Source organism: Rhizobium oryzihabitans (genome assembly GCF_010669145.1).
Classification (GTDB): Bacteria; Pseudomonadota; Alphaproteobacteria; order Rhizobiales; family Rhizobiaceae; genus Agrobacterium; species Agrobacterium oryzihabitans.
This window is the reverse complement of record NZ_CP048635.1, coordinates 516,645-573,353: the sequence shown is the minus strand read 5'-3', so window position 1 is coordinate 573,353 and position 56,709 is coordinate 516,645. Positions and strand designations below refer to the sequence as shown.

General features: G+C 60.4%; 50 protein-coding genes and 1 pseudogene (1 of these 51 cut by a window edge). 22 read left to right on the top strand and 29 right to left on the bottom strand.

The window, feature by feature from the left end; genetic code table 11:
• The 3 genes in view from cysT to G3A56_RS19300 are tightly spaced (at most 5 nt apart) and all read left to right on the top strand, a layout consistent with a single transcriptional unit that may run on beyond the window.
• Positions 1-528 carry the 3' portion of a sulfate ABC transporter permease subunit CysT gene (gene cysT / locus G3A56_RS19310; RefSeq protein WP_082185596.1) on the top strand. The gene continues 315 nt to the left of window position 1, outside the view, so only the last 528 of its 843 coding nucleotides appear in the window; its start codon lies beyond the left edge, outside the window; the stop codon is at positions 526-528.
• Positions 529-531: 3 nt separating this feature from the next.
• On the top strand, positions 532-1,419 hold the full coding sequence (gene cysW, locus G3A56_RS19305) for a sulfate ABC transporter permease subunit CysW (protein WP_082185598.1): 888 nt from the start codon (positions 532-534) through the stop codon (positions 1,417-1,419).
• A 5-nt stretch (positions 1,420-1,424) separates the two neighbouring features.
• Entirely contained in the window at positions 1,425-2,450 is a 1,026-nt protein-coding gene (locus G3A56_RS19300) for a sulfate/molybdate ABC transporter ATP-binding protein (protein WP_082185600.1), read from the top strand.
• Positions 2,451-2,465: 15 nt separating this feature from the next.
• On the opposite strand, the gene G3A56_RS19295 is transcribed toward G3A56_RS19300, so the two are convergent.
• Complete coding sequence (locus G3A56_RS19295) at positions 2,466-3,563, bottom strand: DNA alkylation repair protein (RefSeq protein WP_137067597.1); 1,098 nt, start codon at positions 3,561-3,563, stop codon at positions 2,466-2,468.
• Positions 3,564-3,888: 325 nt separating this feature from the next.
• Positions 3,889-5,325, bottom strand: coding sequence for an NAD-dependent succinate-semialdehyde dehydrogenase (locus tag G3A56_RS19290; RefSeq protein ID WP_035243597.1), 1,437 nt, complete (start codon positions 5,323-5,325; stop codon positions 3,889-3,891).
• Positions 5,326-5,953: 628 nt separating this feature from the next.
• On the opposite strand from G3A56_RS19290, the gene G3A56_RS19285 reads away from it, so the two are divergent.
• From G3A56_RS19285 to G3A56_RS19270, 4 genes are all read left to right on the top strand, one after another.
• Positions 5,954-6,460, top strand: a complete 507-nt coding sequence (locus G3A56_RS19285) for a putative pterin-binding protein (RefSeq protein WP_082185603.1) — start codon at positions 5,954-5,956, stop codon at positions 6,458-6,460.
• 21 nt (positions 6,461-6,481) lie between these two features.
• Entirely contained in the window at positions 6,482-8,404 is a 1,923-nt protein-coding gene (locus tag G3A56_RS19280; protein WP_246231391.1) for a putative bifunctional diguanylate cyclase/phosphodiesterase, read from the top strand.
• A 157-nt stretch (positions 8,405-8,561) separates the two neighbouring features.
• Positions 8,562-9,257 carry an FkbM family methyltransferase gene (locus tag G3A56_RS19275; protein ID WP_082185607.1) on the top strand — a complete coding sequence of 232 codons (696 nt, stop codon included), beginning with the start codon at positions 8,562-8,564 and terminating at the stop codon, positions 9,255-9,257.
• A 273-nt stretch (positions 9,258-9,530) separates the two neighbouring features.
• Positions 9,531-10,367: an alpha/beta fold hydrolase gene (locus G3A56_RS19270; RefSeq protein ID WP_082185610.1), complete on the top strand. Its 837-nt coding sequence runs from the start codon at positions 9,531-9,533 to the stop codon at positions 10,365-10,367.
• A gap of 197 nt (positions 10,368-10,564) precedes the next feature.
• Here G3A56_RS19270 and G3A56_RS19265 read toward each other — a convergent pair.
• The 7 genes and pseudogenes from G3A56_RS19265 to G3A56_RS19235 form a co-directional block, all read right to left on the bottom strand.
• Positions 10,565-11,946: pseudogene (locus G3A56_RS19265) on the bottom strand (FGGY-family carbohydrate kinase).
• A complete protein-coding gene (gene rhaM / locus G3A56_RS19260) occupies positions 11,943-12,266 on the bottom strand; it encodes an L-rhamnose mutarotase (RefSeq protein WP_082185614.1) in 324 nt (107 codons plus the stop codon). Before rhaM ends, G3A56_RS19265 begins: the two are co-directional and overlap by 4 nt.
• Before the next feature lie 3 nt (positions 12,267-12,269).
• Positions 12,270-13,280, bottom strand: a complete 1,011-nt coding sequence (locus tag G3A56_RS19255; RefSeq protein WP_082185615.1) for an ABC transporter permease — start codon at positions 13,278-13,280, stop codon at positions 12,270-12,272.
• Positions 13,277-14,278, bottom strand: a complete 1,002-nt coding sequence (locus G3A56_RS19250; protein WP_082185616.1) for an ABC transporter permease — start codon at positions 14,276-14,278, stop codon at positions 13,277-13,279. The genes G3A56_RS19255 and G3A56_RS19250 overlap by 4 nt, the downstream gene beginning before the upstream one ends.
• A gap of 13 nt (positions 14,279-14,291) precedes the next feature.
• Positions 14,292-15,827, bottom strand: coding sequence for a sugar ABC transporter ATP-binding protein (locus G3A56_RS19245; RefSeq protein ID WP_164056779.1), 1,536 nt, complete (start codon positions 15,825-15,827; stop codon positions 14,292-14,294).
• A gap of 210 nt (positions 15,828-16,037) precedes the next feature.
• Positions 16,038-17,048, bottom strand: coding sequence for a rhamnose ABC transporter substrate-binding protein (gene rhaS, locus G3A56_RS19240; RefSeq protein ID WP_003500289.1), 1,011 nt, complete (start codon positions 17,046-17,048; stop codon positions 16,038-16,040).
• Between the two features lie 48 nt (positions 17,049-17,096).
• Positions 17,097-17,924: a DeoR/GlpR family DNA-binding transcription regulator gene (locus G3A56_RS19235; RefSeq protein WP_082185617.1), complete on the bottom strand. Its 828-nt coding sequence runs from the start codon at positions 17,922-17,924 to the stop codon at positions 17,097-17,099.
• 212 nt (positions 17,925-18,136) lie between these two features.
• On the opposite strand from G3A56_RS19235, the gene G3A56_RS19230 reads away from it, so the two are divergent.
• Together G3A56_RS19230 and rhaI are read left to right on the top strand one after the other, a co-directional pair.
• Complete coding sequence (locus G3A56_RS19230) at positions 18,137-20,233, top strand: bifunctional rhamnulose-1-phosphate aldolase/short-chain dehydrogenase (protein ID WP_082185618.1); 2,097 nt, start codon at positions 18,137-18,139, stop codon at positions 20,231-20,233.
• A 104-nt stretch (positions 20,234-20,337) separates the two neighbouring features.
• On the top strand, positions 20,338-21,630 hold the full coding sequence (gene rhaI / locus G3A56_RS19225; protein ID WP_082185619.1) for an L-rhamnose catabolism isomerase: 1,293 nt from the start codon (positions 20,338-20,340) through the stop codon (positions 21,628-21,630).
• 198 nt (positions 21,631-21,828) lie between these two features.
• Here the strand turns inward: rhaI and panB are convergent, their stop codons facing one another.
• The 8 genes from panB to G3A56_RS19185 form a co-directional block, all read right to left on the bottom strand.
• A complete protein-coding gene (gene panB, locus G3A56_RS19220; RefSeq protein ID WP_082185620.1) occupies positions 21,829-22,665 on the bottom strand; it encodes a 3-methyl-2-oxobutanoate hydroxymethyltransferase in 837 nt (278 codons plus the stop codon).
• Entirely contained in the window at positions 22,662-23,540 is an 879-nt protein-coding gene (gene panC / locus G3A56_RS19215; protein WP_082185621.1) for a pantoate--beta-alanine ligase, read from the bottom strand. Before panC ends, panB begins: the two co-directional genes overlap by 4 nt.
• A gap of 118 nt (positions 23,541-23,658) precedes the next feature.
• Positions 23,659-24,435 carry an enoyl-CoA hydratase-related protein gene (locus tag G3A56_RS19210; protein WP_082186056.1) on the bottom strand — a complete coding sequence of 259 codons (777 nt, stop codon included), beginning with the start codon at positions 24,433-24,435 and terminating at the stop codon, positions 23,659-23,661.
• Positions 24,425-25,351, bottom strand: a complete 927-nt coding sequence (locus G3A56_RS19205; protein ID WP_082185622.1) for a hydroxymethylglutaryl-CoA lyase — start codon at positions 25,349-25,351, stop codon at positions 24,425-24,427. The genes G3A56_RS19210 and G3A56_RS19205 overlap by 11 nt, the downstream gene beginning before the upstream one ends.
• Before the next feature lies 1 nt (position 25,352).
• Complete coding sequence (locus G3A56_RS19200) at positions 25,353-27,338, bottom strand: acetyl/propionyl/methylcrotonyl-CoA carboxylase subunit alpha (protein WP_082185623.1); 1,986 nt, start codon at positions 27,336-27,338, stop codon at positions 25,353-25,355.
• A gap of 7 nt (positions 27,339-27,345) precedes the next feature.
• Positions 27,346-28,947: a carboxyl transferase domain-containing protein gene (locus G3A56_RS19195; protein WP_082185624.1), complete on the bottom strand. Its 1,602-nt coding sequence runs from the start codon at positions 28,945-28,947 to the stop codon at positions 27,346-27,348.
• Between the two features lie 8 nt (positions 28,948-28,955).
• On the bottom strand, positions 28,956-30,128 hold the full coding sequence (locus tag G3A56_RS19190) for an isovaleryl-CoA dehydrogenase (protein ID WP_082185625.1): 1,173 nt from the start codon (positions 30,126-30,128) through the stop codon (positions 28,956-28,958).
• Positions 30,129-30,203: 75 nt separating this feature from the next.
• Entirely contained in the window at positions 30,204-30,677 is a 474-nt protein-coding gene (locus tag G3A56_RS19185) for an Lrp/AsnC family transcriptional regulator (protein ID WP_003524741.1), read from the bottom strand.
• 137 nt (positions 30,678-30,814) lie between these two features.
• Between G3A56_RS19185 and G3A56_RS19180 the strand changes: the two genes are divergently transcribed.
• The 6 genes from G3A56_RS19180 to gpmI all read left to right on the top strand — a co-directional run bounded on the left by G3A56_RS19180 (position 30,815) and on the right by gpmI (position 38,602).
• Positions 30,815-32,023 carry an acetyl-CoA C-acyltransferase gene (locus G3A56_RS19180; protein ID WP_137067595.1) on the top strand — a complete coding sequence of 403 codons (1,209 nt, stop codon included), beginning with the start codon at positions 30,815-30,817 and terminating at the stop codon, positions 32,021-32,023.
• A gap of 12 nt (positions 32,024-32,035) precedes the next feature.
• Entirely contained in the window at positions 32,036-33,163 is a 1,128-nt protein-coding gene (locus G3A56_RS19175; RefSeq protein WP_082185626.1) for an acyl-CoA dehydrogenase family protein, read from the top strand.
• A gap of 44 nt (positions 33,164-33,207) precedes the next feature.
• The gene (locus G3A56_RS19170) at positions 33,208-34,446 is read left to right on the top strand and encodes a 3-methyl-2-oxobutanoate dehydrogenase (2-methylpropanoyl-transferring) subunit alpha (protein WP_082185627.1); all 1,239 of its coding nucleotides are present in this window, start codon (positions 33,208-33,210) and stop codon (positions 34,444-34,446) included.
• Between the two features lies 1 nt (position 34,447).
• Positions 34,448-35,461, top strand: coding sequence for an alpha-ketoacid dehydrogenase subunit beta (locus G3A56_RS19165; RefSeq protein ID WP_035221255.1), 1,014 nt, complete (start codon positions 34,448-34,450; stop codon positions 35,459-35,461).
• 2 nt (positions 35,462-35,463) lie between these two features.
• Positions 35,464-36,711 (top strand): dihydrolipoamide acetyltransferase family protein, encoded by a 1,248-nt coding sequence (locus tag G3A56_RS19160; RefSeq protein ID WP_082185628.1) that lies wholly within the window; start codon positions 35,464-35,466, stop codon positions 36,709-36,711.
• Between the two features lie 373 nt (positions 36,712-37,084).
• Positions 37,085-38,602 carry a 2,3-bisphosphoglycerate-independent phosphoglycerate mutase gene (gene gpmI / locus G3A56_RS19155; RefSeq protein WP_082185629.1) on the top strand — a complete coding sequence of 506 codons (1,518 nt, stop codon included), beginning with the start codon at positions 37,085-37,087 and terminating at the stop codon, positions 38,600-38,602.
• Between the two features lie 68 nt (positions 38,603-38,670).
• Here the strand turns inward: gpmI and G3A56_RS19150 are convergent, their stop codons facing one another.
• The 7 genes from G3A56_RS19150 to G3A56_RS19120 form a co-directional block, all read right to left on the bottom strand.
• Positions 38,671-39,108, bottom strand: coding sequence for a YeeE/YedE family protein (locus G3A56_RS19150; protein WP_082185630.1), 438 nt, complete (start codon positions 39,106-39,108; stop codon positions 38,671-38,673).
• Entirely contained in the window at positions 39,105-39,512 is a 408-nt protein-coding gene (locus G3A56_RS19145) for a YeeE/YedE family protein (protein ID WP_164056778.1), read from the bottom strand. The genes G3A56_RS19150 and G3A56_RS19145 overlap by 4 nt, the downstream gene beginning before the upstream one ends.
• Entirely contained in the window at positions 39,509-39,862 is a 354-nt protein-coding gene (gene bigR / locus G3A56_RS19140; RefSeq protein ID WP_082185631.1) for a sulfite-sensing transcriptional repressor BigR, read from the bottom strand. Before bigR ends, G3A56_RS19145 begins: the two co-directional genes overlap by 4 nt.
• A complete protein-coding gene (gene blh, locus G3A56_RS19135; protein ID WP_082185632.1) occupies positions 39,856-41,151 on the bottom strand; it encodes a bifunctional sulfur transferase/dioxygenase Blh in 1,296 nt (431 codons plus the stop codon). Before blh ends, bigR begins: the two co-directional genes overlap by 7 nt.
• A gap of 163 nt (positions 41,152-41,314) precedes the next feature.
• Positions 41,315-41,800, bottom strand: coding sequence for a hypothetical protein (locus G3A56_RS19130; RefSeq protein WP_082185633.1), 486 nt, complete (start codon positions 41,798-41,800; stop codon positions 41,315-41,317).
• A 13-nt stretch (positions 41,801-41,813) separates the two neighbouring features.
• Positions 41,814-42,605 (bottom strand): SDR family NAD(P)-dependent oxidoreductase, encoded by a 792-nt coding sequence (locus tag G3A56_RS19125; RefSeq protein WP_082185634.1) that lies wholly within the window; start codon positions 42,603-42,605, stop codon positions 41,814-41,816.
• Between the two features lie 26 nt (positions 42,606-42,631).
• Positions 42,632-43,459, bottom strand: a complete 828-nt coding sequence (locus G3A56_RS19120) for an alpha/beta fold hydrolase (RefSeq protein WP_082185635.1) — start codon at positions 43,457-43,459, stop codon at positions 42,632-42,634.
• A 129-nt stretch (positions 43,460-43,588) separates the two neighbouring features.
• On the opposite strand from G3A56_RS19120, the gene G3A56_RS19115 reads away from it, so the two are divergent.
• Together G3A56_RS19115 and G3A56_RS19110 are read left to right on the top strand one after the other, a co-directional pair.
• On the top strand, positions 43,589-44,575 hold the full coding sequence (locus G3A56_RS19115; protein WP_082185636.1) for a GlxA family transcriptional regulator: 987 nt from the start codon (positions 43,589-43,591) through the stop codon (positions 44,573-44,575).
• Between the two features lie 97 nt (positions 44,576-44,672).
• On the top strand, positions 44,673-45,404 hold the full coding sequence (locus G3A56_RS19110; RefSeq protein WP_082185637.1) for a FadR/GntR family transcriptional regulator: 732 nt from the start codon (positions 44,673-44,675) through the stop codon (positions 45,402-45,404).
• A gap of 17 nt (positions 45,405-45,421) precedes the next feature.
• Here G3A56_RS19110 and G3A56_RS19105 read toward each other — a convergent pair whose 3' ends face one another.
• On the bottom strand, positions 45,422-46,057 hold the full coding sequence (locus G3A56_RS19105) for a LysE family translocator (RefSeq protein ID WP_082185638.1): 636 nt from the start codon (positions 46,055-46,057) through the stop codon (positions 45,422-45,424).
• A gap of 329 nt (positions 46,058-46,386) precedes the next feature.
• On the opposite strand from G3A56_RS19105, the gene G3A56_RS19100 reads away from it, so the two are divergent.
• Genes G3A56_RS19100 through G3A56_RS19085 form a run of 4 tightly spaced genes read left to right on the top strand, consistent with a single transcriptional unit; the run spans position 46,387 to position 49,895 of the window.
• Entirely contained in the window at positions 46,387-47,409 is a 1,023-nt protein-coding gene (locus tag G3A56_RS19100) for an ABC transporter permease (RefSeq protein ID WP_003500347.1), read from the top strand.
• The gene (locus G3A56_RS19095) at positions 47,409-48,296 is read left to right on the top strand and encodes an ABC transporter permease (protein ID WP_082185639.1); all 888 of its coding nucleotides are present in this window, start codon (positions 47,409-47,411) and stop codon (positions 48,294-48,296) included. Before G3A56_RS19100 ends, G3A56_RS19095 begins: the two co-directional genes overlap by 1 nt.
• 4 nt (positions 48,297-48,300) lie before the next feature.
• Complete coding sequence (locus tag G3A56_RS19090; protein WP_082185640.1) at positions 48,301-49,137, top strand: ABC transporter ATP-binding protein; 837 nt, start codon at positions 48,301-48,303, stop codon at positions 49,135-49,137.
• Positions 49,137-49,895 carry an ABC transporter ATP-binding protein gene (locus G3A56_RS19085; RefSeq protein WP_082185641.1) on the top strand — a complete coding sequence of 253 codons (759 nt, stop codon included), beginning with the start codon at positions 49,137-49,139 and terminating at the stop codon, positions 49,893-49,895. The genes G3A56_RS19090 and G3A56_RS19085 overlap by 1 nt, the downstream gene beginning before the upstream one ends.
• Positions 49,896-50,401: 506 nt before the next feature.
• Here the strand turns inward: G3A56_RS19085 and G3A56_RS19080 are convergent.
• The 3 genes from G3A56_RS19080 to G3A56_RS19070 all read right to left on the bottom strand — a co-directional run bounded on the left by G3A56_RS19080 (position 50,402) and on the right by G3A56_RS19070 (position 53,861).
• Positions 50,402-52,000, bottom strand: a complete 1,599-nt coding sequence (locus tag G3A56_RS19080) for an ABC transporter substrate-binding protein (protein WP_082185642.1) — start codon at positions 51,998-52,000, stop codon at positions 50,402-50,404.
• Between the two features lie 79 nt (positions 52,001-52,079).
• Complete coding sequence (locus G3A56_RS19075; RefSeq protein WP_082185643.1) at positions 52,080-52,709, bottom strand: SGNH/GDSL hydrolase family protein; 630 nt, start codon at positions 52,707-52,709, stop codon at positions 52,080-52,082.
• Between the two features lie 3 nt (positions 52,710-52,712).
• On the bottom strand, positions 52,713-53,861 hold the full coding sequence (locus G3A56_RS19070; protein ID WP_082185644.1) for a mandelate racemase family protein: 1,149 nt from the start codon (positions 53,859-53,861) through the stop codon (positions 52,713-52,715).
• Between the two features lie 438 nt (positions 53,862-54,299).
• On the opposite strand from G3A56_RS19070, the gene G3A56_RS19065 reads away from it, so the two are divergent.
• The gene (locus G3A56_RS19065) at positions 54,300-55,328 is read left to right on the top strand and encodes an LLM class flavin-dependent oxidoreductase (protein WP_082185645.1); all 1,029 of its coding nucleotides are present in this window, start codon (positions 54,300-54,302) and stop codon (positions 55,326-55,328) included.
• Between the two features lie 64 nt (positions 55,329-55,392).
• On the opposite strand, the gene G3A56_RS19060 is transcribed toward G3A56_RS19065, so the two are convergent.
• On the bottom strand, positions 55,393-56,700 hold the full coding sequence (locus tag G3A56_RS19060; RefSeq protein WP_082185646.1) for an NtaA/DmoA family FMN-dependent monooxygenase: 1,308 nt from the start codon (positions 56,698-56,700) through the stop codon (positions 55,393-55,395).
• Positions 56,701-56,709: the final 9 nt, after the last annotated feature.

Sequence of the window (56,709 nt, the reverse complement as noted above, 5' to 3'; positions counted from 1 at the left end):
CCTTTTGCGCTTCCAACCGCCGTTGCCGGCATCGCGCTGACGACGCTTTTTGCGGGCAATGGCTGGTTCGGCTCGGTGCTTGCGCCGCTCGGCATCAAGGTGGCCTATACGCCGCTCGGCATCATGGTGGCGATGGCCTTCACCAGCCTGCCCTTCATCGTGCGCACTGTGCAGCCGGTGCTGGAGGACCTCGATCCGGCGCTGGAGGAAGCGGCGCAATCGCTTGGCGGTTCCGATCTTGAAATCTTCCGCAAGGTCATCCTGCCGCTTCTGACGCCCGCTCTGCTTGCCGGGCTTTCGCTCTCCTTCGCCCGCAGCCTCGGTGAATTTGGTGCGATCATCTTCATCGCCGGCAACCAGCCGTTCTCGACGGAAATCACGGCGCTGCTGATCTTCATCCGGCTCGAGGAATATGATTATCAGGCCGCCGCCGCCATTGCTTCCGTGCTGCTCATCACCGCTTTCGTGATGCTGGCGGTGACCAATTACCTGCAGGCGCGCGCGCTTCGCTACACGGTGAGGAGCTGAGACATGAGCGCCATTTCCTCGCATCGCAAACCGCCGCGCGTCGGTGACGCCCCCTGGGTTCGCCGCAGTCTGATCGCTTTCGTTCTTGTGATCGGCGCCCTGCTGGTCGTCGCTCCTCTTGTGATTATCGGGGTCGAGGCCTTTTCGCAGGGCTGGAAGGTCTATTCCGCCACGATCACCCATCCCGATACTCGCCACGCCATCATGCTGACGGTTCTGACCGCACTGATTGCCGTGCCGATCAACACCGCCTTTGGCGTCGCGGCCGCATGGGCGATCACCAAGTTCGATTTTCCCGGCCGGCGCTTTCTGTTGGTGTTGATCGAGATACCTTTCTCCATCTCGCCGATCGTGGCCGGTGTCGCATATCTCTTCGTTTACGGGCTGCAGGGGCTCTTCGGTCCGTTCCTCGATGCGCATGACATCAAGATACTCTTTGCGCTTCCCGGCATCGTCATCGCCTCGATGTTCGTCACAGCACCTTTCGTCGCGCGCGAGCTCGTCCCATTGATGCAGGCGCAGGGCCGCGATCTCGAGGAGGCGGCGACCTCGCTTGGCGCATCCGGCTGGCGCACCTTCTTTTCGGTGACGCTGCCGAATATCAAATGGGCGCTGCTTTATGGCGTCGTGCTCTGCAACGCCCGCGTGATGGGCGAATTCGGCGCAGTTTCGGTCGTGTCAGGCAATATTCGCGGCCAGACCAATACGCTGCCGCTGCATATCGAGTTGCTCTACCACGATTACCAGACGGCCGGCGCCTTTGCCTCGGCCTCCATCCTTGCTTTGCTCGCCGTCGTCACCATCATCGCCAAGGTGGCGCTGGAACGGCGCGGCGCAGGGCGCGGAGCCAAAAAGACCAATGGCGGTGCCGCCATCGCCACGGAGACCTGATTCCCATGAAAATCCGCCTCGAAAATGTGGTGAAGACCTTCGACACCTTCCGTGCCGTCCGCGATGTTTCGCTGGATATTGAAAGCGGTGAGCTTCTGGCGCTGCTCGGCCCCTCCGGTTCAGGCAAGACGACGATTCTGCGCATGGTCGCCGGTCTCGAATATAGCGATGGCGGCCGCATCCTGTTCGGAGACGAGGACGCCACCAATATTCCGGTGCGCGACCGCGGCGTGGGTTTCGTGTTTCAGCACTACGCGCTTTTCCCGCATATGACGCTCAACGAAAACATCGCCTTCGGCATGAAGGTCTCGAAGGTGAAGCGCGACAAGGCGGCAATCGATGCCCGGGTCAGGGAACTTCTGAACCTTGTCAAACTCGATGGTCTGGGGGATCGTTTCCCGGCACAGATATCCGGCGGGCAAAGGCAGCGCGTGGCATTGGCGCGTGCGCTTTCGGTTGATCCGAAAGTTCTTCTGCTGGATGAGCCTTTCGGGGCGCTGGATGCCAATGTGCGTCGCGACCTGCGCCGCTGGCTGCGCGAAATTCACGGTGCGCTGGGTATCACCACGATTTTCGTGACGCATGATCAGGAAGAGGCACTTGATCTCGCCGACCGTGTCGTCATCCTCAATCAGGGTGAGATCGTTCAGCAGGGCACGCCGAAGGAAGTCTGCCGCCAGCCGAACAGCGCTTTCGTCATGCGCTTTCTCGGAGACGCCAACCGTGTGTCCGGCGTGGCGCGCGGCGGCAAGGTCTATGTCGGTGACAACGAATTGCCTTTCTCTTACGGTCAGGCGGATGGTGCCGTCGAGATTTACGCCCGTCCCTCCGATCTGGAGTGGGAAGATCTGCACGAGGGCATTCCGGCCTCCGTGGCACGGGTTCTCGACCGGGCGGGTGAGCGGCGGGTGATCGCCAGCACCGATGGCGGCGATCTTCTCGAATTCGACGTGCCGCCGGAAAATGATGTCGCGGCAGGTGACCGCGGTTCCGTCATCATCCGCCGGGCGAAGATTTTCCCGGCGGCGTAACTCGCCTCGCCTGTCTCAGATCAGAAGCTCGAAAGAGGCCTCGGCCACAAGCCTGCCATTGACCAGGAGATCAACCTTGTGGACACCCGCATAGTGCTTGCGGGTGGTGAAATCGCGCATGGCGCGGCTTATCGACAGCCCACATGTTTCGCCTGGCTGAAGTTCGATCTCCTTCCATTTGAAGACCTTCGCCGAGGCGTCACCGCTCTTCTTCACATAATGGACGGCATAATCAATCACCAGCTTCTGCGGGCCTTTCGCTGTCGAGGTGAAAGCGGCTGAAATCCGCACCGGATTACCGAGAGCAACCTTGTCAGGCGAAACCTCAAACGTCTCCAGCGCGATCTGCGCTGCTTCATGCGCGCCGAGATGGGCGAGTGCGGCGGCGTCACCCTTCTTGATCAGCGTGCGCAGGGCTTGCCGCACGATCCAGCGCGTATGCGGGTTCTCCTTAGGCCATGGTTCGATGAGCGTCAGCACGAAAGCCGGATTGTCCTTGGTGATGTCGTTCAGATGATTGGCGACGGATTTGCGCACGTAAAGCGCATCATCGGCTTTCATGGCATCGAGGATTGCTGTGACCGGGGAGGGATCATCGATGAGGGGTTTGAGCTGGAACGACCAGGGCAGGCGTGGCCGGCAGCCCTCGCTCGCCAGTCGCCGTACATGCTCGTTGTCGTGGCGCGACCAGGTTTCCATCACCGCAAGGGTGCGGGCGATATCCTTTTGCAGAAAATGGCGGATGGCGAATTCCGACGAGCCGAAGCGGGTGAAATATTGCAGCGCCTGCATGGAAAGATCGAAATCGTCGAGCCCGTAGAGCGCAACATATTCCGGCAGCGAGATGGACGCGAAACCGTTGCCGATGCCGGGGGCTGCGGCGGTCAGAATGTCGATATTGCGGGCGTAGTCACCGGGAAGCGTGGCGTGCAGGCTCGTCGCCACCTGCCGCATGCGCTGCATGATGCCCAGAGCCTCGAGATTTTCCGTGGCGAGCGACATGAAGGCGGAGACATCGAAAGGCGCATGAACGGCTTTGGTCTGATCGGCTATATGCTGCAGTTTTTCACGGTTGAAGATTTCCTTCAGCGCCGGTGCCGCTGTCTCGCTCATGTCTGCCCTCGAAAGTTCACTTTTTGTTCTTTTAAGGGAAGAAGAGGTTTGAGGCAAGCAGGGGGAGGGCATGGCAAGGAGAAGACGGGCAAATTTTCCCCATTCTCAGACGTAGGAGGAGGGATTCGTACTTTCCTCAGTCATGCCGGACCCGATCCGGCATCCAGACACGGCGCGTCTGCGCCGTGAAACGACTTTTTCCCGATCACTTGATCGCACTGGACCCCGGATCGAGTCCGGGGTGACGGAGTATGGGTACTCCAGGTTCGCCAAACTCAAGCGTTGGGCGGATATTGTCATCCACCTAGAGCCGGAGCCAAGGCCTTCAGCTCATCTGGCTGACGAATTTCGTTTCCAGATAGGCCTGAACCGCTTCCGAACCGCCTTCCGTGCCGTAACCGGAATCCTTGATGCCGCCGAAGGGGACTTCCGGCAGCGCAAGGCCGTTATGGTTGATCGTCAGCATGCCGGCCTCGACCTGATGGCCGAGCGCATGTGCGGTCTTGACCGAGCCGGTAAAGGCATAGGATGCAAGGCCGAAGGGCAGGCGGTTTGCTTCGGTGACGGCGTCATCGAAGGTCGAGAAGCGGTTGATGATGGCGACAGGACCGAAGGGCTCGTCGTTCATGATCTTTGCCGTGGTCGGCACATTGGCGAGAACTGTCGGCTCGAAGAAGTTGCCCTTGTTGCCGATGCGGCGGCCGCCGGTCTTCAGCTCGCCGCCATGGGAAACGGCGTCGCTGATGAGGCCTTCGAGCGCCGGGATGCGGCGTTCATTGGCGAGCGGGCCCATGATGACGCCGTCTTCCATGCCGTTGCCGACCTTGATGGCCTTCGTCGCTTCCACGAAACCTTCAAGGAAGCGGTCCGCCACGCCGTCCTGCACGAGGAAGCGGGTGGGGGCGACACAGACCTGGCCGGCGTTGCGGAACTTGGCGAGCGACGTCACCTCGATTGCCTTTTCGATATCGGCGTCATCGAAGATCATCACCGGCGCATGGCCGCCGAGTTCCATCGTGGCGCGCTTCATGTGCTTGCCGGCCAGCGCCGCGAGGTGCTTGCCGATCGGCGTGGAGCCGGTGAAGGAAATCTTGCGGATGACCGGATGCGGGATCAGATATTCCGAAATCTCGGAGGGAACACCGTAAACCAGACCGATGACGCCCGCTGGCACGCCCGCATCCACAAAGGCGCGGATGAGCTCGGCCGGTGATGCCGGCGTTTCCTCAGGCGCCTTGACGATGATCGAGCAGCCGGTGGCGAGCGCCGCTGAGAGCTTGCGGACGATCTGGTTGATCGGGAAGTTCCAGGGCGTGAAGGCTGCAACGGGCCCGACGGGCAGCTTGATGGCAAGCTGGGAAACGCCGGTCGCACGCGCGGGAATGACCTGGCCATAGGTGCGGCGCGCTTCTTCGGCAAACCAGTCGATCGTGTCGGCGGCGCCCATGACCTCGGTGCCCGATTGTGCCAGCGGCTTGCCCTGTTCGCGGGTCATAATATAGGCGATCTTGTCCTTGCGCTCGCGCAGGATATCGGCCGCCCTGCGCATGATCTTCGAACGCTCGAAGGGCGAGGTGTCGCGCCACACCTTGAAACCGCGCTCGGCAGCAGCAAGCGCCAGATCGAGGTCTTCCTTTTCAGCGTGGGCGATTGCGCCGATGATCTCGTCGGTTGCCGGATCGGACACGGCGATCGTCTTGCCGGAAACGGCGTCTCGCCATTCGCCATCAATGAGAAGTTTGATGTCGGGATAGGTGTGCATGGGAACTACCTTCATGATGCGGCCGATACGGCGAGCTGCCGTTTGGCCCGGAGACGTGAACAGAATTTTCCTGGCCGGACGATATCCGGCATCGCGGCTTTCGCTGCGCGGAACGGGTGTCTGGGTATCCCCGGCAAAGAGGCTTCTGGAATTGCCGGAAACAGAAACGACAGTCTTTATATTAAGTTCCGGGCGGTATGTTTCAACCGTCCGCTGTGGCAATCGCCATGATTTTTCTGCGACATGGAACTTGTTTTCGGTCATTCCGGTTTGCAACGCATGCGATGCTAAATTGCCGATGACCTCGCCCGGTCCGCGTGCGAATCACGCATTTCTGTCCGTTTGCGGGAAAGTGTCTGCCTCAATTCGGCCCTTGTCGCGCCTGACGGATTGACGGGAGGAGGCAAAGTGGGCTGCCGCTTGCGTCATAACAGTGCGCGAAACATGAAAAAGTACAATAAGACGGAAAAATTATCCAAAGGGTTTACTCAAAACCTAGAGAAAATACGGATAAAATCTCAGTGAGGATATAACATCCATTCCTGATATATATTGCGGGCGTCGGTTCCCTTGACCTTCTGAGGTTGGCGAAAACCCTCGACCCGAACGTTATCGATGGAGAAAAAGTATGAGTTTCGCCCGGGTACTTCTCAGTGCGTTCTTGTCACTCGTGTGGCTTTCCTGTGCCGAAGCCGGAACGATCGCCAAGCCGCAAGGCAAGCCGATATTAACCATATCCGGAAATATCACCAACACCAACGCCGAGGGTGCCGCGCAATTCGACCGCGACATGCTGGAAGCGCTTGGAATGGTGACGGTGGAGACGACAACACCCTGGCACGATGGCCGCGTCCGATTCGATGGTGTTTCGCTGGCGAAATTGATGGATATCGTCGGCGCAAAAGGCACCACGGTCACGGCAGTCGCGCTCAACGACTATGTCAGCACCATACCGGTTGAGGATTTTAAGAAATTCAACGTTATCCTCGCGATCAAACTGGATGGCAATTACATGACAGTTCGCGAAAAAGGCCCGTTGTTCGTCATCTATCCCTATGACAGCGACCCGGAGCTGCAGAAGCAGACTTATTATTCGCGGTCTGCATGGCAAGTTGCCAAACTGATAGTGGAATAAAGGTGCCGTTTGCGAAAACTTGTGGCGGTGATCATCTGTTGCTTCGTCCTGGCAACGGGCTATATCGCTTTCGTCATTGCCGAGCGACAGACCGCTCTGCAGAAATTCGCCCGCTATAACGATTCGTGGGCGGTCAGCCAGACCGTGGCGGAATATCTGCGGCTTCAGAACAAGCTCGCGGTTTTCGCGCTCAGTCCCGGCAAGATTGACCGGGACGAACTGCAGCTGCGTCTGGACATCATGCTGAGCCGTCTTGAATTGTTGAAGCAGGGCAATCTGGGGGCTTTCATCAATGAAAAGCAGCAGTGGCGGGACCTTGTAACGCAGCTCAATGCGGTTCTGGCCGATCTGGAGCAGCGGGTTAATCGTCTGGAGCCCTCCGATGTTCCGGCAATGCTTTCGGCGATGAGCGCGCTCGATGCACCGATGACGACGCTCGCCTCGTCTTCCGTCGCCTATGACGTCAATCTGATCGATACCGCCCATGAGGATGTGCGCAAGCTGCATATCGTCTATACCGCGCTGGCCGGTGGTCTCATCCTGTGCGGCATCGCGCTGGTAATATTGCTGCTCCGGCAGAACGACCTCTTGAACCGGGCGCAAAAAAGCATGCGCGGCCTGACGGACGACCTGCGCGCCGCCACGCTGGAATTGCAGGCGAAGAATGTCCGGCTGGAGCATGATGCCTATCACGATGCGCTGACGGGTCTGCCCAACCGCTCGCTGTTCCGGCAGGAGCTGATCGAGCGGCTGCGACGATCCTTCGGCGGCAGCGGCACGACGGCCATCCTTCTGCTCGATCTCGACGGCTTCAAAGACGTCAACGACACGCTCGGTCATGATGCGGGCGATGCCCTGCTTCAGGCCGTCGCGCAGCGCCTTTCAGGCATCAGCGGCGATTACGATATGGTCTGCCGCCTGGGCGGCGATGAATTCGCCGTCGTCTCCGATGATCTCAATGAGGACGCGGCACGCCGTCTCGCCTCCAAGCTCATCGACCAGATCAGCCGGACCTACCAACTCGGCGAGCAGGAGGTCAAAATCGGCACCTGCATCGGTATTGCCATCTCGCACGGCGCCGTTGATGCGGACGAATTGTTCAAGCGCGCGGATCTGGCTCTTTACGAGGCCAAGGCCATCGGCCCGGGCCGGGCGAGCGTTTTCAAGGTCCGCATGCAGAAGCAGCTGACCGAGAAGAAATCCTTCGAGGCCGATCTGCAAACCGCGCTGCAGAACGACGAGATGGAGGTCTATTACCAGCCGCAGGTGGCGACGCAGACCCGCGAACTCTGCGGCTTCGAGGCGCTCTTGCGTTGGAAACACCCGGTGCGGGGCGATGTGCCGCCCAGCGTTTTCATTCCCGTCGCGGAAAGAACCGGTCTTATCCATTCGCTCGGAAAATGGGTGATGGAAACCGCCTGCCGCGAGGCGATGAGATGGGACGAGGACATGAAGGTGGCGGTCAATCTCTCGCCGGTTCAGTTCCACAGCACCAGCCTCATCCAGAACGTGATGGGTGCGCTGGAAAAAAGCGGGCTGGAGCCTAGCCGGCTCGAGCTTGAAATCACCGAATCCATCCTGCTCAACAAGAGCGACCAGACGATCAATACGCTGACGCGGCTGAAGGATGTCGGCATCCAGATCGCGATGGACGATTTCGGCACCGGTTATTCCTCTCTCGCAAATCTGCGCGGGGTGCCGTTTGACAAGATAAAGATCGACCGGTCCTTTCTGCGCGATATCACCAGCGACCGCGATGCGCTGGCGATCGTTGAATTCGTGGTTGGTGTCGGCCGCAGTCTGCGCATGACCACGATCGCCGAAGGCATCGAGACGGAGGAGCAATATGAATGTGTCAGACGTCTGGGATGCGATCAGGTCCAGGGATATCTGATCAGCCGGCCGTTGCCGGCCAAGGAGCTGGTGGCCTGGAGCTCTGTCTGAAAACGGGCAGCGTCGGCGAAGGCGTGTCCTATTTCAGGAAGATGCATCGCTCTTTGCGAAAACCGATACCGGTTGGCGCGCCGATGTTGTAGAGCATTCCCGGTCGATACGGGATCATTCTGGCGAAGCGACCGGGTTTTGCGAAAAGGTTTGAGACATGGAAATAATGGACGTGCATGGCGTAGCCCTTCCCCTCTCTTCCCATGAGGTGTCGCCCGTCATCTGGCAGGCGTTGACCGATGGCAGCTATGAGGCGAAAGAGGCCCGCAGCGTCCTGAAAGCCATCAAGCCAGGCGACCGTGTGCTGGAACTGGGGTCCGGCATCGGGATCATCACCTCGATCATCGCCGGCATAAAGGATGTGTCCATATGGGCCTTCGAGGCCAATCCCTCCACGGCGGCACTGGCGGAGCGGGTGATAAAAGCCAATTGCCGCGGCAATGTCGAGTTTTCGCAGGGGTTGCTTACCGCCGACGAGCCGCGCTCCTATTCGTTTTATGTGCGCAAGGATCTCTGGATGTCGTCCATGGACGAAAATCAGGGTCCCTATGAAAAACGCATCGAAATTTCGTCCGAGAATATTGACGAATTTGTTGCAAGCAAGGGCATCACCGCACTCGTCATGGATATCGAGGGCGCGGAACGCGACCTGCTCGGCAGGGCCGAGCTTGCCGGCGTGGAGCGGATATTCGTCGAACTGCACGATCACCTTTATGGCCTCGCCGGCGTCCGCGACATCATGCGGTCGCTGACCGCCAAGGGATATGCCTATGATCCGCGTGGCTCGCGCGGTCCCTGCGTGTTGTTCTCCAAGGACGACAGCCCGAGGGAATACGATCCCGACGTGGATTGACCGCCGCCTCACAGCTCCAAAAGTTCACAGCGAATTCGCGGAACCGTCTGCGCATCATCTCGTTCTTTCCCGGGAATGAGAATGTGCGGGAGCAGGGCGGCGTATGCCCTGAGGTGGGTTGCGGATCGTCATGATAATTTCATAAACGGCAATTCAATCGCAACTATTGTTGCAATTGTCGCAATCGCTCTCCTGCGTCATCATCACTCCATCAGACCGGCTCAGAATGCAGACGACGCTGGACGATGCAAACGCAACCGAAGGAGAACGATCATGGGCTTTGTGAAAACGACAGACGGAACCGAAATCTTCTACAAGGACTGGGGCCCGAAGGATGCTCAGCCCATCGTGTTTCACCACGGCTGGCCGCTGAGTTCCGACGACTGGGACGCCCAGATGCTGTTTTTCCTCTCGAAAGGATATCGCGTCGTCGCCCATGACCGCCGTGGCCACGGCCGCTCTGCCCAGGTGGCTGACGGTCACGACATGGATCACTACGCCGCCGACGCCTTTGCCGTCGTTGAGGCGCTCGATCTGAAGAATGCCGTCCATATCGGCCACTCCACCGGTGGCGGCGAAGTTGCCCGTTACGTTGCCAGACATGGCGAGCCTGCTGGCCGCGTCGCCAAGGCGGTTCTGGTTTCCGCCGTGCCGCCGCTGATGCTGAAGACCGAGGCCAATCCGGAAGGCCTGCCGATGGAGGTCTTTGACGGCTTCCGCTCGTCGCTTGCCGCGAATCGCGCGCAGTTCTTCCGCGATGTGCCCTCCGGCCCATTCTACGGCTTCAACCGAGATGGAGCGACCGCCCAGGAAGGCGTGATCCAGAACTGGTGGCGTCAGGGCATGATGGGCGGCGCAAAGGCCCATTATGACGGCATCAAGGCCTTCTCGGAAACCGATCAGACTGAGGACCTGAAGGCGATCAGCGTACCCACACTGGTGCTGCACGGCGAAGACGACCAGATCGTGCCCATTGCGGACTCCGCACTGAAATCGGTGAAGCTCTTGAAAAACGGCACGCTTAAGACCTATCCCGGCTTCTCGCACGGCATGCTGACCATCAATGCCGATGTGCTGAACGCCGATCTGTTGGCCTTCATCAAGGCTTGATCTTTGGGCGAAACGGGAATGCGGCCTGATATGAGGCCGCATTTCGTGATTGGTCGACGACCTCTCCCCGCACTTGGCGTCATCCTCGGGCTTGTCCCGAGGATCCATTGTTTCGCGCGGGAGTGGATCCTCGGGTCGAGCCCGAGGATGACGTTGCTTGTGTGGGGACGGCGGAGGCCACTTCCCGCATCATGTCGTCAGACTAGCTTTGCCTTCCAAACCTCGCGATAAGAACCAAGCCCGGCAATGGCGTCGGCAGCGAAATGACGCTCCCGGCCGGCAAGAGGCTTGATCCCTGTGATGAGTGCTGCCCCGGCACTGGTGCCCGTGGAGCCGCTGACGGCGATCACATCCGTATCGGCAAAACCGGCAAGCGCCTTGAGATAAAGAGCGTTGCTGGCAAATGGGCCTTCAACCAGCACCGGGCCCTTCCTCCCGATCAGCGAAAGACTGAACTCCGTCATCAGGGCAAGATACAGCGCCGTTGCCGCGTGTCGTTCCGCAACCGTGGCATTGTCGTCGGCGATCCAACGCGCTGTTTTAGCGGGGAAGGGGCCGGAGCCCCAACGATGCTTGGAAGCAGCATCATGCCTTTGGCAATTGCGCTGCCGAGCGCGGCTTCGATTTCCTCGTCCGGCGCTGGCCCGAATTGCTGTGTCAGCTTTTCATACTCCCTGCCGCCCATGAAGCGGGAGGAAGGAACGGGACGTCCGAGAGCATCGACATTCAAAAGTGTGTCACGGCCGGGATCCAGCCCATCCGCCATGCCGCCAATTGCGAAATTCACCACCCAGGTGCCGGTGGAGACGACGGAAAAATCACCCTCCCGCCGCAGCAGATGCGGCAGGAGCGACGCATTGGAATCGTGAATGCCGCAATAGACCGGCATGTCCGGCAATAGCCCTGTTTCCTGCGCCACCGATTTGCGGACTGGTCCGAGCACATCGAAGGCCGAGCGCACCGGCGCCATCAACTGCCCGATAGCGAGGTGCTCGACCAGCGAGGAGAAATTTTTCCGGCGTGGGTTCCAGAGGTCCGTATGACAACCGAGCGAGGTCGTTTCCGTGGCCTGAACGCCGGTCAGCCGCCCCGCCCAATATTGCGCATAGGTGACGATGCTGCGCACCCTGGTGAACTCCTGCGGGAAAGCGGTTTTCTGGAAATGGATTTGCGCGCCGAGGTTCAGCCCGGCGGGAAGCGATGGCGAGCCGGTCTCGGAGAAGTCGGGCCGGATGCGAAGATAGGCCTCACGTATCTCAACGGGATAGCTGTGCTCGTAGTCCAGCACCGGCATGGCAAGATCGCCGTTTTCATCGAGAAGTGCCGCTGACGCGCCATGGGTGGTGATGGAGATCGCGTCGAAACCCGGCTCTTGGGCGAACTGCCGTAGAGAGGCGAGAATGAAACTCCACAGCATCTCCACATCGTAATGCGGATAGATACCATCACGAAGGACAGGGTTCGAACGCCTGTCGCCGGCTATCTCTTCTCCACTTCCGGTGTCGATGACGACGACCTTGGCGTTTGTCTTGCCGATATCGATGACCGCAACGCGGCGTGGCTTTGTCATGTCGCTCATGGCAGATGGAACACCGTCACGAGGTCTGTCGCGATTGGCGAATTATCCGGATTGCTCTCCATGATGTCAGCCATGTGCGCCCACCATTTCTTCATCACGGGATGCTCCGGCAATGCCGCCATGCCGTGGTTCTTCGGGCGCGTCAGCACACCGAACAGGATGTTGGTTTCCGGATCGAGGTGGATCGAATAGTCGCTCACACCCGCTTCGTGCAGCAGCGCCACCAGTTCCGGCCATATCTCATCATGGCGGCGTTTGTACTCTGCCTCCTTGCCGGCGAAGAGCTTCATCTTGAAGGCGTGTTTTTCGAATTCCGGCATGGCTCAGCTTCTCATGGCGCGCAGACGGCGTACAACGATTGGAATGGCGATGGTGATGATCAGCAGCAGGCCGACGAAGATCGACATGACGATACCAGGCACGTTCAAAAGTCCGAGCCCGAAGGTGACGAGGCCCATGACGAAAGCGGCAATGACGACGCCCGCAATGGTGCCGGAGCCGCCGAGAATGGAAACGCCACCGAGCACCACCATGGTCACCACTTCAAGCTCCCAGCCTTGAGCAATCGAGGGGCGGGTGGAGCCGAGCCGCGAGGTGAGGCAGACGGCGGCAATGCCGCTCATCAGGCCGGTCAGAAGGAAGAGGATGAACTTCACCCGTTCGACGGGAATACCGGAAAAACGGGCGGCGAAGGGATTATTGCCGATCACATAGACCTGCCGGCCGAAATTGGTGGCGTGCAGCAGAATGGCAAAGATGATGGCCATGACGATGAACAGCACGAATTCGAAGGAAATCACCCAGAACACGTAGCCCTGACCAAAATAGGCGAAATCCGCCGGATATTTGCCATAGGCCTGGTCACCCAGCACCATGTAGGAGATGCCGCGAAACAGGCTCATCGTGCCGATGGTGACGACGATGGATGGCAGCTTGAGGCCAGCGACGAGAAAGCCGTTGAAGGCTCCACAAAGAAGGCCGGTGCCGATGCCGATGGCGACGAGGCCCGGCGTACCGACGCCCATCTGCACCGCAGCACCCATGGCGGTGGAGGCGAGCGCGATAATGGCGGCAACGGAAAGATCGATTTCACCGGCGATGATCAGGAGTGCCATGGCAAAGGCGATGATCGCCTTTTCGGTGAAGTTGAAGGTCGCGTCGGACAGGTTCCAGGCATTGAGGAAATAGGGCGAGGCGAGCGAATTGGCGATGAAGATGAGGATCGCGACGCCAAGCAGCAGCACTTCCCAGCTGGCCAAGAGACGGCGCAGTGGCGTGCCGAGCTTGTCTGGAATGATGCGCGGCTTCTGAGCCGGTTGAGAATTCGTGCTCATGCTGCGGCCCCCTTGGCCTGGTCGCTTGCCGCCCGGTCGCGCAGGATGATGCGGCCTTTTCGAGCTTCGGCGCGGGCGTTGAAGACGACGGCGAGCACGATCACCACGCCGGAAATCGCCATTTGCGCGAAGGGCGAGATGCCGATGACGGGCAGGGCGTTTTTGATCACACCGAGAAACAGCGCGCCGAGCACAGCACCTGCCACCGAGCCGATGCCGCCGGCAATGGAGATGCCGCCGATGACATTTGCCGCCACGCTATCGAGTTCGAAACCGGCGGCGATATCCACATAGGCGACGGCATAACGCGACACCCAGAGATAGCTCGCAAGTCCTGCCAGCGCACCGGACAGCACGAAAGCCAGAAAGCGTGTGCGGCCGACATCGATGCCGGCATAGACCGCGGCACCCGGATTGCCGCCCGAGGCATAGGCCGAGCGGCCGAAGGAGGTGCGGCTGAGCACGAGCCAGGCGCCGGCGATGATGAGGATGGCGACCCAGGAAAGAACCGGCATGCCGAGGATCATCGTGCGCGGCACGTTGAGGAAAGTGGGCGAAAGCTGGTGCGCATTCACCCAGCCGCCGCCCGAAAGCGCGAAGGCCATGCCGCGATAGATGGTGAGCGTGCCGAGCGTGACGACGATCGGCGGAATGCCGAGCCACCAGACCAGCACGCCATTGATCGATCCTAAAAACGCGCCGATGCCGACCGCCATGGCGATGAGAAACGGCAATGGAATGCCTGGAAAGGCGGCATTGGTCATCGCCACCGCCATGCCGGTGAAGGCGAGGTTGGCGGCAACCGAAAGATCGATGGATTTGGTGAGAATGACCGCCATCTGGCCAAGCGCCAGAATGATGAGGATGGACGTGTCGTTGAAGATATTGACCAGATTGGCGGGCCTGCCGAAACCGGGCGCGCGCAGCGCAAAGCCTGCGATCATGATGACGATGATGCCCGCCAGCAGCCATTCGCGATTCTTGAGAAAACGTTGCATGGTTTTGCCCCTCTCAGGCGTTGCCGGTGGCGGCGCGCACCAGCTTTTCCGGAGAAAAATCGGCGCGTTCGAACAGGCCCGCCATCAGGCCTTCGCGCATGACGATGGCGCGGTCGGACATGCCGAGGATTTCGGGAAGTTCTGATGAAATCATGATGATGGAGAGGCCTTCGGCCGCAAGCTCGCTGATGAAGCCGTGCACGGCGGCCTTGGAGCCGATATCGATGCCTTTGGTGGGCTCATCGAGAATGATGACCTTTGGTTGGGTGGCGAGCCATTTGCCGATCACCACCTTCTGCTGGTTGCCGCCCGAAAGCGTGCCGACGGGCACGGACAGCGCGGCGGCGCGCAGGTCGAGACGCGAGGCATATTTGCGCGCCAGCGCGAATTCATTGGCGGCGGCGAGAAATCCCTTGCGCGAGGTGCGTGTGAGGGAAGGCAGCGACATGTTCTGGTAGATCGGCATTTCCAGCGCCAGCCCATGGCGTCCGCGCTCCTCGGGCACATAAACGATGCCGGCGCGGATCGCATCTTCCGGTGAACGGATGAGGATCGGTTCGCCATTGAGGGTAATCTGTCCGGAGGCCGGGCGGGTGATGCCGAAAAGCGACTGGCAAAGTTCCGATCGCCCGGCGCCGATCAGCCCGTAGAGGCCAAGAATCTCGCCCTTGCGCAGATCGAGCGAAATATCGCGAAATTCGGTCTGGTGTGAATAATTTCGGACCGAAAGAACCGTCGGGCCGAGGGTAACCGCCTGTTTCGGAAATGCGTTCGTCACGTCGCGGCCAACCATCAGACGTACGATCTCGTCCTGCGGTGTTGTGGTAAGATTGCCCGCGCCGACCATCTTGCCGTCCCGGAACACCGCGTAGTTTTCGGCGATCTCATAGACTTCATCGAACTTGTGGCTGATGAAGAGGATCGCCTTGCCCTGCCGCTTCAGGTTTTCGACGATGCGGAAGAGATCGTCGATCTCCTTGCGGGAAAGGGCGGCCGTCGGTTCGTCCATGATGACGATGCGCGCCTCGACGGAAAGTGCTCTCGCTATTGCCACGAGGTGGCGCTGCGCGATGGAAAGGTCCTTCAGCCGAATGGACGGATCAATGGTGCTTTCGAGCTGTTCCAGCAGCACCTTGGCGCGCGCATTGATGGTCTTCCAGTCAATGAGGCCGAAACGGCCTTTTGGCGCATGGCCGAGGAAGATGTTTTCACCCACCGAAAGCTCATCGAACAGCACGGTTTCCTGATGAATGGCCGTCACACCGGCATTGATGGCGTCCTGCGCGCCGTGAAAATGGACGGGCTGGCCATCGAGAAGGATTTCGCCTTCATTCGGGCGGTAGATGCCGGTGAGGATTTTGACGAGCGTGGATTTTCCCGCACCATTCTCGCCGATCAGCGCGGTGACCTTGCCGGGATAAAGCGCGATATCGACGCCATCCAGCGCTTTGACGCCGGGGAATATCTGGCTAATGCCGCGCATTTCGAGAATGGGCGCGCCGCTGGAAGTCGCTGGGATGTCTATGTTTTGGGTTTCAGCACGCATCATTCCGTCTTACCGGTCAGTTTTGATTGAAGCGGCGAGGGGCACCCCCCTCTGCCCTGCCGGGCATCTCCCCCTCAAGGGGGGAGATCGGCAAGCGGATAGCGCCCCGCTTTATGGAACGAGCGAGTGCGGCATATCGATCTCCCCCTTGAGGGGGAGATGCCCGGCAGGGCAGAGGGGGGTGCCCTCCGCACACTGCCGTCACTTCTCAGATCAAAAAATCTTCGAGAACTGATCGATATTCTTCGCATCATAAACGAATGGATCGGCCATCGCCGCTTCGCTGTTTTCGCCAACCTTGATCTTGCCCATGCGACCGGCTTCGATTTCCGAGCCCGGCTTGCCGTCGGTTTCGCCCTTCACGAGGCGATAGGCGATCTGGGTGGCGGAATAGCCGAGGTCGATCGGGTTCCAGATGGCGAATTCCTTGGTCGCGCCTGATTTGATGGCGCCGGCCATTTCGGACGGCAGGCCAAGGCCCGTTACATAGACCTGACCGATCTTGCCTGCATCCTTCACCGCTTGCGAGGCGGCGAGAACGCCAACCGTCGTCGGTGCAACGATGACCTTCACATTCGGCTGCGAGGAAAGCAGGCCCTGCGCCTCGCGGTAGCTCTTGTCGGCAAGGTCGTCACCATAAACGGTGGTGACGAGGTTGAGGCCGGGGAAATCCTTCAGCTGTTTTTTCATCTCGTCGATCCAGATATTCTGGTTCGTGGAGGTGGTGGTGGCCGAAAGAATGGCGAAATCGCCCTTGCCGCCTTCCAGATGCGATGCTGCAAGCTGCAGGCACATCTTGCCGATCAGCGCGTTGGACGAGGGGTTGAGCTGGAGAATGCGGCCTTCCGGCGCAACACCGGAATCCCAGGAGATGACCTTGATGCCGCGCTGTGCCGCCTTTTTCAGCGCCGGAACAACGGCGTCCGGGTCATTGGCGGAAATGGCGATGGCGTCGACGCCCTGCGCGATCAGCGAATTGATGACTTCGATCTGGCCTTCCGCTGTGGTGCTGGTCGGGCCCGTATAGATGATCTCGACGCCGCCGAGGTCCTTTGCAGCCTCCTGCGCACCCTTGTTGGCGGCTTCGAAAAAGCCGTTGCCGAGCGATTTGACCACCAGTGCGATCTTCACATCGGCTGCTTGGGCAACGCCGCCCAGTCCTGCGACGGAGAGCGCCGCGCTGAGCGCCAGAACGCTCGTCAATGTTCTGCGTGTAAGTTTCATGTCCCTTTTCCTCCCGTTTTGAACTTTGTTCGTCTCTTCGGCGCTTCCTCAAGCGACCGAAGAGGAATCCTCATCCGGCGGGCTGGCTGTCTTGCCATCCCCCGCTGCGCCGGCGATCAGTAATTCGACGCCGGCATCCTCCACCATGCGTGCCGCCTCATCCGAAATCCCGTCATCGGTAATGATGGTCGAGACGTTTTCGAGCGGACATAAAATCAGGCTGGAGCGTTTTCTGAATTTCGAGGAATCGACCATGACGATCAGCTCTTCCGCCTGTCGCATCAGCTTCTGCTCGCTCTGGATCACCAGCGCGTCGGATTCCATGATGCCGAGCGCGCCCACGCCTTGCGCACCAAGAAAAATCCGCCGCGCATAAAAATTGCGGATCGCATCATTCTCGAAAGGCGACAGGATAAGGCTCTGATCCCGATAGATCGCGCCGCCCGGAACGCTGACATTGCATTTGGAATGCTTGACCAGATGCTCGGCGATGGCGAAAGAATTGGTCATCACCTGCAACCGTCGCGCCGCCATGTAGTGCACCATCTGGAATGTGGTCGTGCCGCCATTCAAAATGATCGCATCGCCATCGTTGCAGAGATCGACCGCCTTGCGCGCAATTGCGCGTTTCTTGTCGATATTGACCGATTCGGACACTCGGAACGGCCTTGCGGCCAGATTGCCGAGCTGCGGCGGATGCACCGCTTCGGCCCCGCCGCGCACGCGCCGTAACTTGCCCTGAACATGCAGGGACGCGATATCCCTGCGGATCGTCGCTTCCGACGCATCCGTCAGTTCGGCAATATCCTGCACCGTCACGACAGCTTTTTCCTGCGTGGCGCTCAAGATGATGCGATGGCGTTCGCGTTCGTGCATGGGGTCCTCCTGATTGTGATTATTCGCAATCTCTTTACGTTGTCAATCAAGAACGATCAAATTAATCAATATCGCGCTGCAACATGAAAATTTATGATCGTTTTTGATTGACATTGTGCTTTTGGATGCGCGATATCTGCCGTCAAAGGAGGCGGGCCGATATCGGCGCCGCGAATGCAGACATATCTGGCCAGATTGATAGGGAGGAAGACATGACGGGAAAATCCCGCCTTCTCGAAAGCCGTTGGGACGACGCCTATGCCAAAACGCTCGATGAGCCGGGCAAGCTGCTTTACCGCTCCAATCTGCTGGGCGCCGACAAGCGCATCACCAATTACGGCGGCGGAAACACATCCGCGAAGGTGCTCGAAACCGATCCGTTGACCGGCGAAAAGGTCCGCGTCATGTGGGTGAAAGGGTCCGGCGGCGATGTCGGCACCATCAAGCTCGATGGTTTTGCGACGCTCTATCTCGACAAGCTGGAAGCGCTGAAGGGCATTTACAAGGGTGTCGCGGATGAAGACCGCATGGTCGGCTTCCTGCCGCATTGCACTTTCAACCTTAATCCGCGCGCCGCCTCCATCGATACGCCTCTGCACGGTTTCGTGCCTTATGAGCATGTCGATCACATGCATCCTGATGCGATCATCGCCATCGCCGCCTCTAAAAATTCGAAAGAGCTGACGCAGCAGATTTTCGGCGATGACATCGGCTGGCTTCCCTGGCGTCGTCCGGGTTTCCAGCTCGGTCTTGATCTCGAGGCTTTCGTAAAGGCCAACCCCAAAGCCAAGGGCGTTGTGTTGGAAAGCCACGGTCTGTTCACCTGGGATAATGACGCCAAAGCTTGTTACGAATTGACGCTTGCCATTATCAACAAGGCGATCGAATGGTTTGCGGCGCAGACCGAAGGTAAGACGATTTTCGGCGGTGCTGTGGCCAAAAGCCTGCCGGTTGCCGAACGCCGCGCCATTGCCGCCCGACTGATGCCGGAAATCCGTGGCCGCATCGGCCGCGAGGAGCGCAAGCTCGGCCATTTCGACGATCAGGATGCGGTTCTCGAATTCGTCAACTCCAAGGATTTGAAACCGCTCGGAAATCTCGGCACATCCTGCCCGGATCATTTCCTGCGCACGAAAATCCGCCCGCTGATCCTCGATCTCGATACGGCAAATCCCGATGTGGATGCGTTGACGGCCGGTCTCGACAAGGCGCTAGAGGCCTATCGCGCTGACTACAGCCGCTATTATGAGGCCTGCCGTCACGACAATTCGCCAAAGATGCGCGACCCTAACCCGGTTATCTTTCTGATCCCCGGCGTCGGCATGTTGTCCTTTGCCAAGGACAAGGCGACCGCCCGCATCGCCGGTGAATTTTACGTCAACGCCATCAACGTCATGCGTGGTGCTTCCACCGTGTCCGAATATCAGGGCCTTCCCGAACAGGAGGCCTTCGATATCGAATATTGGCTGCTGGAAGAAGCAAAGCTTCAGCGCATGCCGAAGCCGAAAAGCCTTGCCGGCCGCGTGGCTTTCGTTACCGGTGGCGCCGGCGGCATCGGCCGGGCGACGGCGGAAAGGCTGGCGGCCGAGGGCGCCTGCGTTGTGCTCGCCGATATCGACGAGACGGCGCTGGAAGCAGCCAGTGGCGATTTCGTCAAGCGTTATAGCGCGGATGCGGTGCGCAGCGTGAAGCTGGATGTGACGCAGGAAAACGCGGTTATCTCAGCCTTTGCGGAAGCGAGCGTGGAATTCGGCGGCGTGGATATTCTCGTCTCCAATGCCGGTATTGCCTCCTCCGCACCGGTGGAAGACACCACGCTTGCCATGTGGAACAAGAATATCGACATTCTCGCGACGGGTTATTTCCTCGTGTCGCGCGAAGCGTTCCGTCTGCTGCGGCGTCAGAATCTCGGCGGCAACGTGGTGTTCGTCGCCTCGAAAAACGGTCTTGCCTCTTCGCCCAATGCGTCGGCCTATTGCACGGCCAAGGCTGCGGAAATCCATCTTGCCCGTTGCCTTGCTCTCGAGGGAGCGGAGGCGGGCATTCGCGTCAATACCGTCAATCCCGATGCCGTGTTGCGCGGTTCGAAGATCTGGAACGGCGAATGGCGCGAGCAGCGCGCGGCCTCTTCCAAGATCGAGGTGACCGATCTGGAGGAACATTATCGCAAGCGCTCGATGCTGAAGCTCAACGTGTTCCCGGAAGACATCGCCGAAGCGATCTACTTCCTGGCGTCCGACGCTTCCGCTAAATCGACCGGCAACATCATCAATGTCGATGCCGGAAACGCGCAGAGCTTTACGCGATAGGACGTTCGTCACGTTCTCACTTCCGTCATTCCGGCTCAAGGCCGAAATGACGGAAGTGAGCGCGATGAACTAGCATGCACTGGACCGATTCCCGGGAGGAAGAGATGACCGAGACGAAAATCGCCGCCGATGTGATCGCGGCCGAAAACGAAAAGCGCGCCGCCGCGCTGAAAGATGATTACGAGGCGCTTGGCAACCAGCTTGCGCGCCGCAATATCGATATCGAGGCGGTCACGGCCAAGGTGGCGGAGTTTTTCGTCGCAGTGCCCTCTTGGGGTGTCGGCACCGGCGGCACCCGTTTTGCCCGTTTCCCGGGCGAAGGCGAGCCGCGCGGCATTTTCGACAAGCTCGACGATTGCGCCGTCATCAACCAGCTGACGCGGGCCACCCCGAATGTCTCCCTGCATATTCCGTGGGATAAGCAGGACCCTGAGCGGCTCAAGGCCCATGCCGACGCGCTGGGTCTCGGCTTCGATGCCATGAATTCCAACACCTTCTCGGATGCGCCAGGCCAGAGCCATTCCTACAAATACGGCTCGCTCAGCCACACGGATGCCGCGACGCGCCGTCAGGCCGTTGAGCACAACATTGAATGTATCGAGATCGGTAAAGCCATCGGTTCCAAGGCGCTGACGGTGTGGGTGGGCGATGGTTCCAACTTCCCGGGCCAAAGCAACTTCACCAGAAGTTTCGAGCGTTATCTCGCCGCCATGGCCGATATCTACAAGGCGCTGCCGGATGACTGGCGCATTTTTTCCGAACACAAGATGTTCGAGCCGGCCTTCTATTCCACCGTCGTGCAGGATTGGGGTACCAACTACCTCATCGCCAATACGCTCGGCGAAAAGGCCTTCTGCCTCGTCGATCTCGGCCACCATGCGCCGAACACCAATATCGAGATGATCGTCGCCCGGCTCATCCAGTTCGGCAAGCTCGGTGGTTTCCACTTCAACGATAGCAAATATGGCGATGACGATCTGGATGCCGGCTCAATCGAGCCTTACCGCCTGTTCCTCGTCTTCAACGAGCTGGTGGATGCCGAATATCGCGGCGTGAAGGGGTTCCATCCCGCCCATATGATCGACCAGTCGCACAATGTGACGGACCCGATCGAAAGCCTGATCTCCAGCGCCAACGAAATCCGCCGCGCCTATGCGCAGGCGCTTCTGGTCGATCGCGCGGCTCTGGACGGTTACCAGCAGGACAATGATGCGCTGATGGCATCCGATACGCTGAAACGGGCCTATCGCACGGATGTCGAGCCGGTTCTCGCCAGGGCGCGGCAACTGGCGGGCGGTGCGATTGATCCGATTGCGACCTACCGGGCGAGCGGTTATCGCCGCCATGTTGCGGCGGAACGCCCGGCTTCGGTGGGCGGCAGCGGCGGGATTGTATAGTCGTTCGCTTTGGTGGACGTGCAAACCCTATGGTCAGGCCGAGTATATTGCTGAGAGCTGATAGCCTCGCCCCAACCTCTCCACCGTCATCCTCGGGCCTGACCCGAGGATCCACAACCCCACGCCATGGATCCTCGGGTCAAGCCCGAGGATGACGTCGACGTTTTGGCAAGGCGTTGTTCCATCAGCACGGCTCACTCACTCTGAAGGCGCTTGTCGACGAACCTGAAACGTATGCTCCGGCCCCGGAAACGCGCCGGAGCGCACCTCATCGGCGTAACTTGCCGCTGCCTCAGAAACGGTCGCCCCCAGATCGGCGAAACGCTTGACGAATTTCGGTTTGAAATCGGTGAAGAGGCCGAGCATGTCGTCGGAAACCAGCACCTGCCCGTCACAGGCGGGCGATGCGCCGATGCCGACCGTAGGCGCGGCGAGTTTTTCTGTCAGTTCGCGGGCAAGCGGCTCGACGGTGCCTTCCACGACGATGGCGAAGGCGCCTGCCTGATCAACCGCAATCGCATCGCGCCAGATTTTCTGCGTTTCGGCATCCGAATGCCCGAGAGAGCGGAAGCCACCGGCGGTGTGGACCAGTTGCGGCATCAGCCCGACATGGCCGAAGACCGGAATACCGCGCGCCACGAGGAAGGCGATCGTCTCGGCCATTTCCTCGCCGCCTTCCAGCTTCACGCCATCACAGCCGGTCTCCTGCATCAGCCGCACGGCGTTGCGGAACGCCTGCTCCTTCGATTCCTGATAGGTGCCGAAGGGAAGATCGACGATGACGCAGGCGTGTTCGACGCCGCGCATGACCGCGCGGCCATGGGCGATCATCATATCCGGGGTGACGCCGACCGTCGTGTCCATGCCGTAAAGCACCATGCCGAGGGAATCGCCGACCAGCAGCAGGTCGCAATGCGGATCGAGCAGGCGGGCAATCGGCGTCGTATAAGCGGTCAGGCAGACAATGCGCGCGCCGCCTTTCATCTGCCGGATGGAGGCCGTCGTCAGCCGCTTCTGTTTCCCGTGCGTGCTCATGATGCAGCCTCCTGTTTGCCGGTTTTATCACGTCCGATGACGCGGTTGTCGAGAAGGCGGGTGTTGCCTACCCGCACGAACAGCGCCACCAGCACAGGCCCCGCCTGCAGCGAAGCGACGGGAGCCAGCGTATCCGGATCGCGCACCGCCACGACTTCGGGCGACGCTAGCGTCTCGGCGGCGATGAATTTTTCTATTGCCGCTTCGAAAGTGGTCGGGTCGTCGCAGCCGTCATGATACAGCCGCTCCGCCTCATCGAGTGCACGCGGCACAATCACGGCTGCGGCGCGTTCCTCGGGGCTCAGATAGACATTGCGCGAGGAGCAGGCGAGCCCATCCGCCTCACGCACGGTAGCGACCGGGACGACGCGGACCGGCTGGGCAAGATCCTCGATCATGCGGCGGATCAGCGTTACCTGCTGGTAGTCCTTTTCGCCGAAATAGGCGGCGTCCGGCTGCACGAGATTAAAAAGCTTGGTCACGACGGTCGTCACACCGGCGAAATGCCCCGGCCGTACCGCACCTTCGAGCTGGCTCCCCAGTTCTGGCACATCCACCACCGTCTGCATCGGGCGCGGATACATTTCGGTAACCTCGGGTGCGAAAAGAATATCGACGCCTGCCTCTTTCAGCAATGCGCTGTCGCGAGCGAGATCGCGGGGGTAACGGGCGAGGTCTTCATTCGCACCGAATTGTAGCGGATTGACGAAGATCGAGACCACCGTGATGTCGTTTTCCGCCTTCGCTTTGGCAACGAGTGTCAGATGACCAATATGGAGAAAACCCATGGTCGGCACGAAGCCGACGGTCTTGCCATCGCGGCGAAATGTGGCGGTCAGGCCGCGCAATTCGGCGACGGTTTTTACAAGGCGCATGGGCTTTCCTCCGGCTCCCCGATCGCCCTCCGGCGAAAGGTGCTGGATAGAACTCGATTTGCCGAACGGGGTCAACGCGGCTGCGGGCATTATATCGATTAAGACCCTGAGCGGTGGTTCAGGACCCGTCAGCCCAGATCGGCGGGCGTTTCCCGGCGAAGGCGTCTCTGCCTTCGCGTGCCTCGTCGCTGCTGCTGATCTTCGCGATGACGCTTTCGGCTAAGGCGAGCCGCTCGCTGGCCGGCATGTCGCGCATTGCCAGCAGCGCTGCCTTTCCGGCTGCGATTGCGCCCGGCGCGTTCTGCCGCAAGCGGGAAAGGACCTCCTCGATCACGCCATCGAGTTCGGCGGATGGCACCGTGCGGTTGATAAGGCCAATGCGTTCGGCTTCTGCGGCAGTGATCGGTTGCCCGAGATAGGCCATTTCGTGCAGACGGCTCAGCGGTATTTTGGCCAGAAGTGTCGCCGCCACCATGGCCGGGAAAAGCCCGACCCGCACTTCCGGCAGGCCGAATTGCGTTTGATCGGCGGCATAAGCGAGATCACAGGCGGCGACAAGGCCGAGTCCGCCCGCCAGCACGCGCCCGTTGATGCGGGCAATGACGATCTTGCCGCAGGTCTCGATGGCGCGTATCACATCGGCGATGGGGTTTGTTCCGTCTCGTGAAAGGAACATGCCGCCAGCGCTTTTCTTAAGGTCCGCACCAGAACAGAAGCTGCGGTCGCCCGCGGCTGCTATGACCACGGCGCGCAGGCCCGCCTCGTCGGATGCCGCCCGGATCGCATGCGTCAACGCGTCCGTCATCGCAGCGTTCATGGCGTTGTGGACGTCCGGTCGGTTGAGCGTGAGCCACAGAACGTCTTTTCGCTTTTCGCTCAACAGCTCATCCGCCATGCGCATCATCCTCCTTTTTTGCGGCAAGCAGCGCTTTGCCGGCTCGGGCTGCATTGGCCCTGCCGAGATGGCGGCTGATCCAGTCCCCGGTTCTCGCCACCGCCATGAGGTCGATGCCGGTTTCGATACCAAGTCCCTGCAGCAGATAGACAACGTCTTCGGTGGCGACATTGCCGCTGGCGCCCGGCGCAAAGGGGCAACCGCCCAGCCCGGCGACGGAACTGTCGAAAACGGAGATGCCTTCCTCAAGCGAGGCCAGCACATTGGCGACGCCCTGGCCATAGGTGTCGTGGAAATGCATGGCGAGTTTTTTGCGCGGGATTCGCGTCGAAATATGTTCGATGAGCTTGCGGATCTGGCCGGCCGTGCCGACGCCGATCGTATCGCCGAGCGAAATTTCGTAACAGCCGAGAGCGACTAGCGCCTCGGCCATCGCCGCCACATCATCGGGCGCAACCGCGCCGTCATAGGGGCAACCGGCGATGCAGGAGACGTAACCGCGCATACGGACATCGCGGTCGGTGGCGGCCTCCGCGACATCGCGCAGTCGTTCGATGCTTTCCGCGCGCGAGCAGGCGATATTGTGCTGGCTGAAACCTTCGGAGGCGGACACGAAAACGGCGATCTCCGTCACGCCGGTCTCGATGGCCGCCTCGAAACCTTTCATATTGGGAACGAGGGCCGGATAGGTGGTGCCGCGCCGGCGTTTGAGGCCCTGAAAAACATCCCTCGAGCCGGCCATCTGCGGAACTTTTTTGGGTGAAACGAAAGCTCCCGTCTCCACCGCCGTCAGTCCCGCCGCCGCCAGCCGCTCGATCAACTCGATTCTGATGGCGGTGGAAACCTCGGCACTTTCGTTTTGCAGGCCATCGCGTGCACCCACCTCGACGATCTTGACGGTTTGGGGCCAAGCCATGTCACGCGCCCTCCGGCTCGAAATCCACCAGCACCGCACCGGCCTCGACCATATCGCCTTCGGCGCAATTGATGGCGGTGACGGTGCCTTTTGCCGGTGCGCGGATCGTATGCTCCATTTTCATCGCCTCCATCACCACAAGCGCCTCACCGGCGGAGACGGTCGCGCCGTTCTCGCTCAGGACGGCGCGGATAACGCCGGGCATGGGCGCTTCCAGACCACCGGCATGGGTGGCGGCATCAGCGATGTCGACGGGGTCTGGCTGGCTGACACGATATTGCTCGCCATCCAGAAACAGTGCGTGGCCGTTATCGCTGGCGAAGAAATGGCCCCGCTTTTGCCAGCCATCGATAGTCGCACTGAGTGTGCCGTCTTGTGAGATGCTGCCATGAGCGCGGATGGCCCGCGTGCCGATTGCCAGCGAAAACCCGTCTGGCTCATGCGTAACAATCACCTCGGTCGGCTGTTGATCGAGGGCGAAACGCAGGGTTTCCCGCGCCGGCGCGTTGAGGCGGAAAGCGTTCGTCTTGCTCCACGGGCTATAGGGATCGGTCTGTGGCCCAGGCCCGTTCCGGCCTGAAAGGAGCAGGCCAAGCGTGGCGAGAGCGATTTCGTTCTCCCCCGTGGCTTCGGGGGCAAAAAGCGTGGCCTCGTTGCGGGAGATGAAGCCGGTATCGAGATCGGCATCTGCAAATGCATCCAGTCCCGCAAGCCGCGTCAGAAAGGCGGCATTGCTGGTGACGCCGCAGATCGCCAGTTTTTCGAGCGCAAGCCGCAGACGCCGCACGGCCGAGGGGCGATCGTGATCCCAGACGATCAGCTTGGCGATCATCGGATCGTAATGCACGGTGATGGCGTCGGAGGCGCGAATGCCGCTGTCTATCCTGAGATGAGGTCCTTCGTCGGGAAAGACGAGATGGTTGATCGTGCCGATTGACGGCAGAAAATCATGCGCGGGGTCTTCGGCGTAAATCCGCGCTTCGATGGCATGGCCGTTGATGCGCAGATTGCCCCAGTCTTCCGGCAGGGTTTCACCGTTCGCGACACGGATCTGCCATTCCACCAGATCGAGCCCGGTAATATATTCCGTGACCGGATGTTCGACCTGCAGCCTTGTGTTCATTTCCATGAAATAGAACTCGCCGGAAGGGTCGAGCAGGAATTCCACCGTTCCCGCGCCGCGATAATCAATGGCGCGGGCGGCGGCGACCGCCGCGTCATACATGCGTTGCCTGAGCGTATCGGGCAGGCCGGGGGCCGGGGCCTCCTCGATGACTTTCTGGTGCCGGCGCTGGATGGAGCAATCGCGCTCGAAAAGCGAAACACAGTTGCCCTTACCATCGGCAAAGACCTGCACTTCCACATGACGCGGCCGTTCCAGATATTTTTCGATCAGCATGCGGTCGTTGCCGAAGGCGGCAAGCGCTTCGCGTTTGGCGCCGGCAAGCTCGGCTGCGAATTCGCGTTTCTTGCGCACGATGCGCATGCCCTTGCCGCCACCACCGGCCGAGGCCTTGATCAGCACCGGATAGCCTATGCCTTTGGCTTCGTCGGCAAGCCGCTCCTCGGTTTGGTCCTCACCATGATAGCCCGGAACGACGGGAACGCCCGCTTGCGCCATCAGCGCCTTCGCCTCGCTTTTTCCGCCCATGGCGCGGATGGCATCGGGCGTCGGGCCGATGAAAACGAGACCTGCGGAAGCGCAGGCTTCAGCGAAGCCGGCGTTTTCAGAGAGGAAGCCGTAACCCGGATGAATGGCTTCCGCGCCGCTCGCGTGCGCGGCGGCAACGATCTTTTCCGCATCGAGATAGGACGAGCGCGCCGGCGCAGGGCCGATGCCAATGGCCTCGTCGGCCAGCGCCACATGCATGGCGTCGCGGTCGGCGTCCGAATAGACCGCGACGGTGCGGATACCCATCCTGGCGGCGGTGCGGATGATCCGGCAGGCGATTTCGCCGCGATTGGCGATCAGTATTTTTGAGAACATCGTCGCCTCACATCCTGAATATGCCGAAATGGGTGGGTTCAATCGGTGCGTTCAACGCGGCCGACAGTCCAAGGCCGAGCACGAGGCGGGTGTCCTTCGGATCGATGATGCCATCGTCCCAAAGTCTCGCACTGGCGTAATAGGGATGTCCCTCCCGCTCGTATTTTTCCCGGATCGGCTGTTTGAACGCCTCTTCCCCTTCCTTGGACCAGTGGCGGCCATCGGCCTCGATGCCGTCCCGCCGGATTTGCGCCAGAACGGAGGCCGCCTGTTCGCCGCCCATCACGGAAATGCGGGCATTCGGCCACATCCAGAGGAAGCGCGGCGAATAGGCGCGGCCGCACATGCCGTAGTTGCCGGCGCCGAAGGAGCCGCCGATGATGACGGTGAATTTCGGCACTTTAGCCGATGCGACGGCGGTCACGAGCTTTGCGCCATCCTTGGCGATGCCGCCCGCCTCATAGGCTTTGCCGACCATGAAGCCGGTAATATTTTGCAGGAAAACCAGGGGAATGCCGCGCTGGCAGCAGAGCTCGATGAAATGCGCGCCTTTCAGCGCCGATTCCGAAAACAGAATGCCGTTATTGGCGATGATGCCGACGGGGTAACCGTGGATATGGGCGAAACCGCAGACCAAAGTCGTGCCGTAAAGCGCCTTGAACTCGTCGAATTCGGAACCATCCACCAGACGCGCGATGATTTCGCGCACCTCGAAAGGCTTGCGCGTATCGGCGGGCACGATGCCGTAAAGTTCTTCCGGCGGATAAAGCGGCTCCGTTGGCGGGCGGATATCCAGCTCCACCTGTTTGCGGCGGTTGAGGGTGGAGACGATCCGCCGGGTCAGCGACAGCGCGTGGCGGTCGTCATTGGCGTAGTGATCGGTAACGCCGGACTGTCGAGAATGTACATCCGCGCCGCCCAGTTCTTCCGCGCTTACCACTTCCCCGGTTGCAGCCTTCACCAGCGGCGGGCCACCGAGAAAGATCGTGCCCTGATTTTTGACGATGACGGACTGGTCGCTCATGGCAGGCACATAGGCCCCGCCCGCCGTGCAGCTGCCCATCACCACGGCAATCTGGGCGATGCCTTCCGCCGACATATTGGCCTGATTGTAGAAGATGCGGCCGAAATGATCGCGGTCGGGAAACACCTCGTCCTGATTGGGAAGGTTCGCACCGCCGGAATCCACCAGATAGATGCAGGGCAGGCGGTTCTCGGTGGCGATTTCCTGCGCGCGCAGATGTTTCTTCACCGTCAGCGGATAATAGGTGCCGCCTTTTACCGTCGCATCATTGGCGACGATGACGCATTCACGACCCGAGACCCGGCCGATGCCGGTGACGATGCCGGCGGCGGGAACGGGTTCGTCATAGACCTCATAGGCTGCGAATTGCGAAAATTCGAGAAATGGGCTGCCGGGATCGAGAAGCGCCTCGATCCGGTCCCGCGCCAGCAATTTTCCACGCGAAAGATGCCGTTCGCGCGCCTTGTCGCCGCCGCCCCTAGAAATTTTTTCGACGTGCTGCCGCAGGTCGTCCACCAGCCCCGACATGAAGGTGACGTTCGCGGAAAAGGTGGGGTCGCGGTTCAGACTGGATGTAAGCTTCATCGCGTTCCTCACCCGTTGCCTTTGACCAGTTCGCGGCCGATCAGCATCCGGCGGATTTCGCTGGTGCCTGCGCCGATTTCATAAAGCTTGGCATCCCTCAGCAGTCGCCCGGCCGGGCTTTCATTGACGTAGCCGGAGCCACCGAGAAGCTGGATCGCATCCAGCGCCACCTGTGTTGCCCGCTCGGCGGCAAAGAGGATCGCGCCCGCCGCATCCTGTCGTGTGATGCGGCCGTTGTCGCAGGCCCGCGCCACGGCATAGACATAGGCGCGCGACGCATTCATGGCCGAATAGATATCGGCAAGCTTTCCCTGCACCAGCTGGAATTCGCCAATCGGCTTGCCGAATTGCTTGCGCTCACGCGCATAGGGCAACACCAGATCGATGGCCGCCTGCATGATGCCAACAGGGCCGGCGGCCAGCACGGCGCGCTCGTAATCCAGCCCGCTCATCAGCACCGTCACGCCGTCGTTCAAGCGCCCGAGAATGTTCTCCTCCGGCACCTCGCAATCCTCAAACACCAGCTCCGAGGTTGGCGAGCCGCGCATGCCGAGCTTGTCGAGTTTCTGGGCCGGGCGAAACCCCTTGAAGCCCTTTTCGATCAGGAAGGCGGTGATGCCGCGCGGGCCGGCGGACATATCCGTCTTGGCATAGACCACCAGCGTATCGGCCTCATGGCCATTGGTGATCCACATCTTCGTGCCGTTCAACACATAAACGTCACCCTTGCGTTCCGCCTTCAGCTTCATCGAGACGACATCCGATCCGGCTTCCGTCTCGCTCATGGCGAGCGAACCGACATGTTCGCCGGAAACGAGCTTCGGCAGATACCGCCGTTTCTGCTCTTCCGTTCCCCAGCGGTGAATCTGGTTGATGCAGAGGTTGGAATGGGCGCCATAGGAAAGACCGATGGAAGCCGATGCCCGGCTTATCTCCTCCATTGCCACGCAATGGGCGAGATAGCCCATGTCAGCACCGCCGTACTCTTCCGAAACGGTGATGCCGTGCAGGCCGAGTTCGCCCATCTGCGGCCAGAGCTTGCGCGGAAACCGGTCGTCGCGATCGATTTCGGCGGCGAGTGGTGCTATTTCATCGTCGGCGAATGCACTTGCGCTGTCGCGCAGCGCTGCAATTTCCGGGCCGAGATCGGCGTCGAAAATGGCGGCGAGGTTCAAACTCATCGCGTCTCCTCCTCCGGACGACAGGCCGTCCCTTTTGTCGGCAGCCGGCACCTCCTCCGCGCCGGCAACCCTTATTTACGGCGTGTCACCTCCGGTGAAGGCGGCGGAACGGCGCACGAATGTCTTGATGGCGAAATTGGACTGGATACGCGACACGCCGGGAACCGTGGTCAGGAAATCCAGAAGCTCCTGATAATGCGGCAGATCCCGCACCATGGCGTGGATCAGATAATCCGAACTGCCGCTGGTCTGGTAACCGCCCACCACTTCCGGAATGGAAGCGACATGGTGTTCGAAGGTCGTCAGCGCTTCCTTGATCTGCCGTTCCAGCGTGACGGAGATGAAGACGCCCATATTGCCGAGCAGCCGGTTCTCATCAAACACGGCGGTATAACCACGAATGATGCCTTCCTCTTCCAGCTTGCGCACCCGGCGCAGCGTCGGCGTGAAGGAAAGGCCGATCCGGGCCGCCAGATCGCGCCAGCTCACCCGCCCGTCATCGCCGAGCACATGCAGAATCTTCCGGTCGAAACTGTCGAGCTCAATCATGGATCATTTGCTCTATGATATGACTAATTGTTGGATCAAAGATATCGTCAATCAAAAAACTGTCAATCAAAATAGCTTTGAAATGAATTCGAGATAGTGATAGCGTTCACGTCAGTCGCGGTCTGGAGGAGATTGCGATGACGGTCGTTCTCTCGGTGGGAGGATGGCCAAGGGAGGTGAATTTGGCTGTGCATGACCCTGTCGTTATCGTCGGGGCCGCCCGTACTGCTATGGGTGGGTTCCAAGGCGAATTCAAATCGGTGGCCGCGCCCGATCTCGGTGCGGCGGCGATCCGCGCGGCCGTCGAACGGGCCGCAATTTCACCCGCTGATATTGACGATGTGCTGATGGGCTGCGTGCTCTCGGCCGGGCAGGGGCAGGCTCCGGCGAGACAGGCGGCCATTGCCGCCGGCATTCCCAACTCGGTTGGCGCGACGACCATCAACAAGATGTGCGGCTCAGGCATGAAGGCGATCATGCTGGCGCATGACCAGCTTGCGGCGGGAAGCTCTTCCATCGTGCTTGCGGGCGGTATGGAAAGCATGAGCAACGCGCCCTATCTGCTGGATCGCGCCCGCAATGGCTATCGTCTCGGCCACGGCAAGCTCACCGACCACATGTTTCTTGACGGTCTCGAAGACGCCTATGAAAAGGGCAGGCTGATGGGGACTTTCGCGGAAGATTGCGCGCAAGACTACCAATTTACCCGCGCCATGCAGGATGACTTCGCGCTTGCCTCACTGGAACGGGCGCGACGCGCCGTAGCCGAAGGTGCGTTCGAAACGGAAATAGCGCCTGTCGGCGATGTCGCCGTGGACGAGCAGCCGGGCAAGGCAAGACCGGAGAAAATCCCGCAGCTGAAACCCGCCTTCCGCGATGGCGGAACGGTGACGGCGGCGAATTCCAGTTCTATCTCCGACGGTGCGGCCGCTCTTGTTCTCATGCGTCGCTCCGAAGCAGAAAGGCGGGGTCTTTCACCGCTGGCAACCATTATCGGTCAGGCCTCCTATGCGGATGCACCCGCCGGATATCCAACGGCTCCCATCGGCGCGATGAAAAAGCTGTTCGATAAAGCCGGCTGGGCGGTGAAGGATGTCGATCTGTTTGAGATCAACGAGGCTTTCGCGGTTGTGGCGATGGCGGCCATGCGCGATCTCGATCTGCCGCATGAGAAGGTGAATGTGCATGGCGGCGCCTGCGCGCTCGGCCATCCGATCGGCGCTTCCGGCGCGAGGATCGTTGTCACCTTGCTGGCTGCCTTGCAGCGCCACGGGCTGAAGCGCGGCGTGGCCGCCGTCTGCATCGGCGGCGGCGAAGCGACAGCGCTTGCCGTCGAGCGGCACTGAAGGGAGGCGGCGATGATCCTGAATGACGCCCAGCAGCAGATCAGGGACATGGCCCGCGATTTCGCCCGTGAGCGGCTGGCACCTGGAGCCGCCGCGCGCGACCGGGAAAGCCGCTTCCCGAAAGATGAGCTGAAAGAAATGGGCGAACTCGGTTTCCTCGGCATGCTGGTCTCCGAGGACTATGGCGGCTCGGAAACCGGTGCCGTGGCTTATGCTTTGGCGCTGGAGGAGATCGCCGCCGGTGACGGCGCCTGTTCCACCATTATGAGCGTTCACAATTCGGTCGGCTGCGTGCCGATCCTGAAATTCGGCACGGAAGACCAGAAGCAGCGTTTCCTACCCAAGCTCGCCTCCGGCGAATGGATCGGCGGTTTTGCGCTGACCGAGCCGCAGGCCGGTTCCGATGCGTCCAACCTCAAGACCCGCGCCCGGCGCGATGGCGACCGGTATATTCTGGATGGCGCGAAACAGTTCATCACCTCAGGCAAGAATGGCGACGTCGTCATCGTTTTTGCCGTCACCGATGCGGCGGCGGTCAAGAAAGGCATCACCGCCTTCATCGTGCCGACCGATACGCCGGGTTACGAGGTCATCAGGGTCGAGGAGAAACTCGGTCTGCACTCTTCGGATACCTGCCAGATTGCCTTTACCGACATGGCGGTACCAGTCGAATTGCGGCTCGGCGAAGAAGGGCAGGGGTATCGCATCGCGCTCGCCAATCTGGAGGGCGGCCGCATCGGCATCGCCGCGCAGGCGGTCGGCATGGCGCAGGCGGCTTTTGAGGCGGCGCGGGATTATGCCCGCGAGCGCAAGGCCTTCGGACAGGCAATCATCGAGCATCAGGCGGTGGCGTTTCGCCTCGCGGACATGGCGACGCGCATTGAGGCGGCGCGGCAGCTGGTGCTGCATGCGGCGGCGCTGAAGGAAGCGGGTGAGCCCTGTCTTTCGGAGGCCTCGATGGCGAAGCTCTTCGCTTCCGAAATGGCCGAGCGCGTCTGCTCGGACGCCATCCAGATTCACGGCGGTTACGGTTACATGGCGGATTATCCGGTGGAGCGGATCTATCGCGATGTGCGCATCTGCCAGATTTATGAGGGAACCAGCGATGTCCAGCGCATGGTCATCGCGCGAAACCTCTGAACATTGTTTCGTCGTCTGGAGGAGATGGCGATGGGAGGAGTAGAATGGATATTACCGAAACCACGCATCTCAGCCTGCATGTGCCGGAGCCCGCGGTGCGGCCCGGCGACCAGCCGGATTTCTCCAATGTGAAAATACCCAAGGCCGGCTCCGTACCGCGCCCGGAGGTGGATGCAGCGCCGGAAAGCATGCGCGATCTCGCCTATTCCATCATTCGCGTCCTCAACCACCAGGGCGAGGCCGTCGGGCCATGGGCAGGGCTGCTCTCTGACGAGGAATTGCTGGTGGGCCTTAGAAACATGATGCGGCTTCGCGCTTTCGATGCCCGCATGCTGATGGCGCAACGGCAGGGCAAAACCTCCTTCTACATGCAGCATTTGGGCGAGGAGGCGGTCAGCTGCGCCTTCCGCAAGGCGCTTTCCAAAGGCGACATGAATTTCCCGACCTACCGGCAGGCGGGTCTTTTGATCGCCGACGACTATCCGCTCGTCACCATGATGAACCAGATCTATTCCAACGAGCTGGACCCGTTGCATGGGCGGCAAATGCCGGTTTTGCACTCCTCAAAGGAGCACGGCTTCTTCACCGTGTCCGGCAACCTTGCCACGCAATATGTACAGGCGGTTGGCTGGGCGATGGCCTCGGCCATCAAGGGCGATACGAAAATCGCGGCCGCGTGGATCGGCGACGGCTCGACAGCGGAATCGGATTTTCATTCCGCGCTCGTCTTTGCCTCCACCTACAAGGCGCCGGTGATCCTCAACATCGTCAACAACCAATGGGCCATTTCCACTTTTCAGGGCATTGCGCGCGGCGGTTCCGGCACCTTTGCAGCGCGGGGGCTGGGTTTCGGCATTCCCGCACTTCGGGTCGACGGCAATGATTATCTCGCCGTCTATGCCGTGGCGCGATGGGCGGTGGAGCGCGCGCGCCGCAATCTTGGCCCGACGCTGATTGAATATGTGACCTATCGTGTCGGCGCACATTCCACTTCCGACGATCCGAGCGCCTATCGTCCCAAGACCGAGTCCGAGGCCTGGCCGCTGGGCGACCCGGTTCTCAGGCTGAAGAAACATCTCATCCTGCGTAGTTTCTGGTCGGAGGAGCGGCACCGGCAGGCGGAAGCGGAAATCGCCGATGAGGTGATCGAGGCGCAGCGCGAGGCGGAAAGCCACGGAACGCTGCATGCGGGCGGCAAGCCGCCGACCAAGGATATTTTCGAGGGCGTATATGCCGAGATGCCGCCGCATCTCGTCCGTCAACGCCAGAAAGCCGGGTACTGACATGACCAGAATGACGATGATCGAAGCCGTCCGCAGCGCCATGGATGTATCCATGGAGCGCAACGACGATGTGGTGGTGTTCGGTGAGGACGTGGGTTATTTCGGCGGGGTCTTCCGCGCCACGCAGGGGCTGCAGGGAAAATACGGCAAGACCCGCTGTTTCGACGCGCCCATCAGTGAATCCGGCATTGTCGGCACCGCCATCGGCATGGCCGCTTATGGCTTGCGTCCCTGTGTCGAAATCCAGTTCGCCGACTACATGTATCCCGCCTATGACCAGATTACCCAGGAAGCGGCGCGCATTCGCTATCGCTCCAATGGTGATTTTACCTGCCCCATCGTTCTCAGAATGCCCACTGGCGGCGGCATTTTTGGCGGGCAGACCCATAGCCAGAGCCCAGAGGCGCTTTTTACCCATGTCTGCGGGCTGAAGGTTGTGGTCCCCTCCAATCCATATGACGCCAAGGGGCTACTGATCGCATCCATCGAAGATCCTGATCCCGTGATGTTTCTGGAGCCGAAGCGGCTTTATAACGGCCCCTTCGACGGCCATCACGACCGGCCCGTCACGCCCTGGTCCAAACACGATATGGGCGAGGTGCCGGAAGGACACTATACGATTCCAATCGGCAAGGCTGAAATCCGCCGGCCCGGAAACGCTGTCACCGTCATCACCTACGGCACAATGGTGCATGTGGCGCTGGCGGCGGCGGAAGAGACCGGTGTGGATGCCGAGATCATCGATCTTCGCAGCCTGCTGCCGCTCGACCTCGACACTATCGTGAAGTCCGTTTCCAAGACCGGCCGCTGCGTCATGGTGCATGAGGCGACGCTCACTTCCGGCTTCGGCGCGGAAGTTGTGTCGCTGGTGCAGGAACATTGCTTTTATCACCTGGAGGCCCCGGTCGTCCGCGTTGCCGGCTGGGACACGCCTTATCCCCATGCGCAGGAATGGGACTATTTTCCGGGTCCTGCCCGTGTCGGGCGCGCCCTCGTCGAAGTCATGGAGGCCTGAAAATGGCGGAATTTGTTCTCACTATGCCCGATGTCGGCGAAGGTGTGGCGGAAGCCGAACTGGTGGAATGGAACATCAAGCCCGGCGATCCGGTGCATGAGGACATGGTGCTGGCCGCGGTGATGACCGACAAGGCGACCGTTGAAATCCCCTCGCCGGTTGCAGGTATCGTCACATGGCTGGCGGCGGAAGTCGGTGATACCGTGGCGGTAAAGGCGCCGCTTGTGCGCATCGAAACCGAAGTAGCTACGGCCGCTCCGGTCGGCGACGCGCCGGAACCGGAAGCGCCATCCGACATGACGGAAGAGCCCCCAGCGGCTGAAATCCAGCCGGCCCGTGAGATCAATGATGCGCCGCCTTCTCCCGAGATCGAACACCATAAACCTCTGGCATCCCCCGCGGTTCGCCAGCGCGCCGATGATCTCGATATCGATCTCGCACAGGTGCGGGGAACAGGGCCGGAGGGGCATATCACCCATGCCGATCTCGATGCCTATCTCACCACGCGGTCGCAAGCTGAACGGCCTGCGGTGGCGATAGCGCCCCGCGACAGTGCCGTCGAGGAAGTGAAGGTTACGGGGCTGAGGCGCAGGATCGCCGAGAAGATGGCGCTTTCCGTCTCCCGCATTCCCCACATCACCTATGTCGAGGAAATAGACGTGACGGATCTGGAGGATCTGCGCGCCACCATGAATGGCGGCCGCCGGTCCGGACAGCCGAAACTGACGATCCTGCCGTTCCTCATGCGTGCGCTTGTCAAAACGGTCGCGGATCATCCCGGTATGAATGCCACCTTCGATGACGAGAAAGGGGTCGTCAGCCATTACGAAGCGGTTCACATCGGCATCGCCACGCAGACACCTTCAGGATTGACGGTGCCGGTCGTTCGCCACGCGGAAACGCTTGGCCTTTGGCAATGCGCAGAGGAAGTCTCGCGCGTTGCCGAGGCGGCCCGCACGGGCACTGCCCAGCGCGACGAGCTGACGGGCTCGACCATCACCATCAGCTCGCTCGGCGCGCTGGGTGGGGTGGTTTCGACACCGATCATCAATTACCCCGAGGTGGCGATCATCGGTGTCAACAAGATCATGACGCGGCCGGTCTGGGATGGCAGCCGTTTCGTGCCGCGCAAGATGATGAACCTTTCTTCCAGCTTCGATCACCGGGTTGTCGACGGCTGGGATGCCGCCGTCTTCATCCAGGCCGTCAAGGCGCTGCTGGAAAAGCCGGCGCTGATCTTCATCGATTGAAAGGCGACTCGCGACCGATCCATCACACCCCCCTCATTCCTGTGCTCGTCACAGGAATCCAGTCAGCCCAAATCTTTGGGCTGAAACGACTCTTCCCGCCACGCAGATGCGTGTCGGCTGGATTCCTTCGACGAGCAGAGGAATGAGGGGGAGCGGGCATCGAGCAAATGATCGTCGTTTTTGAGCGGGTCGTTTTCGACCTTCACGGAACTGTTTCGGTGTCGGTATAGGCTTGCGTTCGCGATCTTCGGGTATAGAAGAGAAAGAACGAGAAGCCGTGTTTTCTCATCATGATCATAGTGGCGGACGGGGGCGCTCCGGTGCCCAGCGCTTCGCTGTTCGTCGGCAACCGAATGAAGAAGAAGGTCCTTTCATGAGCACTCCCAAACCTGTTGTCCTGACTATTCTCGATGGCTGGGGGCTAAGCGAGGACAAATCCAGCAATGCGCCGGTGCTGGCGAACACGCCCACCATGGATCGGCTTTTTGCCACCTGCCCGAATGCGACACTAACCACCTTCGGCCCGAATGTCGGCCTGCCGAGCGGCCAGATGGGCAATTCCGAAGTCGGGCACACCAATATCGGTGCGGGCCGCATCGTCGCCATGGATCTCGGCCAGATCGATCTGGCAATCGAGGATGGCAGCTTTTTCCAGAATGCCGAGATGCTCGATTTCGCCGCCAAGGTGAAGGCGGCAGGCGGCGTGGCGCACCTGATGTGTGTCATCTCGGACGGCGGCGTTCATGGCCACATCGTCCACGGTCAGGCGGCGGTGAAGCTGGTGACCGATCTGGGGCTGAAGGTCGTCGTACATGCCATCACCGATGGACGCGATGTCGCGCCGCAATCGGCGGAAGGTTTCGTCACCGCTTTTGCGCAGAGCCTGCCCGAAGGCGCCAGCATCGGCACGGTAATCGGCCGTTATTACGCGATGGACCGCGACAATCGCTGGGAGCGCGTTGAAAAAGCCTATGATGCCATGGTTCTGGGTCGGGGAGAACGTGCGCCGGATGCGGTGAGCGCCGTTACCGCAAGCTACAAGAACAATGTCACGGATGAATTCATCCTGCCGACGGTGATCGGCGGTTATGAAGGGTTCAAGGCGGGCGATGGCCTCTTCTGCCTGAATTTCCGCGCCGACCGCGCCCGCGAAATCCTGCTCGCCATCGGCGCGGAAGATTTCGACGGGTTCGCGCGCGAAAAGCCCGTGCTTTCGGCCTTGCTTGGCATGGTGGAATATTCCACCCGCCACAGCACCTTCATGACGACGGCTTACCCCAAGCGCGATATCGTCAACACGCTGGGCGCCTGGGTGGCCAAGAAAGGACTGCGGCAGTTCCGGCTGGCCGAGACGGAAAAATATCCGCATGTCACCTTCTTCCTCAATGGCGGCAAGGAAGAACCGGAAGTGGGCGAAGACCGCTTCATGCCCAAGTCTCCGAAGGTTGCGACCTATGATCTGCAGCCGGAAATGAGCGCGCCGGAAGTGACGGAGAAATTCGTCGAGGCGATCGGCAAGGGTTACGATCTCATCGTCACCAATTATGCCAATCCGGACATGGTGGGCCATACCGGTGACCTGCAGGCCGCAATCAAGGCATGCGAAGCCGTGGACCGCGGGCTTGCCGCTGTCGTTGCGGCACTGGACAAGGTGGGTGGCGCCATGCTGGTGATTGCCGACCATGGCAATTGCGAAACCATGGTGGATCCGGTGACCGGTGGCCCGCACACGGCGCACACAACCAATCCGGTGCCGGTGATCCTGTATGGCGGACCGGAAGGTGCAAAGCTGCATAGCGGTATTCTCGCCGATGTCGCTCCGACCCTGCTGCAACTGATGAACGTGCCGCTGCCGGCGGAAATGACGGGCAAGAGCCTGATCGACCTGTAATAGGACGCGCCTGCGCGGGAGTTTTTCGCTTCCGCGCCGGGCGTTTCATGCGCATCGAATTAAGAAGTCTATCGCTGTTTGGCGTAGATGCGGTCGTGGAGAAACATGCCGGTAATCATCGCCGCCACGAAGAGCATGACCGGCAGCAATCCCAGAGCAAAGGCCGAGATTGCAGGGCCGGGGCAAAAGCCCGCAAGCCCCCAGCCTGTGCCAAAAATAGCCGAGCCCACGACCAGCGGCCGGTCGATGCGCGTTTTCGAGGGAAGGCTGAAATCTTCCCCGAGGACGGGTTTGGCAAGGAAACGGCGTAGCTGAACGCCCGGTACCGCGACCAGGAGCGCGCCGCCGAGAACGAACAACAGGCTCGGATCCCAATGGCCGCTCGCCACGTCGAGAAAACCTGAAACGCGGGTGGGATCGATCATGCCGGAAAGGGAGAGGCCGAAGCCGAACAGCGCCCCTGCCGCGAGTGCCAGCGCGACACGCGCAATGGCTGGATTTTTCATGAGAGGGCTTCCGTTATCGTTGCGACGAGCATGCCGGTGATCAGGAACGTTACGGTCGCGACGATGGAGCGCCGGGAAAATCGCGCCAGCCCCATGATGCCGTGACCGGAAGTACAGCCGGAGCCCATGCGTGTGCCGAAACCGACCAGCAGACCGGCAATGAGGATCAGCGGCCACGGTGTTGTTATGGTGAGCGCAGGAAACTGGCTGAATGTGATGGCATAAAGATAAGGCCCGGCCAACAGACCGGCCACGAATGCCAGATCAGTAAAACGCCGCTCTCTTCCAAGCACATTGCCCATGATGCCGCTGATACCGGCGATGCGGCCGTTAAAGAAAAACAGGAGCAGGCTTGCGAGACCAAGCAGCATGCCGCCGAAAAGCGAGGGCAAATAGGGCGTCACGGGTTTTCCTCCGGCGCGCAGAAAATCGAATAAAGGGCCGCGATCAACTGCGCCGCTTTTTCCTCCGTCAGCCGGTAGAAGATTTGTTTGGCGTCACGTCGGGTCTCGACGATGCCGGCCTCCCGCAACACCCCGAGCTGCTGGGAGAGCGTGGGCTGGCGGATATCCAGCTTGGTCTCGAGTTCACCGACAGAAAACTCCCCCTGCGCCAGCGTGCAGGCAAGCATCAGCCGCGCCGGATGGGCGAGTGTCTTCAAAAGTATCGCAACCTCGACGGCACGTTCCTCCATCTCGGGAAGCGGGATTTCGGTGATGTGCAGAGGCTGTTTCAGCGTGTTTTGCTTCACCATGTGCTGCCCTCCAGCACATCGAGCGGGAATTTCAGATAACGCTTGCCGTCGGCCTCCGGCTCCGGCAGGCGGCCGCCGCGAATATTGACCTGCAAGGCGTGCAGGATGAGCTTCGGCATCGGCAAGGTGCGATCCCGGGCCTCGCGCAGCTGAATGAAGCCTTCTGCCGTCATGCCGGCCAGATGCGGATTGCTGCGCTTCTGTTCACTGACCGTGCTTTCCCATTTCGGGGCGCGGCCACCGGGCTGGTAATCATGGCCGGTGAAAAGCCGCGTTTCGTCTGGAAGGGCGAGAATGTTCTGGATTGAGGCCCAGAGTTCTCTTGCGCTGCCACCCGGAAAATCGGCCCGCGCCGTGCCGGAATCGGGCATGAACAGAGTATCGTGTATGAAGGCGGCGTCCCCCACCACATAAGTAACGGAGGCCAGCGTGTGCCCGGGCGAAAACAGCACGCGCGCTTCAAGCGAACCGATACTGAAACGATCTTCCGCTTCAAACAGCCGGTCCCATTGCGAGCCGTCGGTCTCAAGGCCGGGCCAGTTATATTTCTCCTGCCAGAGTTTCTGTACGCCGGTGATCCTGGCGCCGATCGCTGTTTTCGCGCCGGTTTTTTGGCTGAGATAGTGAGCGGCGGAAAAATGGTCGGCATGGGGGTGGGTATCGAGAATCCACTCCACCGTCAGGTTCTGCTCTTTCACATAGTCCAGAATGGCGTCGGCATTCATCGTTCCGGTCGCGCCGGATTTTTCGTCGAAATCATAGACGGGATCGATGATGGCGCAGCGTCCGGTCGAAGGATCCGAAACGACATATTGCACGCTGGATGTCCGCGGATCGAAGAAAGCCTTCACACGCGGCTTTGCCAGAGCCCGCCGCTCCAGCCAGCGAACGGCGCCGGAAAGGTCGAAGCCATGCTCCTTGCCGAAAGCGCCGATCTCGGATGGCTCCATGCGCCCGTCCAGCGTTTCGCCGAGAACGTAGAGCGTGAGAGCACGGGTCCCGCCCTTGCAATGGGCGAATATCGGGCCCTTGGCCTCGGCCATCGTCTGTTGGAAGGCGCGAATATCGCCCTCTGTCATGGTCGGGCCGCTGACCGGAATGAAACTATAGGCCAGACCCGCCGCGCCGGCAGCGCTTCGTTCATGCGCATTGCCCGGCTGGCCGGGCTCTTCGCCATCCGGTCGGGCATTGATGATGGTTTTATATCCTTGAGCGGAGAGCGATGGAAAGTCGGTGATCTCCGGCTGGCCTGCGACTGTCAGACGTTCGTTGATCCTGACGGCGTTCATCGGCATCTCCTGTTGTTCTAAATTAATATACGTTATTATATAATGTATATTGATCGGCCGCAAGAGGCGCATTTCATCGGCCTATCGGAAAACACACCCCATGCCCGGCGCTGTGCGGGCATGGGGTGTGTTTGCCTGAAGCCGGTTTGCGTGGCGGCTGGTCTCAGGCGACGAGCCTGCGGCGTGTCGCCTTCCAGCCGAGACAGATCGCCGCGATGAGCAGAACCGTCTGGGCGACGAGAAACGGTGGCTCGTTGCCGTTCGGTGCCAGAGCGTTCAGCGCTTCGACCTTGAGGAAGGCCTGAACGATCAGCACGAACATGTTCAGATAGAGGGCCATTGTGGCGGTGATCGTGTAGACGATGCGCGCCCGGCCATTGAGACCGTATCCGTAGAGCGCCACCAGCGCGATTGCCAGAATGGCGGTCGAAATAATGCCGACGCCGAGTGCGGGCGTGAAATTGCCGATCGGAAACAGAAAGCCGGTGAGCGTGGTGGCGAGCGTCGTGACGAGAAAAAGCGCCATCATGCGCGGCATCCACCGCCCCGCCGCATAAGCCGGCAGGGCGATCAGTCCGGTTGCGATGCCGATGAAGCTTAAGGCAACGTGCAATGCAGTGAATTGGGGAATGGTCAGTCCGAGGATCATGATGCGTCTCCCTCTATTCGGTTTGAGCTGCACGATACCGGCTGGCGGCAAGTGCATGCGACAGATTGGGCCTCAATGCCGCGCGGGCGGCAAGGAAATTTTCGAGATCGGCCGTATCCGGCAGGGAAGGAATGGTCAGGGTCTCGCCGAGATCGAGACCAGCCAGGGCCGCATCCACCATCTCGTAAACATCCATGACCATGGCGGCCGGAATGGCGTCGAGCCGTTCCTCTTCCCAGATTGCCGTGCGGGTGATGCCGGGCAGGACGCCCTGAACCCTTACACCGGAGGGTGAAAGCTGCGCCTGCAGCGCCTCGGTGAAGGCAAGCACGAAGGCCTTGGTGGCCGGGTAGACGGCGGTGAATGCCGCCGGCATCAGCGCCGTGACCGAGGTGATGTTGATGATCGTGCCCTTGCCATCGGCGGCAAGGCGCGGTGCGATGGCAGCCGCAAGCCGGGTGACGGCAAGAATGTTGAGGTTGATCATAGTCGTCACATAGGCCGGCTCCAGCGCCGTGATCGCGCCTTCACCGGCAATGCCAGCATTGTTGACGAGGCCGGTAATCCGTCGGTCGTCGCGCAGCCGTGCCTCTACCTTTTCGAGGTCTTCCGCCCTGGAAAGGTCGGCGGAGAGAACCTCGACTGCGATGTGATGATCCTTTTCCAGCTGTGCTGCCAGAGCCTTCAGCTTTTCGGCACGCCGTGCCACGAGAATGAGATCATGGCCGCGTTTTGCCAGACGTTCGGCATAGACCGCGCCAATGCCATCGGATGCGCCGGTGATGAGAAATGTATTCCGTGTCATGTCCGTGTCTCCTGTGTCTGGTGGTTTCAGGCGTTGATGAAGGCGAGAAGGTCGGCATTGAACCGGTCCTGATGGGTCTGAGTCAGGCCATGGTCGGCGCCCTCATAGATTTTGAGAACCGCATGTTTGACGATTTTGACCGTGGAAAGCGCGGAAGCGCCGATCGGCACGATCTGGTCGTCATCGCCATGCAGAACCAGCGTCGGTTTGTCGAAGGCCTTCAGGTCCTGATGGAAATCGCTTTCCGAAAAGGCGCGAATGCTGTCGAGCTGACCTTTCAGGCCGCCCATCATGCCCTGCCGCCAGAATTCCTCGCGGATGCCTTCGGATATCACGGCGCCTTCGCGGTTGTAGCCGTAAAAGGGAATGGTCAGGTCCTTGAAGAACTGGCTGCGATTGTCATAGGTGCCCTTGCGGATACCGTCGAAAACATCGATCGGCAGACCGATGGCATTGCTTTCCGTCTTCAGCATCAGCGGCGGAACCGCGCCGATGAGGGCGATTTTCGCGACGCGGGCCGTGCCGTGGCGGCCGATATAGCGGGTGACCTCGCCGCCGCCGGTGGAATGGCCGACCAGAATGATGTCGTGAAGATCGAGCTGTTCGATCAGCTCGGCCAGGTCGTCGGCATATTGATCCATGGTATTGTTGTGCCAGACCTGATCGGAGCGACCGTGGCTGCGGCGATCATGAGCGATGGTGCGGAAACCGTTGTTGGCGAAGAACACCATCTGCGCATCCCATGTATCGGCGCTGAGCGGCCAGCCATGGGAGAAGATGATGGGCTGGCCGTCTTTCGGGCCCCAGTCCTTGTAGAAAATATGCGTTCCGTCTCTGGTGGTGATCGTTGTCATGGCTCTCTCTCCTGTTGCAGGGAGCTTGCTTGCGTCCCGTGGGAATAGAGATACTCTTGACGTAGCCGGGGCTGGATTGGCGCTTCTGACAGAAAACGAGCCGAAACTGACAAAACGGGGGTGCGGGGCATGGCGGGTGTAACGGGAAGCGCGCTGGAAGTCGGTCTGGTCCTCTATCGGGACTGTCAGATTGCAATGGTGCACGGCATCACCGATCTTTTCGCCATCGCATCGGTTTTTTCAGAGGATCGCGGCGGACCGAAATTGCGTGTCAGCCACTGGAGCATAAGTGAGGGCGGTGAATTTTCGCGCTGTCATGACACCGAGCCGGGCAGGCCGGGGCATCCCGATATCTTCGTCGTACCCGGTCGGCTGACCGGGCCTGCCGAAATCGAGGAGGCCGCGCCCTATGCCCGCTGGCTGCTGGACCGCCACGCGCAGGGGGCGACACTGGCTGCCAGTTGCGGCGGCTCCTTCATCATCGCCGCGACCGGCCTCCTGTCCGGTCGCCCGGCAACGACCCACTGGCTGTTTGCCGAACGTTTCCGTGACCGCTTTCCCGATATCCGGCTGGAGATAGACAAGATCGTCATCGAGGATGGCGATATCATCACGGCTGGCGGGCTGATGGCGTGGACCGATCTTGGCCTGCGTATCGTTGATCGCCTGCTTGGACCTTCGGTGATGATTGAAACCGGCAAATTCCTGCTGATCGATCCTTCCGGACGGGAGCAGCGACATTACAGCAGTTTCGCACCAAGGCTGACGCATGGCGACGAGCCGATATTAAAGGTGCAGCACTGGTTGCAGGCGCGCGCGGGGCGGGCGACAAGCGTTTCAGATATGGCCGGCCATGCCGGGCTGGAGGAGCGAACCTTCCTGCGCCGTTTCAAGGCTGCCACCGGCATGAAGCCAATCGAATATGTTCAGCATCTTCGTGTCGGCAAGGCGCGGGAACTGCTGGAATTCACCCGTCGTTCGGTCGACCAGATCGCCTGGTCAGTGGGTTATGAGGACGCGGCCGCCTTCCGTCGCGTGTTTCACCGTATTCTTGGCCTTTCTCCGGGGGAATATAGAAGCCGTTTTTCCAGCAGTTCGGCCATGGCGGCTGCATGAGGATAATCCCGCGGCTCCGGCGGTGGCGACGGCCGGCCCTTGCAATGTGGCGGGTGTTTGCTAACATGCCAGACAAGTTTAAAACAGGTGGGCCGGAATGGACGTTGAGAGCAGCACGAAGCCGGGAGTATCGCTCGCGGCGAAAATCAGCTCCGCATTGCGGCGGGATTTGTCCGAAGGCGTGTTCCGTCCCGGTGACCGGCTTCCGAGCGAAAGCGCGCTGACGCGCGAATATTCCGTCAGCCGCACGGTGGTGCGCGAGGCCATCGCCATTCTGCGCGCCGATGGTCTTGTTGAGGCCCGCAAAGGGGCAGGCGTGTTTGCCGTGGAAGTGAAACCGGCCAAGGAGGTGCCTTTCAACGATCTCGCCGTGGGGCGAATCTCCTCGGTAATCGAACTGCTGGAACTGCGCACCGTCTTCGAGGTTGAATCCGCCGGGCTTGCGGCATCGCGCCGTTCCGCCGTGCAGGTTGAAGCCATCGTCGATGCGCATCGGCGTGTCGGCGACTGTCTCGCGGCCGGACTGCCGACGCGGGACGCCGACTTCGAGTTCCATCTGGCCATTGCACAGGCGACGCAGAACCGGCGGTTTCCCGAGTTTCTTCAACTCATCCGCTCCGGCATCATTCCGCGTGGCGAATTGCAGGGGGCAGCGCCCGGTTCGCGCCCGAAGGACTACAATCTTCACCTCCAGGAGGAGCATGCGAGGATCGTCGACGCCATCATCGAAGGTGATGCCGATGCCGCGCGCCAATATATGGCGGCACATCTGCGCGGTAGTCTTGAACGTTACAAGGTGCTCTTGCGTTCCCGCACCGCTGCTGAATAACCCGCTTTGTCAATAGGTTACGCACTCGCCCGTCGATAGAGGGCCAGAGAGGTGGCAAGCGTCAAAAGCGCGCCGCCGCAGATTCGGTCTAGCCATAGCGCCCCTGATTTCCGCAAAAGTCTGACAGCCTGCGAGCCAAGCAGGGCATACCCGAACATCACGATGAAATCGATGGCGGCGATAACCAGCGCAAGCACCCCATATTGCTGGATTTGCGGGGCTGCCGGATCGATGAATTGCGGCAGGAAAGCCGAAAAGAACAAATATCCCTTGGGGTTGGTCACGGCCACAAGGAAGCTTTTGAGGAAAATCGAGCGGGCGTAAGTGGCCCCGATAGTGTCTGCCGATTGAAGAGCGCCATCGAGCGAGCCCCTGGAGCGCAACAGCATGACGCCGAGGAAGGCAAGATAACAAACGCCGACCCATTTGACGACGCCGAACCAGAATTCCGAAGCGGCGAGCAATGCTCCCAATCCCAGCGCAACCGCGCCGATGAGGACGAAATCGGAGAGAACGGCGCCGGCCATGCCGGTCAAGGCGCGGCGGACGCCGAAGCGTGAGCCATTCGCAAGCGCCAGCAAAACGGTAGGGCCGGGCGTGGCAATGCCGATAAAGGCGACTATGGCAAAAGCCAGAAGTGTCATTTCCGCCATTTCTTCCTCTCCCGTGGAGTAGGAGATGGCAGGTATCGGATCGGCATCTCCGCAGGCATTTCGGAGCGAAAGAATACAGGCTTTTGTAATTGCGGCAATGTGTGTGGGTTCTTTTGCGGCAAGGCAAAGAGGGCTGGATTTCAGAAGAAACTTCGGCCTCGAAAGGCAGCGTTGTGTCCGGTTCCGTAATCTTCCTAGCTCTCCCGCAGCACCAATTTCACCGACATATGCTTGACAGTTTTCAACACCTGTGACAACTTGCGAATAGTTGTCAGACAGGATTGTGCCTTTGTTCTTTTGTACAATCGACTTCTGGCAAGGGAGGAACCATGCCAAAAAGACGCCTTTCGCTGTATGGCCTATCCGGCCAGATCGGAAGTATTGCGGTCACGCTGCTCGGATTGCTGCTGCTGACCTTTTTTATCGGCCGACTGATGCCGGCCGATCCGGTGCGGGCCATCGTCGGTGAGGACGCGACCCGCGAAACCTATGAGCAGGTCTACCATGCGCTCGGCTTCGACCGCCCGCTCTGGCAACAATTCATCTATTATCTCGGCGATGTGTTCACCGGCGATTTTGGAACCTCGATCCGCACGGGCCAGCCCGTCATCCAGGATATCATACGCGTCATGCCGGCGACGATGGAGCTTGCGACCTTCGCGATCCTGATCGGCGCCGGCCTCGGCATTCCCATGGGTGTTTACGCCGCCGTCAAGAAAGACCGTTGGCAGGACCATCTTGTGCGGGTGCTCAGCCTGTTCGGCCATTCCATGCCGATCTTCTGGACCGGCATGATCGCGCTGATCGTTTTTTACGCCCATCTCGGCCTTGTCGGCGGCGGTGGCCGCATGGACCAGTTCTATATCGGTCTCGTAGAGGAACGAACCGGCTTCCTGCTGATCGACAGCCTGCTGGCGGGCGACATGGAAGTCTTCTGGTCGGCCATCAATCACCTCATCCTGCCCGCTGCTCTGCTCGGTTATTCATCGTCGGCCTATATCACCCGCATGACGCGCAGCTTCATGCTCGATCAGTTGGGCCAGGAATATGTGACGACCGCGCGCGTCAAAGGCCTGTCGCAGCGACAGACAGTGTGGCTGCATGCTTTCGGTAACATCCGCGTGCAGCTTGTCACCATCATTGCCCTTGCTTACGGATCGCTGCTGGAAGGCGCGGTCCTTATCGAGACCGTCTTCGCCTGGCCGGGCTTCGGCCAATATCTCACCAGCAATCTTATCATCGGCGACATGAATGCCGTGATGACCTGCGTGCTTATCGTCGGCGTCATCTTCATCGGGCTCAATCTCCTGTCCGACATTCTCTACCGCTTTTTCGATCCGAGGACCCGCTGATGACGGCCCGTGCTGAAACCTCCCTGCGTCTTCCCGTGCCCTTGAACGCGCTGAAGAACATTATCGTCTTCCTGCTGAAAAGCCCAACATCGGCCTTCGGCCTGTTCATATTGCTGCTTCTCGTCATCGCGGCGATTTTCGCGCCCTGGCTTGCGACGCATGATCCTTATGTGCAGGATCTCGCCAAGACTCTGCAGCCGCCCGGTAATGGCCATTTCTTCGGCACGGACGAGCTTGGGCGCGATATTTACAGCCGCCTTTTGTGGGGCGCGCGCATCACTCTCACCATCATCTCGCTGGTGTCGATCATCGTCGGCCCGGTCGGTCTTCTGGTCGGCACCGCCTCGGGCTATCTCGGCGGCAAGTTCGATACGGTGATGATGCGCATCACGGATATTTTCCTGTCCTTCCCGAGCCTCATCCTGTCGCTCGCCTTCGTGGCGGCGCTCGGACCCAGCCTCAACAATGCGATCATTGCTATCGCGCTCACCTCATGGCCGCCGATCGCACGGCTTGCCCGTGCTGAGGCCATGACCTTCCGCAAGGCGGATTACATCGCCGCCGCAAGGCTTCAGGGCGCCTCGCCGTTGCGTATCATCGTCAAATCGATCATGCCCATGTGCCTGCCTTCGGTGCTCATCCGCCTGACGCTGAACATGGCGACCGTCATTCTCACCGCCGCCGGCCTCGGCTTCCTCGGCCTCGGCGCGCAGCCGCCCTTGCCGGAATGGGGAGCGATGATCGCCACCGGCCGCCGCTACATGCTCGACAGCTGGTGGCTCGTCACCTTTCCCGGCGTTGCGATCCTTTCCGTCAGCCTTGCCTTCAACCTTCTGGGTGACGGCCTGCGGGATGCGCTCGATCCGAAGCAGATGAACCGGAAATAGGGCCATGGAAAAACCAATCCTCGACGTCGAAAATCTTCGCATCCGTTATGGCGGTTCGCCCACCGAGGCCGTGCGCGGCATCTCCTTCACCCTTGGCCGGGAACGGCTCGGCATTGTCGGCGAAAGCGGCTCGGGCAAATCCACCGTCGGCAGGGCCTTGCTGCGCCTCCTGCCATCGGCGACGATCACCGCCGACAGGCTTGATTTCGACGGTCTCGATCTTCTGTCTCTGAGTGAAAAGGAGATGCTGAAAGTTCGCGGACGGCGCATGTCGATGATCCTTCAGGATCCGAAATTCTCCCTCAATCCCATCCGCCGTGTCGGCGATCAGGTGACGGAGACCTATCTGCGCCATTTCAAAGCATCGAAATCGGAAGCGCGGGAAAAGGCGCTCGCCATGCTCGATGCGGTGAAAATCCGCGACGCCGCACGCGTCTACGAGCAATATCCGCACGAGATTTCCGGCGGCATGGGCCAGCGCGTCATGATCGCCATGATGCTGCTTGCCGATCCCGATCTCGTCATTGCCGACGAGCCGACGTCGGCGCTGGATGTGACGGTGCGGTTGCAGGTTCTGAATATTCTCGATGGACTGGTTCGGGATCGCGGTATCGGCCTGATCATGATCAGCCACGATCTCAATCTGGTGCGTAATTTCTGCGACCGGGTACTCATCATGTATGCCGGCCGCGTGGTGGAAACGCTTGCGGCGCGGGATCTCGATCAGGCGCAGCACCCCTATACGCGCGGGCTTTTGGCGGCGCAGCCGCGCATCGGCGGCACGCGCGCGCCGCTTGCGGTGCTGGATCGCCGTCCCGAATGGCTGGAGGAGAAAGTATAATGGCCGTTTCCGTTGAAACCCGAGATCTTTCCATCACCTTCGGCAGCGGCCACACCGCGCTGAAAGTGCTGCCGTCGGTGTCCTTTCGCGTCGAGCCGGGCGAGTGTTTCGGGCTGGTCGGCGAAAGCGGTTCGGGCAAATCCACCGTGCTTCGTTGCGTGTCGATGCTGAATGATTTCTGGAGCGGCGAAATACTCATCAATGGCAGGTCGGTTCGTGACATGCCGCTGATCGAGCGATGCCGCACCCTGCAGATGGTGTTTCAGGATCCCTACGGCTCGCTGCATCCGCGCCAGTCGGTGCGCACCGTTCTTGGGGAATCGCTCTCGATCCACAAGCTCGGCGACCGTGAGGAGCGCATGCGCAAGGTCATCACGGATGTTGGTCTGCCCGTGTCGTTCCTGGACCGCTTCCCGCACCAGCTTTCCGGCGGCCAGCGGCAGCGCGTGGCGATTGCGCGCGCATTGATCCTCGAACCGTCGCTGCTTCTGCTCGACGAACCAACCTCGGCGCTCGATGTCTCCGTGCAGGCGGAAATCCTCAACCTGCTGCAGCGCCTGCGCGAAGAACGCGGCTTCACCTATATCATGGTGACGCACGATCTTGCTGTGGTCGACCACATGTGTGATCGCTTCGCCGTGATGCTGCGCGGTGAAATCACCGAAATCCTGCCGCGCGAAGCCATCGCCGGAAACGGCGCGGCGCATCCCTATGCGCGCGAACTGATAGGCGCCTCGCTCGAATATGAAGGCGCGTGACAGCTCCCAAAGCGTGATCGTCCTCCTCCGGGGCGTCACGAATAATAAAATCCTCCTTCCTTGCCCGGCCTTCAGTGCCGGGCAATTTTTTGGACGGTTTTGGGGCAAGTTGGAAAGGCGGACCGGCAACTGCGCCTTGGCCTGCTAACGAAGTACGAAACCCTTCCTTCCGTCATGCCGGACTTGATCCGGCATCCAGCCACGGCGCGTCTGCGCCGTGAAAGGACTCTTTCGCGATCAAGGACTTGATCGCACTGGACCCCGGATCAAGTCCGGGGTGACGGAGTGCGGATGTCCCGATTTCGCCGAACGCATCGGCTTTGTAAACCTCGTTACCAGCAAAAAGGCGCGGTGTTAGCCGCGCCTTGGGTATCGTAAAACGAAACTTCTCCACCGTTATCTTCGCGTCCCTCCGCCGTCATCCTCGCCCTTGAGGCGAGGATCCATGGACGGTTGGAGCCATGGCTCCTCGGGTCGAGCCCGAGGATGACGGCGAGTGGGATGCCTTACCGCTCCTTGCTCACCTCTTCGAAGCGCGAGAGCCAGGGGCTGACGATCATGCCCTTGATGTCACTGCGGAAAGCGGCGGTGTCGATGACTTCCGAGAAGGGCTGAATGGACATGACGATCTCGTCCATATAGGCCTGCAGGTCTTCATAAAGCTTCGTCTGTTTCGCCACGTCACGTTCGACAAGGGCTTCCTCGATCATCTTGTTCAGCTTCTCATCGAAGAAGCTCGTGCGCCAGCTCTGATAGTTGGTCAGTTTGGCGTCGTCCGCATTGTTCGGATTATAGGCGATGGAGCGCAGGTTGTTGTCCGGATGCGGCTGCTGGCCGCCGCCGCCACGGCCGAGAAGCAGTTCGAAGTTCCGCTCGCGCATGGCGCCGTAAATCTGGTCGCCGGAACCGCTGATCAACTCGGCCTGAATGCCGGCCTGCGCCAGCGTGTTCTGGATCGCCGTTGCAGCCTTCATGAAGGGGTCTTCCGAAAGCACGCGCAGTGTCGTCTTGAAACCGTTCGGATAACCGGCTTCAGCCAGAAGCGCCTTGGCTTTTTCGACATCGAGCTTGTAGCCTTGATCGGGCAGCGCGCCCATGACACCGGTGCTGAGAGAACGCTGGTGCAGCTTGCCGTAATAGGGCATGACCGCCTTGTCGAGGCCGTCGTAATCGATCAGGTAACGCAGGGCCTCGCGCACCTTCTTGTTCGCGAATTTCTCATCCTTCATCGAAACGCTGAGGTAATAAAAACCGGAGCCGGGTGTGGATTCGATGGCGATGGTCTTGTCGGCTTCCAGCGACTTCAGATCCGGCGCCTGCAGGGAATAGGCGACATCGATATCGCCCTTTTCCAGCATCAGGCGTTGCGATTGCGATTCCGGCAGATGGCGCATCAGGACGCGCTTCATCTTGGCTTTTTCACCCCAATAATCATCGTTGCGGGTGAGGATGATATATTCGTTGGATTTCCACTGGGTCAGTTTGAAGGGGCCGGAGCCTGCCGAATTGAGCGTCAGCCATGCGCCGCCCAGATCGCCGTCCTTTTCATTGGCAAGCGCCGTCTGGCTGTCGATGATCGAGCCCGGACCATTCTGTGCAAGGATCATCAGCAGCAGGTTGGGATCATCAGGCTTTGGAATATTGAGCACGAAGGTCTGATCGTTTTCGGCAACGAAGAGCTTGTCGGCCTCTTCCAGCTTGAAACCGCGCGTTTTGAGGAAAGACGATTGCGCCAGATTGCGGGCGAGCAGCCGCTTCAGGCTCCACGCCACGTCCTTTGCCGTCACGGCGTTGCCGGAGGCGAATTTGGCGTCGGCGCGCAGGTGGAAACGGATCGATTTCCGGTCCTCGGCGATCTCCCAGCGTTCGGCAAGGCGGGGCTGGACGCTGCGATCTTCAGGGGAAAGCACCACCAGCGTGTCATAGATGTTGTTGAGAACCTGCACCGTCTCGCGGCCGGTAATGGCGGCGGGATCGAGGGTCAGAATATTGCTCATGGTCGTGGCGACGATGAGCTGGTCCTTCGGCGTTTCGGCAAAGACACTGAGCGGCACGGCGCCGATCAGCAGTGCGCCCAGTGCGGCGGTTGCAAGAAAATGTCTCATTTTTCCTCCCATACGGCCGGTTCATACGGCCTTTCCACGTTTCGATCCACGCGCCTGTTCCTCCACAGGCTTCGCATGATCAGCCAAGAATGTCTCTGACCGGAGCGGCGATCGCCCGGCCGATCGCGGCCGTTGCCTGCGCCTCCAGATGCACGCCATCCACCGGTGAGGCGCTGGCGACCGATCCGGCATCGAAGAAGTGATGCCCAAGTTCGGCGGCGAGTTTGCGGTAGAGCGGGGCAAGTCGCATTGATTGTTCGATATCGCGACCGCCTGCGGGCTCTCCGCCCGGGCCTGCAACGCAGGGCGGCGGTGCGACGATCAGAAGTTTCGGCACCGCCTCTCGCGGCTTGTAGATGAAGGTCTCGACGATCTGCGCCAGCCGCCGCATGCCGGAAACGGCGGCTTCCGCGCGACCGCCATGCACCGGTTTGATGTCGTTGGTGCCGAGCATGACGATGACGAGATCAAGCGGCATGTGGCACGAAAGCGCGACTTCCAGCGCCCGCGCGCCGTTGCGGCAGGCCGGACCGGCATGGTCGTCGTAACAGGTGGTGCGCCCGCCGAGCCCTTCGGCATGAACCTTCGCCTTTCCGGAAAGCTCGGTTTCCAGCACCTCCGGCCAGCGATGCTCATGCCGGTGCCTCAGACCCGTTGCCGGGTCAGCACCCCAGGTGAGACTGTCTCCAAAGGCGAGCACCGTTTTCATCGCCTACCTCACCCGGTTATTGTCGATGAAGGTGAAATCGATATCCTCGCCAAGGCCCGGCCGGTCGGGAACGTGGACGAAGCCGTCGTGATCCATCGGGTCGGACAGCGACTTCAGATAGTCGTGGCCGTCATCATATTCGAGGAAGGGGTGCAAGAGGCCGCGCTCATACCAGCGGCAATTCTTGGTGGCGGCGACCACGTGAAGATTCATGGCCGTATTGCCATGCACCTCGCATTCCATGCCGAAGGCTTCGGCGAGATGCATGGTTTTGAGCGCCGGCGTGATGCCACCGACATCGTTGACGCCGGTGCGGAGAATATCGCAGGCGCCGGCCTTGATCCATTCCGCGCGATGCCAGTGCTTGCCGGCCGCACTTTCCGGGCCGACGACGGGAATATCGAGATTGTCGGAAAGCCACTTGTAGGAGGAGAGCGACTGCTCATCCATCGGCTCTTCGATCCAGTCGAAGCCGAGCTTTTCAAGGCCGCGACCCAGCGCCAGCGCATCGGTGCGGGAATACCAGTGAAAGGCGTCGATCATCAGGCGAATGTCGGGGCCGACCGCCTCGCGTACGGCCGCGCAGGCCTTGAGGTCCATCTTCACATCCGGCGCCCAGCTGACGGGCGGCATCCAGGTGTGGAGCTTGATGCCCTTGTAGCCGCGCTTCACCAGCGTTTCGGCAAACCGGCCGTAATCTTCAGGGGTTGCAAGCCCGTCTTCCAGCTCGTCGCCGCACATGATGGAGCCATAGGCGAGCACCTTGTTGCGATAACCGCCGATCAACTTGTATACAGGTTGCCCGAGGCTGCGACCGGCAAGGTCCCAGAGCGCGCAATCCACCACGGCCAGCGTGCGGTCCGTCAGCTGCGCCGCCGAGCCGCGTTGCCAGTGGGCAAGGTCCTGCCACAGACGTTCCCGGTCGCGGTGGTCTTCGCCGATCAGGACTTTCTTGACGAATTTTTCGATCACATGCGGGCGAACGATCTCCGGCGCGGTGAAGGAGTGGCCTTCCTGACCGTCTTCCGTGCGGATGGTCAGCATGGCCTGTTCCACCTGATGCGCCGGACCCGGATGTGCGTGACCGGCACTGTCCGAGTGCCGACGGGTCGTCGTGCGGAAAACACGAACCTCGACGTCGGTGATGATCATAATTCCTCCCTCATGCAGGTATCGCGGCGTTTGTAGCTGCTGCAATGTCATACATGTCTGCGTTATTTGTCAACATGTATGATAATCTGTATTACATGTTGGTGCGAAAAATCAAGGCCATTTGCGCACTGTGTCGCACAGCTCTTCAATGTGAGAGGGCAACAAAGGATATTTGCCTCTTCGGAAAAGAAAATCTGACTGGAGGCGTGAGTGCGGCCTATTCAAAGGAGGGGTACAGTAATTCATAATTTTAGTAGACTATTGAATCGCGCAATGATCTTTCAACAAAGGCCGGGACTATAAACGAACATGCCGTGCCAGCCGTGCCTGTCATCATGCATTCTGCGTGGGCATGCGCCGCATTGAACGGCTGTCCGGAACGGGGATGGCTGCATCTGCGCTGCTAAGCTTCAACACTCATTTCCGGACCTTACAGCCATGCCCCTTTCCCATATCTCCCACTTCGCCTTTCTGGTTCCCGGCAATTATCATGATGATGATCCAGCGCTGGGGCTGGAGGAAACCCTGCAGCTTTTCGAAGCCGGGGAGGCGCTGGGTTATGACAGCGCCTGGGTTCGCCAGCGCCATCTGGAACGCGGCGTGTCCTCGGCTGCCACCTTTCTCGCAGCGGCGTCGCAGCGCACGAAGCGGATCGGGCTCGGCACCGCCGTCATCCAGCTCGGTTACGAGAACCCTTTCCGGCTGGCCGAAGATCTCGCCACCGTAGATGTGCTGTCACACGGACGGCTGAATGTCGGCGTTTCCGTGGGCGCGCCGCCTTTCGCCCATCTGATTTCGGATTACGTCGATACGGCACCCGATGCGGATTTCAGCCATGCCCGTGCCGAAAAGCTCGCCAGGGCCTTGAGATCGGAACCGCTGTCCAGCGAAACGGAGGCGGGCAATGCGGCGGGCGCGCAGGTGCCGCGCCTTCGGCCCTTTGCCAGGGGTTTGACCGACCGGCTGTGGTATGGCGGCGGATCGCAGAATTCCGCGCGCTGGGCGGGGAAGGCGGGCTTTAATCTCCTGACCGGCAATATCGTCAGCGGTGAAAATACCGATGATTTTCTGGCGGCACAGGCGGCCCTCGTTGCCCGCTTCCGGCAGGAATGGGCGCATGAGCGCCAGCCGCGCGTCGCACTCGGTCGCGTGATCCTGCCGACGGACAGCGCCAGCCCGGCGACCCGCCGCCGTTATACCGAATTTGCGGCTGAGCGTGACAAGCGCACGCATACGCCGCATGGTGCGCGCCGCACGCTTTTTCTGCCTGATATCGTCGGGACGACGGATGAAATTCTGGGGAAGCTGTCGCGCGATCCCGTTCTGCCGCATGTCTCGGAATTCCGTCTGGAACTGCCCTATGAATTCCAGCCGGAAGACTATCGCCAGATCGTGACGGATTTCGCGTCCGTCGTGCCGCAGCTTTCCGGCGGGCGGCCCGTTTTGAAAGTGGCGACAGCTCAATAGCGTCGTCACGACTTCGCCATTCCTGCGCCGAGCGTCGGAATGGCGAAGGATGGGGGGAACAGTGTCAGTCCGGCTGGGGCAGGCCGTATCTGTCGCGTATAGTCGTGCCTTCGTATTCGCGCGGGTAAACGCCACGATCCTGAAGCACCGGCACGACTTGTTGGACGAATTCGGCGATATCATCAGGGGCGCGGGGCGGCTGCAATGTGTAGCCGTCAACCGTGCCGTCCTGCCAGAGGTCGATGATGCCGTCCGCCACCTCTTCCGGTGTGCCAAGCAGCAGCCGATGGTGCCCCTCCGAGCGCCGCACGGCCTCGCGGGCGGTGAGCTTTTCATGGCTCAGCAGATCGGAAAGGCCAAGCCCCATGCCGACTGCCCATTGCCGGTTCTGGTCGGGAATGAAGCGTTCCGCATCCAGCTTCGCGTCGGGATCAAAATCACGCGGATCGATACCGTTTTCCTTGGCGAACCGTGCCAGAAGACCGTCTTCCGAGCCGGTTCCGCTGTAAAGTTCGTGTTTGCGCAACGCTTCCTCACGCGTCTCTCCGAGAATGACGACGAGACCCGGAACGATGCGGATGCCCGAGGGATCGCGGCCGAAGGAGACGGCGCGGTCACGGACCTTTTTGCCAAAGGCCTGGCCGGCGGGGCGGGACAATATGTTGCAATAGATGATCTCGCCGTGACGCGCCGCCAGATCAATGCCGCCTTCGGAAGCGCCGGCCTGGGCAATGACGGGGTGACCCTGCTGTCCGCGCGGCACGTTGAGCGGGCCTTTCACATGGAAATATTGCCCCTCATGATCGATCGTCTCGGCTGTAGCTGCATCCCAGAAGCGGCCTTCGGGCACCTCGCCTTCGCGGCGGGGATCCCAGCTCGACCAGAGCTTTTTCGCGACATCGAGAAATTCGGTCGCCTTGGCATATCGCTCATTGCGCGGCGGCAGCGGGTCGTTGCCGAAATTGGCGGCGACACTGGGATTGAAGGAGGAGACGATGTTGACGATCAACCGGCCGCCGGTGACGATATCGATGGATTGCGTTCGTCTCGCAAAATTATAGGGCGAATTATAGGTGGAGGACACCGTCGCCACAAAGCCGATATCCGGCACCTGTGCGGCAAGCGATGTGGAGAGGATGAGCGGATCGATGGTGTGAAACGGCCGGCTTGTCGGGTCGGTCAGTAATGCTGGATGATCCGAAAGGAACACGGCGTCGAACCGGCCTTTGTGGGCCAGTTCCGCCAGTCGCCGGTAATAGCCGATGTCATTGATATCGTGCCGGTCTCCGCTCCTGTATTTCCAGGCATTGGCGAGGTATCCGGTGGTGTTGATGCCGACATTGAGATTGAGCCGGCGTTTGTTCGTGCTCATGCTGCCACT

Bases quoted from the DNA above. Each gene is read 5' to 3' on its own strand.
- cysW (WP_082185598.1), top strand. From the start codon at position 532: ATGAGCGCCATTTCCTCGCATCGCAAACCGCCGCGCGTCGGTGACGCC.
- G3A56_RS19300 (WP_082185600.1), top strand. From the start codon at position 1,425: ATGAAAATCCGCCTCGAAAATGTGGTGAAGACCTTCGACACCTTCCGT.
- G3A56_RS19295 (WP_137067597.1), bottom strand. From the start codon at position 3,563: ATGAGCGAGACAGCGGCACCGGCGCTGAAGGAAATCTTCAACCGTGAA.
- G3A56_RS19290 (WP_035243597.1), bottom strand. From the start codon at position 5,325: ATGCACACCTATCCCGACATCAAACTTCTCATTGATGGCGAATGGCGA.
- G3A56_RS19285 (WP_082185603.1), top strand. From the start codon at position 5,954: ATGAGTTTCGCCCGGGTACTTCTCAGTGCGTTCTTGTCACTCGTGTGG.
- G3A56_RS19275 (WP_082185607.1), top strand. From the start codon at position 8,562: ATGGAAATAATGGACGTGCATGGCGTAGCCCTTCCCCTCTCTTCCCAT.
- G3A56_RS19270 (WP_082185610.1), top strand. From the start codon at position 9,531: ATGGGCTTTGTGAAAACGACAGACGGAACCGAAATCTTCTACAAGGAC.
- rhaM (WP_082185614.1), bottom strand. From the start codon at position 12,266: ATGCCGGAATTCGAAAAACACGCCTTCAAGATGAAGCTCTTCGCCGGC.
- G3A56_RS19255 (WP_082185615.1), bottom strand. From the start codon at position 13,280: ATGAGCACGAATTCTCAACCGGCTCAGAAGCCGCGCATCATTCCAGAC.
- G3A56_RS19250 (WP_082185616.1), bottom strand. From the start codon at position 14,278: ATGCAACGTTTTCTCAAGAATCGCGAATGGCTGCTGGCGGGCATCATC.
- G3A56_RS19245 (WP_164056779.1), bottom strand. From the start codon at position 15,827: ATGATGCGTGCTGAAACCCAAAACATAGACATCCCAGCGACTTCCAGC.
- rhaS (WP_003500289.1), bottom strand. From the start codon at position 17,048: ATGAAACTTACACGCAGAACATTGACGAGCGTTCTGGCGCTCAGCGCG.
- G3A56_RS19235 (WP_082185617.1), bottom strand. From the start codon at position 17,924: ATGCACGAACGCGAACGCCATCGCATCATCTTGAGCGCCACGCAGGAA.
- G3A56_RS19230 (WP_082185618.1), top strand. From the start codon at position 18,137: ATGACGGGAAAATCCCGCCTTCTCGAAAGCCGTTGGGACGACGCCTAT.
- rhaI (WP_082185619.1), top strand. From the start codon at position 20,338: ATGACCGAGACGAAAATCGCCGCCGATGTGATCGCGGCCGAAAACGAA.
- panB (WP_082185620.1), bottom strand. From the start codon at position 22,665: ATGAGCACGCACGGGAAACAGAAGCGGCTGACGACGGCCTCCATCCGG.
- panC (WP_082185621.1), bottom strand. From the start codon at position 23,540: ATGCGCCTTGTAAAAACCGTCGCCGAATTGCGCGGCCTGACCGCCACA.
- G3A56_RS19210 (WP_082186056.1), bottom strand. From the start codon at position 24,435: ATGGCGGATGAGCTGTTGAGCGAAAAGCGAAAAGACGTTCTGTGGCTC.
- G3A56_RS19205 (WP_082185622.1), bottom strand. From the start codon at position 25,351: ATGGCTTGGCCCCAAACCGTCAAGATCGTCGAGGTGGGTGCACGCGAT.
- G3A56_RS19200 (WP_082185623.1), bottom strand. From the start codon at position 27,338: ATGTTCTCAAAAATACTGATCGCCAATCGCGGCGAAATCGCCTGCCGG.
- G3A56_RS19195 (WP_082185624.1), bottom strand. From the start codon at position 28,947: ATGAAGCTTACATCCAGTCTGAACCGCGACCCCACCTTTTCCGCGAAC.
- G3A56_RS19190 (WP_082185625.1), bottom strand. From the start codon at position 30,128: ATGAGTTTGAACCTCGCCGCCATTTTCGACGCCGATCTCGGCCCGGAA.
- G3A56_RS19185 (WP_003524741.1), bottom strand. From the start codon at position 30,677: ATGATTGAGCTCGACAGTTTCGACCGGAAGATTCTGCATGTGCTCGGC.
- G3A56_RS19180 (WP_137067595.1), top strand. From the start codon at position 30,815: ATGACGGTCGTTCTCTCGGTGGGAGGATGGCCAAGGGAGGTGAATTTG.
- G3A56_RS19175 (WP_082185626.1), top strand. From the start codon at position 32,036: ATGATCCTGAATGACGCCCAGCAGCAGATCAGGGACATGGCCCGCGAT.
- G3A56_RS19170 (WP_082185627.1), top strand. From the start codon at position 33,208: ATGGATATTACCGAAACCACGCATCTCAGCCTGCATGTGCCGGAGCCC.
- G3A56_RS19165 (WP_035221255.1), top strand. From the start codon at position 34,448: ATGACCAGAATGACGATGATCGAAGCCGTCCGCAGCGCCATGGATGTA.
- G3A56_RS19160 (WP_082185628.1), top strand. From the start codon at position 35,464: ATGGCGGAATTTGTTCTCACTATGCCCGATGTCGGCGAAGGTGTGGCG.
- gpmI (WP_082185629.1), top strand. From the start codon at position 37,085: ATGAGCACTCCCAAACCTGTTGTCCTGACTATTCTCGATGGCTGGGGG.
- G3A56_RS19150 (WP_082185630.1), bottom strand. From the start codon at position 39,108: ATGAAAAATCCAGCCATTGCGCGTGTCGCGCTGGCACTCGCGGCAGGG.
- bigR (WP_082185631.1), bottom strand. From the start codon at position 39,862: ATGGTGAAGCAAAACACGCTGAAACAGCCTCTGCACATCACCGAAATC.
- blh (WP_082185632.1), bottom strand. From the start codon at position 41,151: ATGAACGCCGTCAGGATCAACGAACGTCTGACAGTCGCAGGCCAGCCG.
- G3A56_RS19130 (WP_082185633.1), bottom strand. From the start codon at position 41,800: ATGATCCTCGGACTGACCATTCCCCAATTCACTGCATTGCACGTTGCC.
- G3A56_RS19125 (WP_082185634.1), bottom strand. From the start codon at position 42,605: ATGACACGGAATACATTTCTCATCACCGGCGCATCCGATGGCATTGGC.
- G3A56_RS19120 (WP_082185635.1), bottom strand. From the start codon at position 43,459: ATGACAACGATCACCACCAGAGACGGAACGCATATTTTCTACAAGGAC.
- G3A56_RS19115 (WP_082185636.1), top strand. From the start codon at position 43,589: ATGGCGGGTGTAACGGGAAGCGCGCTGGAAGTCGGTCTGGTCCTCTAT.
- G3A56_RS19110 (WP_082185637.1), top strand. From the start codon at position 44,673: ATGGACGTTGAGAGCAGCACGAAGCCGGGAGTATCGCTCGCGGCGAAA.
- G3A56_RS19105 (WP_082185638.1), bottom strand. From the start codon at position 46,057: ATGGCGGAAATGACACTTCTGGCTTTTGCCATAGTCGCCTTTATCGGC.
- G3A56_RS19100 (WP_003500347.1), top strand. From the start codon at position 46,387: ATGCCAAAAAGACGCCTTTCGCTGTATGGCCTATCCGGCCAGATCGGA.
- G3A56_RS19095 (WP_082185639.1), top strand. From the start codon at position 47,409: ATGACGGCCCGTGCTGAAACCTCCCTGCGTCTTCCCGTGCCCTTGAAC.
- G3A56_RS19090 (WP_082185640.1), top strand. From the start codon at position 48,301: ATGGAAAAACCAATCCTCGACGTCGAAAATCTTCGCATCCGTTATGGC.
- G3A56_RS19085 (WP_082185641.1), top strand. From the start codon at position 49,137: ATGGCCGTTTCCGTTGAAACCCGAGATCTTTCCATCACCTTCGGCAGC.
- G3A56_RS19080 (WP_082185642.1), bottom strand. From the start codon at position 52,000: ATGAGACATTTTCTTGCAACCGCCGCACTGGGCGCACTGCTGATCGGC.
- G3A56_RS19075 (WP_082185643.1), bottom strand. From the start codon at position 52,709: ATGAAAACGGTGCTCGCCTTTGGAGACAGTCTCACCTGGGGTGCTGAC.
- G3A56_RS19070 (WP_082185644.1), bottom strand. From the start codon at position 53,861: ATGATCATCACCGACGTCGAGGTTCGTGTTTTCCGCACGACGACCCGT.
- G3A56_RS19065 (WP_082185645.1), top strand. From the start codon at position 54,300: ATGCCCCTTTCCCATATCTCCCACTTCGCCTTTCTGGTTCCCGGCAAT.
- G3A56_RS19060 (WP_082185646.1), bottom strand. From the start codon at position 56,700: ATGAGCACGAACAAACGCCGGCTCAATCTCAATGTCGGCATCAACACC.